The 56,832-nt window shown below is 67.8% G+C and carries 53 protein-coding genes and 3 pseudogenes (1 of these 56 only partly in view); 33 read left to right on the top strand and 23 right to left on the bottom strand.

Annotated features, from left to right (window positions below; translation table 11 throughout):
* Positions 1–955, top strand: partial view of a histidine ammonia-lyase gene (gene hutH / locus ASD25_RS00275; protein WP_056613811.1) — the 3' portion only. Its footprint begins 581 nt before the window's first position; the window shows 955 of its 1,536 coding nt (coding positions 582–1,536); the start codon falls outside the window, past its left edge; it ends in the stop codon at positions 953–955.
* A 499-nt stretch (positions 956–1,454) separates the two neighbouring features.
* Here the strand turns inward: hutH and fni are convergent, their stop codons facing one another.
* A complete protein-coding gene (gene fni / locus ASD25_RS00270) occupies positions 1,455–2,474 on the bottom strand; it encodes a type 2 isopentenyl-diphosphate Delta-isomerase (protein WP_082572088.1) in 1,020 nt (339 codons plus the stop codon).
* Positions 2,475–2,507: 33 nt separating this feature from the next.
* Complete coding sequence (locus ASD25_RS00265) at positions 2,508–4,328, bottom strand: PPC domain-containing protein (protein WP_056613806.1); 1,821 nt, start codon at positions 4,326–4,328, stop codon at positions 2,508–2,510.
* 100 nt (positions 4,329–4,428) lie between these two features.
* Between ASD25_RS00265 and ASD25_RS00260 the strand changes: the two genes are divergently transcribed.
* The 5 genes from ASD25_RS00260 to ASD25_RS00240 all read left to right on the top strand — a co-directional run bounded on the left by ASD25_RS00260 (position 4,429) and on the right by ASD25_RS00240 (position 8,405).
* Complete coding sequence (locus ASD25_RS00260) at positions 4,429–5,352, top strand: bifunctional methylenetetrahydrofolate dehydrogenase/methenyltetrahydrofolate cyclohydrolase (RefSeq protein WP_056613804.1); 924 nt, start codon at positions 4,429–4,431, stop codon at positions 5,350–5,352.
* 52 nt (positions 5,353–5,404) lie between these two features.
* A complete protein-coding gene (locus ASD25_RS00255) occupies positions 5,405–6,091 on the top strand; it encodes a LemA family protein (protein WP_056613801.1) in 687 nt (228 codons plus the stop codon).
* A 5-nt stretch (positions 6,092–6,096) separates the two neighbouring features.
* The gene (locus ASD25_RS00250; RefSeq protein ID WP_235562558.1) at positions 6,097–6,903 is read left to right on the top strand and encodes a YgcG family protein; all 807 of its coding nucleotides are present in this window, start codon (positions 6,097–6,099) and stop codon (positions 6,901–6,903) included.
* Positions 6,897–7,589, top strand: a complete 693-nt coding sequence (locus ASD25_RS00245) for a TPM domain-containing protein (protein ID WP_056613798.1) — start codon at positions 6,897–6,899, stop codon at positions 7,587–7,589. The genes ASD25_RS00250 and ASD25_RS00245 overlap by 7 nt, the downstream gene beginning before the upstream one ends.
* Positions 7,590–7,670: 81 nt before the next feature.
* Positions 7,671–8,405 carry an endonuclease/exonuclease/phosphatase family protein gene (locus ASD25_RS00240; RefSeq protein WP_056613796.1) on the top strand — a complete coding sequence of 245 codons (735 nt, stop codon included), beginning with the start codon at positions 7,671–7,673 and terminating at the stop codon, positions 8,403–8,405.
* Here the strand turns inward: ASD25_RS00240 and ASD25_RS00235 are convergent.
* Positions 8,395–9,858: a phospholipase D-like domain-containing protein gene (locus ASD25_RS00235; RefSeq protein ID WP_056614767.1), complete on the bottom strand. Its 1,464-nt coding sequence runs from the start codon at positions 9,856–9,858 to the stop codon at positions 8,395–8,397. The genes ASD25_RS00240 and ASD25_RS00235 overlap by 11 nt on opposite strands.
* A 190-nt stretch (positions 9,859–10,048) precedes the next feature.
* Between ASD25_RS00235 and ASD25_RS00230 the strand changes: the two genes are divergently transcribed.
* The 3 genes from ASD25_RS00230 to ASD25_RS00220 all read left to right on the top strand — a co-directional run bounded on the left by ASD25_RS00230 (position 10,049) and on the right by ASD25_RS00220 (position 13,560).
* Positions 10,049–10,240, top strand: coding sequence for a hypothetical protein (locus ASD25_RS00230; RefSeq protein ID WP_056613794.1), 192 nt, complete (start codon positions 10,049–10,051; stop codon positions 10,238–10,240).
* 129 nt (positions 10,241–10,369) lie between these two features.
* Complete coding sequence (locus tag ASD25_RS00225) at positions 10,370–12,877, top strand: hypothetical protein (RefSeq protein ID WP_056613791.1); 2,508 nt, start codon at positions 10,370–10,372, stop codon at positions 12,875–12,877.
* Between the two features lie 83 nt (positions 12,878–12,960).
* Positions 12,961–13,560, top strand: a complete 600-nt coding sequence (locus tag ASD25_RS00220) for a hypothetical protein (RefSeq protein WP_056613787.1) — start codon at positions 12,961–12,963, stop codon at positions 13,558–13,560.
* Here the strand turns inward: ASD25_RS00220 and ASD25_RS00215 are convergent.
* Positions 13,524–14,702: an MFS transporter gene (locus ASD25_RS00215; protein WP_056613784.1), complete on the bottom strand. Its 1,179-nt coding sequence runs from the start codon at positions 14,700–14,702 to the stop codon at positions 13,524–13,526. The genes ASD25_RS00220 and ASD25_RS00215 overlap by 37 nt on opposite strands.
* A gap of 50 nt (positions 14,703–14,752) precedes the next feature.
* Between ASD25_RS00215 and ASD25_RS00210 the strand changes: the two genes are divergently transcribed.
* Positions 14,753–15,124, top strand: a complete 372-nt coding sequence (locus tag ASD25_RS00210) for a DUF423 domain-containing protein (RefSeq protein ID WP_056613782.1) — start codon at positions 14,753–14,755, stop codon at positions 15,122–15,124.
* 28 nt (positions 15,125–15,152) lie between these two features.
* On the top strand, positions 15,153–16,127 hold the full coding sequence (gene pip / locus ASD25_RS00205) for a prolyl aminopeptidase (RefSeq protein ID WP_056613779.1): 975 nt from the start codon (positions 15,153–15,155) through the stop codon (positions 16,125–16,127).
* 20 nt (positions 16,128–16,147) lie between these two features.
* Here the strand turns inward: pip and ASD25_RS00200 are convergent, their stop codons facing one another.
* The 9 genes from ASD25_RS00200 to ASD25_RS00160 all read right to left on the bottom strand — a co-directional run bounded on the left by ASD25_RS00200 (position 16,148) and on the right by ASD25_RS00160 (position 24,351).
* Positions 16,148–16,645 (bottom strand): DUF6173 family protein, encoded by a 498-nt coding sequence (locus ASD25_RS00200; RefSeq protein WP_056613776.1) that lies wholly within the window; start codon positions 16,643–16,645, stop codon positions 16,148–16,150.
* Positions 16,646–16,673: 28 nt separating this feature from the next.
* Positions 16,674–17,831: a rod shape-determining protein RodA gene (gene rodA / locus ASD25_RS00195; protein WP_056613773.1), complete on the bottom strand. Its 1,158-nt coding sequence runs from the start codon at positions 17,829–17,831 to the stop codon at positions 16,674–16,676.
* Positions 17,828–19,888, bottom strand: a complete 2,061-nt coding sequence (mrdA, locus tag ASD25_RS00190; protein ID WP_056613770.1) for a penicillin-binding protein 2 — start codon at positions 19,886–19,888, stop codon at positions 17,828–17,830. The genes rodA and mrdA overlap by 4 nt, the downstream gene beginning before the upstream one ends.
* Positions 19,885–20,403: a hypothetical protein gene (locus ASD25_RS00185; protein ID WP_200943479.1), complete on the bottom strand. Its 519-nt coding sequence runs from the start codon at positions 20,401–20,403 to the stop codon at positions 19,885–19,887. Before ASD25_RS00185 ends, mrdA begins: the two co-directional genes overlap by 4 nt.
* The gene (mreC, locus tag ASD25_RS00180) at positions 20,400–21,500 is read right to left on the bottom strand and encodes a rod shape-determining protein MreC (protein WP_056613767.1); all 1,101 of its coding nucleotides are present in this window, start codon (positions 21,498–21,500) and stop codon (positions 20,400–20,402) included. The genes ASD25_RS00185 and mreC overlap by 4 nt, the downstream gene beginning before the upstream one ends.
* 138 nt (positions 21,501–21,638) lie before the next feature.
* On the bottom strand, positions 21,639–22,616 hold the full coding sequence (locus tag ASD25_RS00175) for a rod shape-determining protein (RefSeq protein WP_056614762.1): 978 nt from the start codon (positions 22,614–22,616) through the stop codon (positions 21,639–21,641).
* A gap of 168 nt (positions 22,617–22,784) precedes the next feature.
* Complete coding sequence (locus ASD25_RS00170) at positions 22,785–23,228, bottom strand: hemerythrin domain-containing protein (protein WP_056613764.1); 444 nt, start codon at positions 23,226–23,228, stop codon at positions 22,785–22,787.
* Positions 23,229–23,318: 90 nt separating this feature from the next.
* Positions 23,319–24,038: a TVP38/TMEM64 family protein gene (locus ASD25_RS00165; protein ID WP_056613762.1), complete on the bottom strand. Its 720-nt coding sequence runs from the start codon at positions 24,036–24,038 to the stop codon at positions 23,319–23,321.
* A gap of 49 nt (positions 24,039–24,087) precedes the next feature.
* Positions 24,088–24,351, bottom strand: coding sequence for a DksA/TraR family C4-type zinc finger protein (locus tag ASD25_RS00160; RefSeq protein ID WP_056613760.1), 264 nt, complete (start codon positions 24,349–24,351; stop codon positions 24,088–24,090).
* A gap of 135 nt (positions 24,352–24,486) precedes the next feature.
* Between ASD25_RS00160 and ASD25_RS00155 the strand changes: the two genes are divergently transcribed.
* The gene (locus ASD25_RS00155; protein ID WP_056613757.1) at positions 24,487–25,692 is read left to right on the top strand and encodes a pyridoxal phosphate-dependent aminotransferase; all 1,206 of its coding nucleotides are present in this window, start codon (positions 24,487–24,489) and stop codon (positions 25,690–25,692) included.
* Here the strand turns inward: ASD25_RS00155 and ASD25_RS00150 are convergent.
* Positions 25,689–26,705, bottom strand: a complete 1,017-nt coding sequence (locus tag ASD25_RS00150; protein WP_235562509.1) for a polyprenyl synthetase family protein — start codon at positions 26,703–26,705, stop codon at positions 25,689–25,691. The two genes, ASD25_RS00155 and ASD25_RS00150, sit on opposite strands and share 4 nt — an antisense overlap.
* A 116-nt stretch (positions 26,706–26,821) precedes the next feature.
* On the opposite strand from ASD25_RS00150, the gene ASD25_RS00145 reads away from it, so the two are divergent.
* The 6 genes and pseudogenes from ASD25_RS00145 to ASD25_RS00120 all read left to right on the top strand — a co-directional run bounded on the left by ASD25_RS00145 (position 26,822) and on the right by ASD25_RS00120 (position 32,574).
* Entirely contained in the window at positions 26,822–27,580 is a 759-nt protein-coding gene (locus ASD25_RS00145; protein ID WP_056613755.1) for a tRNA1(Val) (adenine(37)-N6)-methyltransferase, read from the top strand.
* Between the two features lie 28 nt (positions 27,581–27,608).
* On the top strand, positions 27,609–28,220 hold the full coding sequence (locus ASD25_RS00140) for a TIGR02466 family protein (RefSeq protein WP_056613752.1): 612 nt from the start codon (positions 27,609–27,611) through the stop codon (positions 28,218–28,220).
* Positions 28,221–28,312: 92 nt separating this feature from the next.
* A complete protein-coding gene (locus ASD25_RS00135; protein ID WP_056613750.1) occupies positions 28,313–29,383 on the top strand; it encodes a S41 family peptidase in 1,071 nt (356 codons plus the stop codon).
* 70 nt (positions 29,384–29,453) lie between these two features.
* On the top strand, positions 29,454–29,822 hold the full coding sequence (locus ASD25_RS00130) for a hypothetical protein (protein WP_056613747.1): 369 nt from the start codon (positions 29,454–29,456) through the stop codon (positions 29,820–29,822).
* Positions 29,823–29,994: 172 nt separating this feature from the next.
* Positions 29,995–31,575, top strand: a pseudogene (gene ettA / locus ASD25_RS00125) (energy-dependent translational throttle protein EttA).
* A gap of 69 nt (positions 31,576–31,644) precedes the next feature.
* Complete coding sequence (locus tag ASD25_RS00120; protein ID WP_056613745.1) at positions 31,645–32,574, top strand: 2-hydroxyacid dehydrogenase; 930 nt, start codon at positions 31,645–31,647, stop codon at positions 32,572–32,574.
* Here the strand turns inward: ASD25_RS00120 and ASD25_RS00115 are convergent.
* A complete protein-coding gene (locus ASD25_RS00115; protein WP_056613741.1) occupies positions 32,571–33,074 on the bottom strand; it encodes an EF-hand domain-containing protein in 504 nt (167 codons plus the stop codon). The genes ASD25_RS00120 and ASD25_RS00115 overlap by 4 nt on opposite strands.
* 115 nt (positions 33,075–33,189) lie before the next feature.
* On the opposite strand from ASD25_RS00115, the gene ASD25_RS00110 reads away from it, so the two are divergent.
* The 5 genes and pseudogenes from ASD25_RS00110 to ASD25_RS31485 form a co-directional block, all read left to right on the top strand.
* Positions 33,190–34,152 carry a metalloregulator ArsR/SmtB family transcription factor gene (locus ASD25_RS00110; RefSeq protein ID WP_056613739.1) on the top strand — a complete coding sequence of 321 codons (963 nt, stop codon included), beginning with the start codon at positions 33,190–33,192 and terminating at the stop codon, positions 34,150–34,152.
* The gene (gene metF / locus ASD25_RS00105; RefSeq protein WP_056613736.1) at positions 34,149–35,105 is read left to right on the top strand and encodes a methylenetetrahydrofolate reductase [NAD(P)H]; all 957 of its coding nucleotides are present in this window, start codon (positions 34,149–34,151) and stop codon (positions 35,103–35,105) included. Before ASD25_RS00110 ends, metF begins: the two co-directional genes overlap by 4 nt.
* Positions 35,102–36,117, top strand: a pseudogene (locus ASD25_RS00100) (homocysteine S-methyltransferase family protein). Before metF ends, ASD25_RS00100 begins: the two are co-directional and overlap by 4 nt.
* Positions 36,118–37,380, top strand: a pseudogene (locus tag ASD25_RS31490) (dihydropteroate synthase); the annotation flags it as partial.
* A 1-nt stretch (position 37,381) separates the two neighbouring features.
* Positions 37,382–38,884 (top strand): vitamin B12 dependent-methionine synthase activation domain-containing protein (locus ASD25_RS31485; protein WP_235562507.1); only part of this gene is annotated, 1,503 nt, incomplete at its 5' end.
* 107 nt (positions 38,885–38,991) lie between these two features.
* Here the strand turns inward: ASD25_RS31485 and ASD25_RS00085 are convergent.
* Together ASD25_RS00085 and ASD25_RS00080 are read right to left on the bottom strand one after the other, a co-directional pair.
* Positions 38,992–42,120 (bottom strand): TonB-dependent receptor, encoded by a 3,129-nt coding sequence (locus ASD25_RS00085; protein WP_056613728.1) that lies wholly within the window; start codon positions 42,118–42,120, stop codon positions 38,992–38,994.
* Between the two features lie 334 nt (positions 42,121–42,454).
* Positions 42,455–42,994: a hypothetical protein gene (locus tag ASD25_RS00080; RefSeq protein WP_056613727.1), complete on the bottom strand. Its 540-nt coding sequence runs from the start codon at positions 42,992–42,994 to the stop codon at positions 42,455–42,457.
* A gap of 164 nt (positions 42,995–43,158) precedes the next feature.
* Here ASD25_RS00080 and ASD25_RS00075 point away from each other — a divergent pair, with 164 nt between their 5' ends.
* On the top strand, positions 43,159–43,416 hold the full coding sequence (locus ASD25_RS00075; RefSeq protein WP_056613724.1) for a DUF6289 family protein: 258 nt from the start codon (positions 43,159–43,161) through the stop codon (positions 43,414–43,416).
* 172 nt (positions 43,417–43,588) lie between these two features.
* Here ASD25_RS00075 and ASD25_RS00070 read toward each other — a convergent pair whose 3' ends face one another.
* Entirely contained in the window at positions 43,589–46,612 is a 3,024-nt protein-coding gene (locus tag ASD25_RS00070; protein ID WP_235562505.1) for a TonB-dependent siderophore receptor, read from the bottom strand.
* Between the two features lie 286 nt (positions 46,613–46,898).
* Between ASD25_RS00070 and ASD25_RS00065 the strand changes: the two genes are divergently transcribed.
* Positions 46,899–47,414 (top strand): hypothetical protein, encoded by a 516-nt coding sequence (locus ASD25_RS00065; RefSeq protein ID WP_156389140.1) that lies wholly within the window; start codon positions 46,899–46,901, stop codon positions 47,412–47,414.
* Positions 47,415–47,416: 2 nt separating this feature from the next.
* Entirely contained in the window at positions 47,417–47,815 is a 399-nt protein-coding gene (locus tag ASD25_RS00060; RefSeq protein ID WP_056613719.1) for a TIGR01244 family sulfur transferase, read from the top strand.
* Positions 47,816–47,818: 3 nt separating this feature from the next.
* Here the strand turns inward: ASD25_RS00060 and ASD25_RS31140 are convergent, their stop codons facing one another.
* Positions 47,819–47,965: a hypothetical protein gene (locus ASD25_RS31140; RefSeq protein ID WP_200943477.1), complete on the bottom strand. Its 147-nt coding sequence runs from the start codon at positions 47,963–47,965 to the stop codon at positions 47,819–47,821.
* A 57-nt stretch (positions 47,966–48,022) separates the two neighbouring features.
* On the opposite strand from ASD25_RS31140, the gene ASD25_RS00055 reads away from it, so the two are divergent.
* The gene (locus ASD25_RS00055; RefSeq protein ID WP_056613717.1) at positions 48,023–48,925 is read left to right on the top strand and encodes an MBL fold metallo-hydrolase; all 903 of its coding nucleotides are present in this window, start codon (positions 48,023–48,025) and stop codon (positions 48,923–48,925) included.
* Here the strand turns inward: ASD25_RS00055 and ASD25_RS00050 are convergent.
* The gene (locus ASD25_RS00050; protein WP_156389139.1) at positions 48,922–49,611 is read right to left on the bottom strand and encodes a DUF1499 domain-containing protein; all 690 of its coding nucleotides are present in this window, start codon (positions 49,609–49,611) and stop codon (positions 48,922–48,924) included. The genes ASD25_RS00055 and ASD25_RS00050 overlap by 4 nt on opposite strands.
* A gap of 3 nt (positions 49,612–49,614) precedes the next feature.
* A complete protein-coding gene (locus ASD25_RS00045) occupies positions 49,615–51,249 on the bottom strand; it encodes a long-chain-fatty-acid--CoA ligase (RefSeq protein ID WP_056613713.1) in 1,635 nt (544 codons plus the stop codon).
* A 127-nt stretch (positions 51,250–51,376) separates the two neighbouring features.
* Between ASD25_RS00045 and ASD25_RS00040 the strand changes: the two genes are divergently transcribed.
* The 3 genes from ASD25_RS00040 (at position 51,377) to ASD25_RS00030 (ending at position 53,165) form a co-directional block, all read left to right on the top strand.
* Positions 51,377–51,781, top strand: a complete 405-nt coding sequence (locus tag ASD25_RS00040; protein WP_056613710.1) for a hypothetical protein — start codon at positions 51,377–51,379, stop codon at positions 51,779–51,781.
* Positions 51,782–51,813: 32 nt separating this feature from the next.
* Entirely contained in the window at positions 51,814–52,461 is a 648-nt protein-coding gene (gene udk, locus ASD25_RS00035) for a uridine kinase (protein ID WP_056613708.1), read from the top strand.
* 80 nt (positions 52,462–52,541) lie between these two features.
* Entirely contained in the window at positions 52,542–53,165 is a 624-nt protein-coding gene (locus tag ASD25_RS00030; RefSeq protein WP_056613705.1) for a TetR/AcrR family transcriptional regulator, read from the top strand.
* A gap of 4 nt (positions 53,166–53,169) precedes the next feature.
* On the opposite strand, the gene pdxH is transcribed toward ASD25_RS00030, so the two are convergent.
* Positions 53,170–53,844 (bottom strand): pyridoxamine 5'-phosphate oxidase, encoded by a 675-nt coding sequence (gene pdxH, locus ASD25_RS00025; RefSeq protein ID WP_056614752.1) that lies wholly within the window; start codon positions 53,842–53,844, stop codon positions 53,170–53,172.
* 85 nt (positions 53,845–53,929) lie between these two features.
* Here pdxH and ASD25_RS00020 point away from each other — a divergent pair, with 85 nt between their 5' ends.
* From ASD25_RS00020 to ASD25_RS00010, 3 genes are all read left to right on the top strand, one after another.
* The gene (locus tag ASD25_RS00020) at positions 53,930–54,655 is read left to right on the top strand and encodes a DnaJ C-terminal domain-containing protein (RefSeq protein ID WP_056613702.1); all 726 of its coding nucleotides are present in this window, start codon (positions 53,930–53,932) and stop codon (positions 54,653–54,655) included.
* An 8-nt stretch (positions 54,656–54,663) separates the two neighbouring features.
* Positions 54,664–55,749: a chorismate synthase gene (gene aroC / locus ASD25_RS00015; RefSeq protein ID WP_056613699.1), complete on the top strand. Its 1,086-nt coding sequence runs from the start codon at positions 54,664–54,666 to the stop codon at positions 55,747–55,749.
* Between the two features lie 78 nt (positions 55,750–55,827).
* Positions 55,828–56,523: a pirin family protein gene (locus ASD25_RS00010; RefSeq protein ID WP_056613696.1), complete on the top strand. Its 696-nt coding sequence runs from the start codon at positions 55,828–55,830 to the stop codon at positions 56,521–56,523.
* 74 nt (positions 56,524–56,597) lie between these two features.
* Here the strand turns inward: ASD25_RS00010 and ASD25_RS00005 are convergent.
* The coding region (locus ASD25_RS00005; protein ID WP_156389138.1) for a S16 family serine protease at positions 56,598–56,832 on the bottom strand (235 nt) is incomplete at its 5' end.

Below are 56,832 nucleotides of genomic sequence, written 5' to 3'. Positions count from 1 at the left end.
CGCCCTCCTAAACGGCACCCAGTGCTCGACCGCCCTCGCCCTCGCCGGCCTGTTCGCGGCCGAGGCCGTCTTCGCCGCCGGGATCGCCGCGGGCGCCCTGTCGGTCGACGCCCTAAAGGGTTCCGACGCCCCGTTCGACGCCCGCATCCACGCCCTGCGCGGCCAGCCCGGCCAGATCGCGGTGGCCGGCGCCCTGCGCGGCCTGATGAGCGGCTCGGCCATCCGCGACAGCCACCGCGAGCATTGCCACAAGGTCCAGGACCCCTACTCCCTGCGCTGCCAGCCCCAGGTCATGGGCGCGGTGCTGGACGTGCTGAAGAACGCCGCCGCCACGCTGGAACGCGAGGCCAACGCCGTCACCGACAACCCGCTGGTCTTCATCGACGAAGGCGACGTCATCTCGGGGGGAAATTTCCACGCCGAGCCCGTGGCCTTCGCCGCCGACATGATAGCCATGGCCCTGTGCGAGATCGGCAATATCTCCGAGCGCCGCACCTCCATCCTCGTCGATCCGAAAATGAGCGAACTGCCGGCCTTCCTCGTCAAGGAGAGCGGCCTGAACTCGGGCTTCATGATCGCCCAGGTGACCGCCGCCGCCCTCGTCGCCGAGAACCGGATGGTCGCTCACCCGTGCAGCATCGACACCGTTCCGACCTCGGCCAATCAGGAGGACCACGTCTCCATGGCTACCCACGGCGCCCGTCGCCTGCTGGACATGGCCGAGAACACCGCCGCCGTCGTCGGCATCGAGCTTCTGGCCGCGGCGCAGGGTCTCGAATTCCATCGCCCGCTGACGTCCTCACCCGAGCTGGAAAAGGTCTGGGCCATCGTCCGCGAGGCGGCCGCCGCCTACGGCTCAGACCACTATTTCGCGCCGGACATCGCCCGGGCGACGGACGGCGTCCGTGCAGGCCGCTATCGGATGTTCGCGGGCGACCTGCTGCCGTCGGCGTAAGGCCACCCTTCCTTTCGTCATCCTCCGGCGAGCGTGGCGAGACCGGGGGACCCAGCGGCGCGCGCGAGCGCGAACCTGCCGGGAGCACGGCTGGACAGATCGCCTACGGCGCCGCTGGGTCCCCCGGTCTGCGCCGCGAAAGCGCGGCTTGCCGGAGGATGACGAAAGCAGAGGGCGCGATGGAGACTCTCGCTACTCCCGACCCGCTACTCTCGTCCCCGAAACCCGCTACTTCCGCCCCTTCAAAAGCAGGGCTGGCTCCCTCCCGGCAGCCCTGCGACCGCTTCTGACGCACCCGCATGCTTCAGGGCTCCAACGCCCACAGGGCGGGATCTTTGACATCATGCACAACACGCCGCGCCGCCTCCTGAGGCCCGGTTTCCAGCCCGATGGCCGGTTCAGCCGCGCCTGCGGATTTCGCGCAGAATTTTTTGCAGAGAACGCGGGACTGTCGCCCCGTGTTCTTGAGGCCGGCAGGTTCATCACGAAGGGGTCTCGGTCAGCCCTGCAGCGGCGCCTTGCGCAAGGCCGTCAGATTGGCCGAGCCGGTGCAGAAGCAGACGGTTCGCATCTGCCGGATCACGGTCTGGAAATGCTCGACCACCGCCTCTGTCGAGACCATGGCCGCCGTCAGCACCCCCGCCGCCTGACCGACCATGTCGGCCCCCAGTCGGATGGCCTTGGCCGCATCGACGCCGTCGCGGATCCCGCCCGAGCCGATAATCAGGGCCTTGGGACAGGCCGCCCGCACCTCGGCGATCGACCGGGCCGTGGGAATGCCCCAGTCGGCGAAGGCCGCCGCATGGGCCTTGTCGGCCTCGCCCTCCGACCGCTCGCCCTCGACCGTGGCCCAGTTGGAGCCGCCGGCCCCGGCGACATCCACCGCCGCCACGCCCATCGACAGCAGCCGCCTGGCGGTCGCCGCCGACATCCCCGCGCCGGTCTCCTTGACCACCACCGGCGCGTCCAGCGCCTTGACCAGCGCCTCCAGCGCCGCGCCGACGCCCCACCAGTCGCGGTCGCCCTCGGGCTGACAGGCCTCCTGAAGCGGGTTCAGATGCACGATCAGGGCGTCGGCGGCGATCATGTCCAGCACCCGCCGCGCCTCGTCGACGCCGAAGCCCCGCGTCAGCTGGGCCGCGCCGATATTGGCAAGGATCGGCGTATCGGGCGCTTTCAGCCTCAGGGCCATGTCCAGCCCCGGCGCTCCGTCGGTCTCCAGCGCCGCCCGTTGCGAGCCGACAGCCAGTCCGATGCCCAGATGCTGCGCCGCCTCGGCCAGCCGGGCGTTGATCGCCTCGGCCCGCGCCGGCCCTCCGGTCATGGCGCTGATCAGCAGCGGCGCCTTGAGCCTCCGCCCCAGAAAATCCGCGCCGAGGTCGATCTTGCCGTGGTCCAGATCCGGCAGCGCCTCGTGCACGAACCGCACGTCGGCGAAGCCGTTGTTCAGCCGATGCTGCGCGCGGCCGGACAGGATCACGTCCAGATGCTGGTCCTTGCGGGCGGTGATGTCGGTCACGCGGCGAACTCTACTGCGCCGGGGACCGCCGGCCTAGGGTTGCTTCTCGACGTTCAGGGCATAGGCGCCGGTCTGCCCCTGCTGGAAGGTGCCGGCCCGGACCTCATAGGTCCCGTCCGCCGGCGCGGTCCATTCCAGCTTGGAGTGGGTGTCCGACAGACTGTCGTCGTCCGACGCCAGCGCCTCGAACACGCCATCCTTGTCGCTGCCGACGACCACGAAGCTGTCGACCTCGTTCGAGACCATGGTGATCAGCAGCTTCTCGTCCTTCTTCAGGGCGACCCGGTAGGCGTCGTAGAAGCTGTTGTCCTCGGCCGTGGCGTCCGCCTCGGTCAAGGTCCCGCGCGCCGTCGAACCGACCAGCAAACTGCCCGGCACCGGCTGCGGCCCCCGGTCGACCAGCTCCAGCGAATACAGGCCCTTGCCCGCCGCCGCGAACGGAAGGGCGCGCAACAGATAGTTACCGTCCTCGGGCAGGGTGTAGCTGAGCCGCGAGTCGGTGCCCTCGCCCAGTCCGTCATCGTCGTAGGCCAGAACGTCAAACTCGCCCCCGGGCCGGCCGATCTGGATCAGGGTGTCGAAATCGCCGGATCGCATGATCCCGTGAATCCGCTGCCCCGCCTTTCCGGTAAGGGCGTAGGTATCGAACCCGCGGTCCTCGCTGTCCGTAGGGTCGCCCTCGCCGATCTCGCCCTGCAGGGTTTCGCCGAAGGCCAGGGCCTGCGGCGGCTTCTCGGGCTCGATCTCGCTGATGGTCAGCTCATAGCCGCCGGTTTCATCCGAGAAGGCGCGCGCCTCGACGATGTAGGCGCCGGTGCGCGGCAGGGTGAAGGTCAGGCGCGAATTGGTGCCCTCGGCCGCGCCGTCGTCGTCCTCGGCCAGGCTAAGGCGGTTGTCGTCGAACAGCTGCAGATAGGTGTCGAAGTCCGGCGAGCTCATGTCGATCCGGACGCGCTGCCCTTCGCGGCCCGAGAACCGGTAGGCGTCGGCGGCCCGTCCGGCCTCGCTCTTGCCGTCGGCGGCCGTCAGTTCGCCCTCGACGGTGGCGCCGATCTCGATCGCCTGCGTCGGCGCGGGTTCCGGTCCCTCAGCCACGGCCAGGGTGTAGCCGCCCTCGCCCGCATTGTTCAGCGCCGTCGCCCGGATGACGTATTCGCCGGCCTCGGGCGCGGTGAAGACCAGCCGGGAGTTCAGGCCCGTATCCGGGCCGTCATCGTTCATGGCCAGTTCGTTGAAGACCCCATTCTCCATCCGGCCGACGCGCACCACGGGGTCGAAGGCATCGGACGTCAGGTCGATGGCGAGCCGCTCGCCGGCCCGGGCGCGCACGACGAAGGCGTCATAGTTCCCGCCGGCGTCGGTTTCGGGATCGTTGGACGTCAGCTGACCGCGCTGGCTCTGCCCCGACCGGATGCGACCCGGACGCGGCGCAGGCCGGGCCTGCGGACGCTCGGTCAGGCTCAGCGTGTAGGCGCCGCCTTCCAGCCCCGACAGCGTCCGGGCCCTCAGCACATAGACGCCGTCCTGGGTCGTCGTGAACCGCAGCCGCGAATCGGTGCCCTCGCCCAGCCCGTCGTCGTCGCTGAAGAGCGGCGCCGCAGCCTGATCCGGACCGTAGACCTCGAGATAGGTATCGAACGCGGCCGAGCGCATCACGGCCTCAAGCCGCTGACCGGCGCGGGCGCTGACGGTATAGCTGTCGTACCGGAAGGCGTCCTCGGGACCGGTTTCATCGCCATCGGCGATCGCGCCCCTGACGGAGCCGCCTGTCGCCAGCGGTGTCTGCGCCAGAGCAGGAGCCGCGATCGACAGCGCCAGCGCGCTGACAGCGGTCATGATGGTGAAACGGCGCATGGAATCCCCCGGTTGCGGCGTCCCGATCATAGACGCCGAACCGCGCCCTCTGTAAATCGCGGCGAGCACGACTCTTCCCCGACAACCGGAGCCCAGATCCATGACGGTCGACCCCGCACCCGCGACCCTCATCGACGGCAAGGCCTTCGCCGCCGGTCTGGTCGACCGCGTGGCGGCTGCTTCCGCCCGGCTGGGGCACGCTCATGGCGTCGTCCCGGGGTTGGCTGTCGTGATTGTCGGCGAGGACCCGGCCAGCCAGATCTATGTCCGCAACAAGGGCGAGACGACCCTGCGCGCCGGAATGCGGTCCGACACCCACCGCCTGTCGGATACGACGACGCAAGCGGAACTGCTGTCCCTGATCGCCGCCCTGAACGCCGACGCGGGCATCCACGGCATTCTCGTTCAACTGCCCCTGCCCGCCCACATCGATTCCAGCGCCGTGCTGGGCGCGATCGATCCGGACAAGGACGTGGACGGTTTTCACGTCGTCAACGCCGGGCGGCTGGCCGTCGGACTGCCCGGGCTGGTGCCCTGCACGCCTCTGGGATGTCTGATGCTGCTGAAGGCCGAGCTGGGCGACCTGTCGGGGCTGAACGCCGTGATCGTCGGCCGGTCCAACATCGTCGGCAAGCCGATGGCGCAGTTGCTGCTGGCCGAGAGCTGCACGGTCACCATCGCCCATTCGCGCACCCGCGACCTGCCGGCCCTGTGCCGCACCGCCGATATCCTCGTCGCCGCCGTAGGCCGGGCCGAGATGGTGCGCGGCGAGTGGATCAAGCCCGGCGCGACGGTCATCGACGTCGGCATCAACCGCGTGCCGTCCCGCGATCCGGTCAAGGCGGCCGAGGGCAAGACGCGGGTCGTCGGCGACGTCGCCCAGGACGAAGCCCGCGCGGTCGCCGGACGGATCACCCCCGTGCCCGGCGGCGTCGGCCCCATGACCATCGCCTGCCTTCTGGCCAACACCTATACGGCCGCCTGCCGGGCCGCGGGCGTCACGCCGGAACCGCTGGACGCTTGAACCGCTGACGCTCAACCCCGATAGTCGGGATCTGGTCTGTCAGGAGATATCCATGATCCGGTTTTCGCCCCGCGTTTCGGCCCTCGCCGCTGTCGTGGTCCTGACGCCCGCTGTCGCGGGCTGCGGCATCAACGCCATCCCAACCAAGGAAGAAGCCGCCAAGGCGCGCTGGGCCGACGTCCAGTCGCAGTACCAGCGCCGCTCGGACCTCGTTCCCAATCTGGTCGCCACCGTCCAGGGCGCGGCGATCGCCGAGCGCACCACCCTGACCCAGGTGATCCAGGCCCGCGCCGCGGCCACGGGCGTCACCGTCACGCCCGACACCCTGAGCGATCCGGCCGCCTTCCAGCGCTATCAGGCCGCACAGGGCCAGCTGTCGCAGGCGCTGTCCCGCCTGCTGCTGGTCGTGGAACGCTATCCCGACATCAAGTCGAACCAGAATTTCATCGCCCTGCAGTCGCAGCTTGAAGGCACCGAGAACCGCATCGCCGTCTCGCGCCGCGACTACAACGAGGCCGTCCGCGACTACAACACCAGCCTGCGCACCTTCCCGACGGTGATCTGGGCCAAGACCATCCATGGCGGGTCGGAGCCGATGCAGCTGTTCACGGCGACCGAGGCCGCCCAGTCCGCGCCGACCGTGAACTTCGACGCCCTGAACCCGGCCGCACAGCCCGGCGGCGGCGCGCCGGCCGTCGCCCCCGGCGCAGCACCGCCCGCAGCGCCGACGGCCCAGTGAGCCGCATCCTTCCGGCGCTATCGATCAGCCGGGCCGCCGCCTTCCTGACGGTCCTGCTGGCCGCCGTCTGGCTGATCGCCGCCCCGGCGTTCGCCCAGACGGGCCCGACCTTTCCGCCGCTCAACGGCCGGGTCATCGACCACGGCGACCTGATCTCCGACGCAAAGGAGCAGGCCTTGGCCGCCAAGCTGGAGGCGCTCGAGCGCGACACCACTGATCAGGTGGTGGTCGTCACCGTGCCGGACCTGCAGGGCTATGAGATCGAGGACTACGGCTATCAGCTCGGCCGGGCGTGGGGCATCGGCCAGGCCGGCAAGAACAACGGTGTGCTGCTGATCATCGCGCCGAACGAACGCAAGGTGCGGATCGAGGTCGGCTATGGCCTCGAGGGAGTCCTGACCGACGCCCTCTCGTCCGTGATCATCCAGAACGACATCCTGCCCTCGTTCAAGGAGGGCTTCTACGAGCGCGGCATCGAACAGGGCGTTGACGCCATCGACCGCCAGCTGCGGCTTGACCCGGCCGAGGCGCAGGCCCGGGCCGCGGCGGCCGAGCGGCCGAAATCCTCGCCGCCCATCGGCGTCGCCGTCGTCATCGCCATGATCTTCATTATGCTGATGCTGCGGATGATCGGCGGCGGCGGACGAGGACGACGGCGGCCGAGCGGGCTGGGTCCGGTGATGATCTGGGCCGCGTCGGAAGCCATGCGCAACAGCGGCCGCGGCGGAGGCGGCGGCTTCGGAGGCGGGGGCGGCGGTTTTGGCGGCGGCGGAGGCAGTTTCGGCGGCGGGGGAGCCTCGGGCGGATGGTGATCAAACTGACTCCCGATGTGCACGAGCGCGTCGCCGCGGCGATCCGGGACGCGGAAACCCGCACTTCGGGCGAAATCTTCTGCGTCATGGCGCGCCGCGTCTCGTCCTACCGTGACATCTCGCTTGGCTGGGCGGCGGCGGCGTCCCTGCTCCTGCCGCTGGGCCTGATCCCGTTCGGCTTCGAGGCCGCATGGATCCCGGGCCTGGGCGCCAGCTGGGAAGCCGCCCACCTCGCCGCCCGCGACGTGACGGTGGGTCAGGCGCTTGGAGCCTACGCCCTGATCCAGGCGACGGTCTTCCTGATCGTCTTCCTGCTGACCTCAATTCCCGCCGTATCGCGGATCGTCACGCCGCGCAGCATCCGGCAGGCGCGCGTCCGCAAGGCCGCGATGCAGCAGTTTCTCGCTCACGGACTGCATGTCACCGAAGCGCGGACCGGAGTGCTGATCTTCGCCGCCCTCGGCGATCATCAGGTCGAGGTGGTGGCGGACGAAGGCATTCACAGCAAGGTCGACCAGGCCGTGTGGGCCGACGCCGTCGAGGTGCTGGCCAAGGGCTTGCGGCGCGGCGACCCCGCCGGCGGCTTCGTCGACGCGGTCGCGCTCTGCGGCGCCGTGCTGGCCCGGCATTTCCCGCCCGCCCCGCGCAACCCCAATGAGGTCGAGGACAAGCTGGTCGTGATCTGACCCAAATGCGCGCCGCCGCGTTGGTGTCGCATTCACTGTGGTATTGGCTGCCCTCCATCCGACGGACCTGTTCCAGACTTCATGCCCCGCCTGTTGACCTACAATGTGCACCGCTGCGTGGGCGTCGACCGCAAGCTCGACGTGAGCCGGGTCGCCGCCGTTATCGCCGAGCACGAGCCCGACATCGTCTGCCTTCAGGAACTGGACGTGGGCCGCCGTCGCACCGGCTTCGTTGATCAGGCGCAGTCCATCGCCGACCAGTTGGCCATGACCTTCCACTTCCACGCCGCCATGCGCGTGGAGGCCGAACAGTACGGCGACGCCATCCTGACCGCCCGTCCCGAGCGGCTGATCAAGTCAGGGCCTCTGCCCTCGATCCGCGGTGTTCCGGGCCTTGAGCCGCGCGGCGCGCTGTGGGCGGCCATCGACTTCGACGGGGTCAATCTGAACGTGATCAACACCCATCTGGGACTGGTCCCGCGCGAGCAGCGGCTGCAGGCGGCGGCGCTGACGGGCCCCGACTGGCTCGGCCATCCGGACTGCACCGGCCCTACCCTGCTGACCGGGGACTTCAACGCCACCTCCGTCACCCGCCCCTATCAGGCGCTGGCGGCGAAGCTGGCGGATTGCCAGCGCAGTCTGGGCCTGCGGCCGTCGGTGAAGACCTTCCCGTCCAGCTTCCCCGCCATCCGTATCGACCATTGCTTCACCAGCCCCGAGATTCTGGTGACCGCCGTGTCAGCGCCGTTTTCCCCGCTGGCCCGGATGGCGTCGGATCACCTGCCGCTGATCATCGACTTCGAGATCAGGACGTAGGCGCCGGCAGGGTCCGGTGCGAGCGGGAGCGGCGCTTCCAGGGACGGAAGGCGTCCCGGGTCGAGGTCGGGTCGCCCAGCTGGAACTCCGCGATGATCCGTTCCGCACGCGACGGAGGTTCGGCGCCCAGCGTGTGCATCCGCCCATTGTCGAACTTGTGGATGGCCTCGCCCACCGAGCTCGAAACGGCTTCGGCGGCCGCGAACTCTGATCCCGCGATACCGATCCAGTGCCCGATGGTCCGATGACGGAACGCCCGGATCGCTTCGCGGCCGGCCTGATCGCGAGGCTCCGCCGCCACGTCGCATTCGGTGTCGAAGCCGAAGGAGCGGTTGTTCAGATTGGTCGAACCCACGCGCAGGACGGCGTCGTCATAGATCGAGACCTTGGCGTGGACGATGATCCGCTCGCCCCCCTTGGTGTAGGGCGTGAACGCGAAGAAGCGGTTGTGGCGGTCTGCCTGCTCCAGCCGGAAGAGGATCTCCGACCGCGCCGTATCCATGGTCATGCGGTCGAACCAGCTTGGGCTGCTGCCGGTAGAGACCAGAATGATCTCCGGGCCATCCTCCTCCGCCAGCCGCTCTGCGAGAGCGGCGGCGATGACGGGCGAGGTGAAATACTGGTTCTCGAAATAGATCAGCTTCTTCGCGCCGCGGATGGCGTCGAGGTGAAGCGCCTCGTTTTCGCGAACCTCGCTCCGTCCGCCCGTAGCGGGCTCGGTACGCGCGATGGCCACCGGAACGTCGCGCATAACCGGTTCAACCCCGTCGGGCCAGGGGTCGCTGTCGACTTGGTCCGGCACGGTCCGTTCCCACGTCGAGCGGAACCAGCGCTCACGCGCCAGATCGCCAAGCGCCCGGGCGGCGGCGCCGTCCATGACGGTCATCACCTCGTGGCGCGGCGACGGGATTTCTCCCGACGGCTGGCAACGCCGCGGGTCGCCGTCGATATGTTCTTCCGAATCCCAGCGGTCGGTCGAGATGTCCCCGCCGCCGCAGAAGGCCACGGCGTCGTCGATGATCACCGCCTTCTGATGATGGCAGGCGCCGAACGCGCCGGGCTTGTCGAGCCGGAACTCGACCATCCGCTTGCGGAACCAGCCCTGCGCCTTGTGCGGATAGAAGCCCTGCGATGCCGCGATCAGAAGGGGCGACTTCCAGATCAGCAGCCGCACGTCCAGGTCGGGGTTCGACTTCACCAGCATGCGCAGCTGATGGCCGATCTGGGCCTGATGATCGTTGTGGGCGCTCTCGGGATCCAGCCGGGTGCGCGGGTCGAACTGCCAGCCGAGGATGACAATCGACCGTTGCGCCTTGGCCAGCGCCGAGCGCAGGGCCTCGAAATAGGCCGCGTTCTCCATCAGCACCGCGAAACGGTCAGCCGTCTCCACCCGCCAGCAGTTAGAGCCGGGTTTCAGCAGGCTTTGGCTGTGTTTGACGCTCAAATCAGTCATGGCGTTGGTTTGGCCCATTCGCGTAGCGGGCGCCGTACGCCTCAAGCTTTACAGGACGCGCGCCGGCCCTTTCCGTTCCACTCTGTAGCGCAGATGGTCAATGGTGACGCTTTGTTCATGCGCTCGCGGATTGTCCGAACGCCGTTTTAAGCGCATAAGTCGGACTGCAGTCGGGACAGGGAGATCGGCGATGCAGGCGCTGATCGAATTCATTGCGGGGTTCGTCGCCATTCTGGCCGCTGCGGCGCTGTCGCAGTTCGGGTTGAATCTCGACCCGCCGCAAAAGTCCGAGCGCGAAATCCACCGGGTGCGCGATTGCGACAACGCCGCTGCATCGGCCGTGGTCTTCGCGGCTTCTTCCGAGCGCAAACAGGACTGCTGATCCGCCGCGTGTGGACGGACGCGGGATTCCTTCCGCCTCGCCTTTGCGCGCCGCGATTGACTCGTTAGGGTCGCATCGTCCTCTCGCGCGTCGGTCGCCGACGCCGCTCCGTGACGAGATCGCCGCACCATGAAACCACCCCGCCAACGGCCCCCGCTGAACCTGACCGAACCGGACCCCGAGGTCGGTGCGGCCGACTCCGGTCCGGAGATGGTTCAGTCGACGCCCGAGCCGGCGCCCGAGCGGCCGATGTCCGAACGCCGTCGGCGCCGGATGGCCGAAGATCAGCGCCGAGCTGAGGAACGCGCCGCCGCCGAAGCCGCCCGCGCCGTATCCGCCGCCGACCTGGCCGGCGCCGAACTGGGCGTCTCCGCTGAGGCGCCGCCCGTCGCCTATGACCCGCCGCCCTTGCCCGCCCCGGCCCGCCGCTCCCAGGTCGCCGCGCCTTCCGGTCGCCATGCCTATGTCGTCGCCGGGGTCGCCTCGGCCCTGTGGATCGGCGGAGTCGCGGCCTGGTTTATGTACGAATTCGGCGCCGGCGCCGTCGAACTGGAGCCCCTGCGGCTCGCCGTCTACGCCCTGATCGCCTTGGCCCCGGCCGGTATGGCGATCATGCTCGCCCACGCAGTCCGCCAGGGCGCCGGTCTCGCCGCCGAGACGCGTCGCGCCCGTGAATTGTCCGAGGCACTGATCGCCCCGACCGCGCTCGCGGCGCAGCAGACCGGAGAGGTTCTGCAGTCCCTGCGCCACGACATAGACCAGGCGTCGCTGGCCGCCGAACGCGCCCGCACCGACATGGCCCTGCTGCGGGAGGCCCTGTCGCAGGAAACCACCCGCCTGAACGAGGCCGCGGAAACCGCCGGCCGCACCGCGCGTCGGCTGGCCGAGGAACTGGGCGGCGAACGCACCCAGATGGCGGCGCTTGGCGCGCAACTGGATACGCAGGCGTCCGGCGTGCTGGACGCCGTTGAGCGCCAGTCCCGCATGGTCGTCGACGCATCCGATCTGGCCCAGACCCAGCTGCGCGAGGCCGAGGCCGCCCTTGCCGCCCGCGCCGCCGATCTGGCCGCCGCCGCCGGCGAGGCCCAGGACGCCGCCCGCGTCGCCGCCGACGATCTGGCCCGCCAGACCCTGAGGCTCGAGAACGCCGGCTCGGGCGTCGCCGAACAGATCCAGTCGGTTGAGGAAGGCCTCGGCCAACAGCGCGCGGCCCTCGTCACCGCCGCCTACGCCCTGCGCACCGATCAGGAAGACTTCTCCGCCCAGGTTGAGAGCCAGCGGGCCCAGCTGACGGAACAGCTGTCGGCCAGTCGCTCGGCCGCCGGTGAACTGGGCGACACCTCGACCCGCACGGCCGAGACGATCCGCGACCTTGTCGAGGCCGCGACCGACCAGTTCCGCGCCCTCGTGGAAATGTCACATCGCGAGGCTGACGGGTTCGACGCTGCCACCAAGCTGGCCCTCGACCGGTTCGAGGCCCTCGCCGCCGAGGCTCGCGACGCCTTGGTGGAGGAAACCCGGCTGGCGCTGTCGGCGCTGCAGGCCACGGCCGAGGAGTCCCGCGCTGCAGCCGCCGACGCGGCGGAACAGGCCCGGATGCGCGCCGATCGTCTGGGGGAAACCCTGTTCGAGGCCGCCCAGAAAGCCGATCAGGCCGCAGACGCGCGCGTCGACAGCGCGCGGAAGATTATCGTCGAGACCGGCGGGCTGGTCGACGAGGCCGGCGAGCGCGCCCTCGAGCGTCTGGAAACCACGCTGGAGCGGATGAACATCGCCCTGACCCGGATCGACGAGACGATCGGCGATCTGGACGAACGCGCCGCCCGCCTGCCCGAGGAAGCGCAGAAGCGGGTCGACGCCGTCCGAACCTCCGTCGAGGAGGGCCTGGCCGCCCTGTCCGCCGCTTCTCAGAAGGCAGCGGCCGACACAGAGGCGCTGGACTCCGGCTTCCAGGAGCGGGTGCGCCGCAACTACGACATGCTGACCGAAGCGGTCCGGCTGATGGGCGTGGTGTCAGGCGATACGCCCGCCATCCGCCGCCGCGAACCTGCGCCGGCCGTGTCGCCCCCGCCGGAACCGGAGGCGCCGCGCGAACGTCCCGCCAAGGCCGATGAACCGCGCGGCTTCGGCCTGCGGGGCCGGCTGAAGCTGGAGCCCATGCCCGGCTCGACGCCGCCCGCCACACCCGCCGCCGACCGTCTGGGCTGGAGCGATCTGGTCGATGACGGGCCGGGCGAGGCCCCGCTGGATCTCGATACACCGATCATGCCGGGCGCCGACATCGAGGGACTGGAACAGCGCGTCATTGCCGCGATCCGGCGCATGGGCGTCGATCCCAACGCCCTCCTGCCCCGCTCCCGTATCGAGGAAGCCGCACAGGCCGTGGCCGACCGCGATCCGGACCGGGCGCGCCAGATCGTCAGGCGCGTCGCCCCGGCCGCGGTTCGCAGCGTGTCCCGCCGGGTCCTGACCGATCCCGACCTGCGAGCGGACGCCGAAGCCTATGTACGCGCCGTCGCCCGGGATCTGGCGGCGCGAGCGGGCGCGGGCGACGCCTCCGGCATTCAGGGCCGACTGACGTCCGACGGCGGTCGCGCCTTCATGCTGCTGGACGCCGCCATCGGCGATCTCGCCTGAGGCGGGTTTCCGGCTTGACGGACACGCGGGAAGAGCCGCACGGTCCGGCAGGCTGTCATATATCCGTCACCTAAGTAGGAGCCATGCCCGACATCGCTGCAGAAACGCCGCCGGATCATCGCCCTGCGATCGTGATCTGCGCGTGGGATTCCGGGGAAAAGGGCTGGGACCCGGTCGAGGATCTGTCGGGCGTGCCGTGGAGCCCCGCCGGCGCGCGGACCGTCCCGGTTCCGGGCGGCGAACCCGCGGCTCTGGCGCAGACCCTTGCCGCACACCTCGGCGACCAGCGCTGCCGTGCCCTGCTGCTGGTCGGACGCACGCGTCGCAGCGCGAATTTTCGATTGCAGATTCGGGCCGAAAACCGCTCGCTCGACGGCGTGCATCGCCTGACCAGCGTCGGCCCCGCCATCGCCCGGGCCACGGCCCCTGCGGCCGACATCGTCAGGGCTTTGAACGAGGCGGGCCTTCCGGTCGACACCAGTTCGGACGCAGAGGACGATGCGGGCAGCTATCTGCTGTACCGCGTGCTGTCCGACCTCCCCGAGGGACTGGATACGCCCGCCGTGGGCCTGCTGCGCGCCCCGGAAAACATGTCCGACGCCGATGTCCAGCGGGCGGTGAAGACCGCCGCCGAAGCCATGGCGCGTCACCTTTCGCCGTTGCCGCGCTCCCGCGCCAGCTGACGCCTGAGTGGCAGCGCCGCCAGCAGACCCGCCGCCGCCATCGCCGCCATCGCCCAGTAGCCGCCCGCGCCATAGCGGTCGTACAGCGTACCCGACGCCGCCGTGGCCAGGCCGATCAGCACGCCGGCCGACAGCACGGAGCTGAGCATCTGCCCCGCCGTCTGGCTGTCGCCCGGCGCGAGCCGTTCGACGATCTGGATCCCGGCCAGGAAGGTGGCGGCGAATGTCAGGGCGTGCAGACCCTGCAGCGGCCACAGCATCCATAGCGGCGGCTCGAGCGCCATGACGCTCCAGCGCAGGACAGCCGCCGCCGCGCCGACCACCAGCATTATCCATGGCCCGACGCCCGCGCGACGACGCCAGGGTTCAAACAGCCACATCAGGGCGATCTCGGCCACGACCCCGAAAGCCCAGAGCTGGCCCGTCACCGCCTCGCTGATCCCCTCCGCCTTCCAGAGGATGGCGGAGAAGCCGTATTGATAGGCATGCGCCGCCTGCACCGCCCCGATGGCGAAGATGGCGGTCATGAAGGTCGGATCCCTGACCAGCCGGCCAAGACCCCTGAACCGCTCCCGGCCCCGCAGGGGCTCGCCGTCAGCGACCGGCTCGGCCGGCAGGGCGAGGATCGCGACCACGGCGAGACCAAGCGAGGCGACCACCAGCCAGACGATGATCGCATCGGCGGGAGTGGTCAGCAGGAGGGCGCCCATGACCATATTGGCCGCGACGAAAGCCGCCGAACCGAATGCGCGCGGCAGGGCGAAGGTATAGCCATGCCGCCCCGACAGACGCAGGTTCAGGACGTCGGTCAGGGGCACCAGAACCCCCATCGCGGTCGCGCCCACGAACCAGCACGCGGCCCATGCGACATAGCCGTCGACCAGTCCGGCCGCGCCATATCCCAACGTCATGACCACGCCCATCAGCGCGATGGGCGTGCGTCGAAGTTTGAATCCGTCAGCCCATACAGCCAGCAGCGGCCCGGTGATGATTCGGGCCAGCATGGGGATGGCCAGCAGGGTCCCGATCTGCGCGCCGCTCAACCCACGCGAGCTTAGCCATAAGCCTGCAAACGGAAGGCTCACCCCGGTGGCGCCGAAGAGCAACACATACTGCAAAGCCAGGCGCTGGGCGGCGTTCATATGTCGGGGAATAGCAGACGGGCTGGATTCTGTCGGCTAGCGTTCCGGTCATGAGCGTGACGCGTAGTCTGGCGGTCTTCGCCGCCCTGAACGGAGCCCTCGCGGTCGCGATCGGCGCCTTCGCGGCGCATGGCGCGGGTCCCCAGATCAAGAGCCTTCTGACCACCGGCGGTCACTACCAGATGGTCCACGCCCTGCTGGCCCTGATCTGCGCCATCTGGCCGGCTCGTACGCGCCTTGTAACCCTCGCAGGGTGGCTGGCCGCGACGGGTGGACTGGTGTTCTGCCTCGCCCTGTCGGCCGTGGCCCTGCTCAGCCTGCCGGTCATGGGAGCCGTCGCCCCGATAGGCGGCGTGCTGATGATCTCGGCTTGGCTTTTACTCGCCGTTACCGCATTGCGGTCACAAACCGTCACCGCCTGACCGGCGCGAACAAGAGACCGATTACCGTATGGCCTTCCCCGCGCCCGCAACGACCCGCCGTGAGCTGTTCCCGGAGATCGAGCCCTACGCCACCGGCTTCATGCCGACCGGCGGGGTGCATGAGATCTACTATGAGGAATGCGGCAATCCCCAGGGCATCCCCGTCGTCGTCCTGCACGGCGGCCCCGGCGGTGCGGTCAATCCGGGCATGCGGCGCTATTTCGACCCCGCCAGATACCGCATCGTCCTGTTCGACCAGCGCGGCTGTGGCCGCAGCCGGCCCAATGCTTCCCTTGAAGAGAACACGACCTGGACGCTGATCGAGGACATCGAGCGCCTGCGTGAGCTGCTGGGCATCGACAAATGGGTGGTGTTCGGCGGCAGCTGGGGTTCGACCCTGTCGCTGGCCTACGCCATCACCCACCCCGAGCGGGCCCGGGCCCTGCTGCTGCGCGGCATCTTCCTGCTGACCAAGCCCGAGTTGCACTGGTTCTATCAGGACGGCGCGTCGAACATCTTCCCGGACGCCTGGGAGCGGTTCCTCGCGCCCATTCCCGAGGACGAGCGGCACGACCTGATGGGCGCCTACTACAAACGCCTGACCGGCGAGGACAAGGCCGAGCGCGAACGCTGCGCCATCGCCTGGTCCAGCTGGGAAGGCGAGACGGTCAGCGTCGAAGGCCCTGACGCCCGGCCCGAGAAGTTCGCCGAACCCGATTTCGCCGTCGCCTTCGCCCGCATCGAATGCTGGTATTTCGTCAACGGCGGCTTCTTCCCCGAGGAAGGCTGGCTGCTGAAGAACATCAGCCGCATCAGGCACATCCCCTGCTGGATCGCCCAAGGACGGTTTGATGTGGTGACGCCGATCACCAGCGCCTGGGCCCTGCACCGCGCCTGGCCCGAAGCGAAGCTGGACATCGTCAAGGACGCCGGCCACGCCTCGACCGAGCCCGGCATTATCGACAGCCTGGTGCGCGCCACGGACTGGGCGGCGGGGCTTTAAGGCCCTCCTGTTTCGAGGACCTAGGCCGGGTTGGTTTTCTCGACCATTTCGGACAGCTGGAAGCCAATGCGACGCGCTGCGCGCTCCTCGGGCTTCTTGCGGACGTCCAGCAGGACGTTGATCTGGGCGTAGTGCTGGATCAGCCGGACCGGCTTGCCGTCGGCGTTCTTGCCCAGGAACATGATGAAGTCGGGGCCCCAGAACCCCACGTCCTCGATCGACATCGTCCCGTCGCCGGGCAGGCCGACGATGCGAGCGCCCACCTCCTCGTCCTTGTCGAGGCCCTTCTCAAAGTCCTCGATCAGCTTGGACAGGCGCACGAAGGCCCATTCTGCGGGGTTTTCGCGCATGCGCACGCCGTCGGTCAGCGCCGCCTGCTGTTCGGGCGTTGCCGTGGGCAGGACGGGCTCGGGACAGGGCTTGTCGCCGCAGTCGGACTGGAACAGCGAGGCGGGAGCGACGACGGGGGCGTCAGGCGCGGGATCGGCGGAGGCAGGCTTGGGATCGGATTTGCTCATGGTCCGACCCTAACGCACCAGATCGGATTCAGAACAGTCCGTGGCCCTTGGGCAGTTCGGCGTAGCGGTGCACGCGGGTCGCCAGCACGAGGCCGAAGCCGAACATGACGGTCATCATGGACGAGCCGCCATAGGACAACAGCGGCATGGGCACCCCGACCACCGGCGCCATGCCCATGACCATCGCGCCGTTGATGAGCACGAACAGGGCGAAGAAGGACGTCATCCCGGCCGCGGCGATCCGGCCGAAATGGCTGTGGGCCAGCGAGGCGATGCGCAGGGCGATCAGGATGATGGCCACATAGCAGGCCAGTACGGTGAAGGAGCCGACGAAGCCGAACTCCTCGGCCACCGTCGAGAAGATGAAGTCCGTGTGCCGTTCGGGCAGGAATTCCAGCTGGCTCTGGCTGCCGAGACCGTAACCCTTGCCCAGCAGGCCGCCCGAGCCCAGCGCGATCTTGGACTGGATGATGTTGTATCCCGTGCCCGACGGATCGGACTCCGGGCTCAGGAAGGTCAGCACGCGGTTGCGCTGATAGTCGTGCATCCCGAACATGACGAAGGGCGGAATGATCGCGACGGCCGCGGCGGCGGCTGCGGCGATGACGCGCCAGCTCAGCCCGGCCACGAACATGACCACCGCGCCCGTCAGGCCGATGACCATGGCCGACCCGAGGTCCGGTTGTTTGGCCACAAGAATGAAGGGAACCCCGATCATGCCGGCGGGGATGAGCAGCTTCCACGACCAGCGCGCCTCCTGCGCCGTGTGGTTGTGGTACCAGCGGGCCAGCGCCAGAACGAGGCCCAGCTTCATGAACTCGGCCGGCTGGATGCGCATGAAGCCGAGGTTCAGCCAGTTCTTCGCGCCCCCGGCGGTGTAGCCGAGCGGCGTGAACTCGATCATCAGAACCAGCAGAAGCACAACGCCGTAGAGCGGATAGGCCATGCGGAACCACCACTTCGGATGGAGCATGGCCAGACCCAGCATGACCACCAGCATGGCGCCGAAACGGATCACATGCTTGATCGCCCAAGGCTGCCAGTGACCGCCCGCGATGGAATAGAGCATGGCGGCGCCGACCATGGCCACGAGGCTGATGAGGCCGATCAGACGCCAGTCCAGCTCGCTGATCTTGGTCGAGATGCGATCGCGTTCGCCGGGACGGGTCAGGGCGGAGGCGGTCATCGCGGGGCCTCGGGCAGATAGGGACGCGGGCCGGTCGCGGAGGTCGCCGGAGCGGCGGGTGTCGCGGACGGGGCCGGGGTGTGGGCCACCGGATCCTCGGGCGCCGCGCCGGCCACTTCATCCGTTGCGGGCTCGGGCGCGAGAGCCTCGGGCGGGGGCGGCCGCTGGATGCGCTCCAGCATCTCGGGATCCTTGAGGAGGGTCGTGCGCATGATTTCGCGGGCGCGCGGCGCGCCGGCCGTCGCGCCGCCCTTGCCGCCGTGTTCGATGATGACCGCCACGGCATATCGGGGCGCGTCGACCGGGGCGAAGGCGACGAACAGGTTGTGGTCCTTCAGCGCCCAGATGTTCGACTTGCGCGGACCCGAACCATAGCTGCGGACCTGCGCCGTGCCGGTCTTGCCGGCCATCTGGATATCGCCCAGCCCCAGCTGGGACTGACGATAGGCGGTGCCGGACCGGTCGTTGGCCACTGCGACCATGCCCTGACGCACGATCTCGACATGTTCAGGCGGGAACGGCAGGTCCGGCACCGCGGCGCCCGACGGTTGTTCCACCCCGCCAACCGATTTGATCAGGCGCGGGTTGATGGCCTTCTTCGCATTGGCGATGCGTGCGGTCATCACGGCCAGTTGCAGGGCGGTGACGTTCACATCGCCCTGGCCGATGGCGACGGACAGGGTCTCGCCCGGAAACCAGACGCGCGACTCCGGGTTGGGATTACGGCGGTTGTAGTTGGCCTTCCACGCCTTGCTGGGCACCGAACCCGCCTTCTGGTTGCCGACCCCGATGTCGTAGGTCTGCATGAAGCCGATCTTCTTCGCCGTCTCCTGGATCAGGTCGACGCCGGCGCGGTTGCACATGTGGTAGAAATAGACGTCGCAGGAGTTCTTGATGGCGTCGTGCATGTTCTGCGCGCCATGGCCGCGCGGCTCCCAGCAGCGGAAGGTGCGGTTCCCGTAGCGATAGCCGCCCGTGCAGGTCACCCGCTCGTCCGGGTCGACACCGGCCTCGAGGATGGCCAAGGCCGTGGTCATCTTGAACGTCGAGCCGGGGTGGAAGACGCCGTTCAGCGTCTTGTCCAGCAGGGGCTTGCGCTCGTAGTCGGACAGGGCGCGGTAGATGCTCGACGGCACGCCGCCTACGAACAGATTGGCGTCGAACGACGGCGCCGAGACCATGCACAGGATGTCGCCGTTGCGGACGTCCATGACCACGCAGCCGCCGGACTCCTCGCCCATCACTTCCAGCGCGCGGTTCTGCACGTCTGCGTCGAGCGTCAGCATGACGTCCTTGCCTGGCACGGCGGGACGCGAGCCACCGACATCCTCGGCCACCACCCTGCCCCGCGCGTCGACCTCGACCCGGTTGCCGCCGGCCTCGCCGCGCAGGTCCGCGTCGAAGGACTTCTCCACGCCCTGACGGCCGATGCGGAAGCCGGGGTTGTAGAGGATCTCGGGGACCTTCTCGCCCTTGTCCTCGATCGCCTTGATGTCGCGGTCGTTGGGCTTGGCCACATAGCCGATGACGTGGGCGAAGGCCCCGCCGAACGGATAGTACCGGGCCTCGTTCATGTCGGCCATGACGCCCGGAAGCTCGTTGGCGTACAGATTGACCTTGGCGAATTCCTCCCAGCTCAGATCGCTCTTGACCGGGACGGGCGAAAAACGGGGCGCGGCGTTGACCTCGCGGATGATCGAACGGCGCCGGTCCATGGTGTCGGGCAGCAGGCGGCCCAGCAGGTCCAGCGTCTGGTCAAGATCCTTGGTCTCGTCGCGCACGACCAGCACCCGGAAGCTGGGACGGTTGCCGGCGATGACGACGCCGTTGCGATCCAGAATCCGGCCGCGCGGCGGCGGCACGAGGCGGAAGTTGAACTGGTTGTTCGCCGCCTGCGTCGCGTATTCGCCCGCCTGGATGACCTGCAGCTGGGCCAGCCGGCCGGTCAGGGCGATACCGGCGATGGCCGTCAGCCCGCCGAAGACGAAGGTGCGGCGCAGGAAGGATCCCTGCCGCTCGTTGACGTCGGAAAAGAAGATAGAGGGTTCCGAGCTCATCGGAACCTCACGTCGCCGTCCTCGAACCGCTCGATCATCTGGTTGGCGAACGGGAAGAGCAGCAGGGTCGGGACCACCTGGCCGATCAGCGCCAGCAGGCTGGCGGCGTTGTGGTCGATGAAGATGCGCACGAGGTAGACCAGCAGGAAGGCCAGACCACAGCAGGCGGCGAACCAGACGAACAGGACGGCGGTGTCCTGGCCGATCAGGAAGCTGCGCGAGGCCAGGACGATCGCATAGATGGCCAGAAGCGACAGGGCCCAGAGGCCGAGCGGGCCGTAGGTGAAGATGTCCAGCCCCAGCCCCAGCAGGGTCAGGACCAGCGGCGCCACGATGGACGGCCGGATCAACGGCCATGCAAAGGCCAGCACCATGGGAATGACCGGCTCGGGCAGGCTCAGGCCGAAGACCTTGACCGGGGTGGCCAGAACGATGGTGGCCGCGACCGTGATCAGGGCCGGATAGACGATCCACTGCATCGGCCCGACCACGCGGACCGCGACGGGGCGTCTCATTCGGTCCCCCCGGCGGGAGGCGGGGTTTCAGCGGCCGGCGGCGCGGCGGCGGGCGCTGCCTGCGTCGGAGCGGGGCGCGGTCGGGCGGCCTCCACGGCGTCGGCGCGGGCCGCAGCGGCGTTGGACTCGGTCGTGCGGGCGCGGGCCGCGTCGCGTCGGGCAGCGGAATCGGTGATGGCGCCGGTCTGGGCCGCCGTGGCTTCAGTCAGGGTGCCCAGGGCGGCCAGCGGTGGCGCGTTGAGGTCGTCCGAGCCGATCAGCTGGCCGAAGTCCTCGAACAGCATGACGCGGACATAGTCGATGGCGCCCCGGTCGCTGAACAGCTTGACCCGCCAGGATCCGTCGATCCCCTTGGCGGCGACGCCGATGGGCACGCCCCGCGGGAAGCCGCCGCCGTCGCCCGAGGACAGGATGCGGTCGCCGGCCTGAACGGCCCCGACGCCGCGAATGAACTCCAGCCGCGGGTTATCGCTGCCGTCGCCGGTCAACAGGGCGCGCGCGTCCGTTCGGTCGACCAGCACGGGGGTCCGGCTGGCGACGTCGGTCAGCAGCACCATCCGGCTGACGTTCGACGAGGTTCCGACGATACGGCCGACCAGACCGTGCTCGTTGATCACGGGGTTGCCGACCTTGACGCCCTTGGACGCGCCCGCGTCGAGCAGTCGGGCGCGCGAGAACGGGCCGCGGGTATCGGAAATGGAGCGGGCCGTCTGCATGGCCACGGGCGGCTCGGGCCGGATGCCCAGCATGGCCTCGTAGCGGGCGTTGACGTTCTTCAGGGCGATGGCCTGGTCGCGCCAGGGCGCCAGTTCGGCCAGCTCGCGCTTCAGCCGGCGGTTTTCCGAGACGGCGAAGAAATAGCCGCCGACATAGTCGGTCGCGGCGCCGAACCAGCGGACCGGCGCGGCGAAGACCCCCCCGACCGGACCGGCGACCGACTCGACCCCGGCGCGCACCGGTTGATAGGGCGACGTCTGGGCCCGGGCGTCGCTGATCAGCAGCAGGACGCAGCCGATCGCGGCCAGCACGACAGCCACGGCCGCGGTCCACACCAGCGGCACCTTGATGTTCTCGAACGGTCCGTCGCGAAACGCCACGGCGCGCCTTCCTGGGAAAGAGGGAATCAGCGGGAACCCCCCCGCCGACGTCAGCAGCCTATCGCAAAATCCGGGTCAGTTGGAAACCGGCCCGGCCCCCTGATGACAGGGATTTGCGGCGGAGTTGGGGATCAAACCCTAGAGGGCCGAATCCAGCACGCCCTTCATCCACCGGGGATGCTCGAGCACGCGGCCGCAACCGATGGCGACGCAGGACAGCGGATCGTCGGCGACCGAGACCGGCAGACCCGTGTGGTCGCGGATTTCGGCGTCCAGACCGCGCAGCAGCGCGCCGCCGCCGGTCAGCATGATGCCCTTGTCGGCGATGTCGGCGGCCAGTTCCGGCGGGGTGGCTTCCAGGGCGACCTTCACCGCCTCGACGATCTGGGTCACCGGCTCGGCGAGGGCTTCAGCGGCCTGACGCTCCGAGATGCGAACCTCGCGGGGCACGCCCTGCATCAGGTCGCGGCCCTTGACGTCGATCGACAGGCCTTCGCCGTCGGCCGGGATGCGGGCGGTGCCGATGTCCTTCTTCGCCTCGTCCATCTTGTCGCCGCCAACGCGGACCGAGCGCGAATAGACGATGCCCGACAGCGACAGCACGGCCACCTCGGTGGTGCCGCCGCCGATGTCGACGACCATGGAGCCGGTCGGCTCGTGGATCGGCAGGCCGGCGCCGATCGCGGCGGCCATCGGCTCGTCGATCAGGCCCACGCGGCGGGCCGAGGCGTTGAGGCAGGARTCGTTGATGGCGCGGCGTTCGACGGCGGTGGCGCCCGACGGCACGCAGACGATGACCTTGGGATTCACGAAGCCCTTGCGGTTATGAACCTTGCGAATGAAGTGCTTGATCATCTCCTCGGCGACTTCGAAGTCGGCGATGACCCCGTCGCGCATGGGACGGATGGCTTCCATGTGGCCCGGGGTGCGGCCGAGCATCTGCTTGGCCTCGATGCCCACGGCGTGGACGATCTTGCGACCGCCGACGTTGCGCAGGGCGACGACCGAGGGCTCGTTCAGGACGATGCCCTTGCCCTTCATGTAGATCAGGGTGTTGGCGGTGCCGAGGTCGATGGCGATGTCGTTGGAGATCGCGCCGAAAATGCTGGAGAACATGGGTCCGGGATACCGTTCGTTCGGGCCTTGCGGCGACGCCCCGGCGACGCGCATCCCCACGCACCGCTTCCTGATCGTTATCGCCTGACCGACCTTACGGCTCGTTTGGCAGTGTGTGACGGTGATTACAAGCCCTTCCAAGCGTTGCTGGCGAAGCCGTGACCGGACTCACGCCGCGTCATGGACACGTCCGCCAAAACGGGCCTCCGCTTCGGCGGCCGGATACAGACTGTCTTCCTCCATCGCGACCCGCACGGACAGGACAGCGAGTATCCCCGCGGTCGCGCTGGCGAAGCGCGGGGGATCGGCAAGGATGGCCGTTGCGGTCCAGTGATCGCGAAAACGCACCCAGATTTCGAGGAGCTTTCCCACGCTGTCAGAAGCCTCGGCGCCGAGGGTTCTGAGGCGTTCGTCAGACGCGTTCATCAGAAGGGGATAGAGTTCCGCGTCCTCGCTGGTCAGGTGGGGAACCAGCAACAGGTCGACATCCGCAACGAGACGGCGGGCCTCATGGGCGTCGTCCCGCGTCCTTATACGTCCGCACAGCCCCCCCAGGACCGAAAACCTGTCGATTATAACGGGGTGCTCGCACCTCAACGCCCGGATGTCCAATACGCGACCTTACAACTACAAAACGCACTCTCGCGCCGGAAGTATGAAGGCTGCTTTAAGGTAAGTTTCCGGAGGTGGCGCTGCTGCTGATCAGTCGTCCGCCCCGGACGCGGCCTCGCGACGTTTGACCAGTTCGCGGACGCCCAGCATCAGACCCAGCCACACGACGGCGACGCCGGCGAGGATCAGCGAGGTCCAGACGCCGTCGCCGCTGACCGCGGAAACCACCGCCCCGCCGAAGAAGGACACCAGCGCCGTCTTGGGCAGCACGCCCAGGGCGCACCCCGCCAGAAAGCGCCAGAACGACGCGCGAGTCGCGCCGAACGCCATGTTGACGACGATGAACGGCGCCGATGGCACGTTGCGGATCATGAAGCTGGCGTAGAAGGCGTTCTTTCCGATGAATCCCTTGAGCCGGCCCATGGTCCGGCCCCCGAACCGGTCGACGAGCCGCGCCGTCGGCCCGCGCCCCAGCCAGTAGGTGAAGCCGGCGGAAATGATGGTCGCGGCCCAGCTGTAGAAAAAGCCCAGCGACGGCCCGAAGGCGACGACGCAGGCGGCGATCAGGATGAACTGGGGCGCGCCGATGAAGGCGGCGGCGATGAACAGGATCACCGTGGCCGCGAAGGCCCACGGGCTGCCGGAATAGCCCTGCAGCCAGTGTTCGAGATTCTCCTCGGCCGCCAGCCCCAGCTGGCTCTTGCCGATCGCCAGCAGGCCCACGGTCGCGCCCAGCAGCAGCGCCGTCGCCAGCACGGCCCGCCAGCGGCGGGCTTCCATGTTGAGAATGAAATCGAGGAGGCGACGCATGGCGTGGGTTACCACTCCCCGTGCGTGCAGACCAAGCTTGCCTGGCAGCCTAACGCAGCTGACTGTCCTTGCTGCCCCTGCGGTTGATCCCGGCGAGAACGATGCGGCTGTCCCGTCCGGACTGGCAATGCACGCAGGTGCGGCCCCCCGGAAGAGCGCGGCGGCGGGCCATGGGAATTTCCTCGCCGCATTCCACACAGTCCGGCGTGCCCTCTCCAGCGGGCATGCGGGCGCGCGCCGTCAGTACGCCGTCGGTGACAGTGTCCTCGATCTGATCCAGAACCGCCCCGTCGCGTGTCCAGCCGCCAGCCATTTGATCTCCAATTTTCCCAAGTTGTCAGTGCCTTAAATGGGAACGAGAGACCCATGTTCCAAGTCCTTGCCCCATGACGTTTGATCCCCCTTTCGCATCTGCGTAAGGATTGCGCGCCGTTCGCCGGGAGTCGCCATGTCCAGCCTTCAGTCCGCCGCCCTGTCCCGTGTGAAGCCCTCGGCCACCCTGGCGGTGACCGCCCGGGCCCGCGAGCTGAAGCGCGAGGGCCGCGACGTGATCGGACTGGGGGCCGGCGAGCCGGACTTCGACACGCCCGAGAACATCAAGGAGGCCGCCATCGCGGCCATCCGCCGGGGCGAGACCAAATACACCGACGTCGACGGCCTGCCCGAACTGAAGGCGGCGGTGGCGGCCAAGTTCGCGCGCGAGAACGGGCTGAAATACGAGACCAGCCAGATTCACGTCGCCCCCGGCGGCAAGACGGTGATATACAACGCCCTGGTCGCGACCCTGTCGCCCGGCGACGAGGTGATCGTGCCGGCGCCCTACTGGGTAAGCTATCCCGACATGGTTCTGCTGGCCGGCGGCGAACCCGTGACGGTGATCGGGCATGAGGCCGACGGCTTCAAGCTGAAGCCTGAGGCGCTGGAGGCGGCGATCACGCCGAAGACGCGCTGGCTGATCCTGAACAGCCCGTCCAACCCTACCGGCGCGGCCTATACCGGGGCCGAGCTGGAGGCGCTGGCCGCCGTTCTGCGCCGCCATCCGCAGGTCTGGGTCATGACCGACGACATGTACGAGCACCTGATCTACGGCGACTTCGACTACAAGACGATCGCCCAGGTCGCGCCCGACCTCTACGACCGGACGCTGACGGTGAACGGCGTGTCCAAGGCCTACGCCATGACGGGCTGGCGCATCGGCTATGCGGGCGGGCCGAAGCCGCTGATCGACCTGATGCGCAAGGTGGCGGGGCAGACGACCTCCAACCCCTCCTCGGTCAGCCAGTGGGCGGCGGTCGAGGCGCTGAACGGGCCGCAGGACTTCATCGCCGAACGCGCGACCCATTTCGAGGCCCGCCGCGATCTGGTCGTGTCGATGCTGAATCAGGCGACGGGGATCCGCTGCGCCACGCCCGAAGGCGCCTTCTATGTCTATCCGTCGATCGAGGGGCTGATCGGCAAGGCGACCGAAGACGGGACCGTGATCGACAGCGACGATACGTTCGCCACCGCCCTGCTGGACGCCGAGGGGGTGGCCGTGGTGCAGGGATCGGCCTTCGGCCTGAGCCCCTATTTCCGCATCAGCTATGCGACCTCGGAAACGGTGCTGGAAGAGGCGTGCCGCCGTATCCAGCGGTTCTGCGCCTCGCTGCGCTAGGCGGCGCGGCTGACGGCGAAGTCGGCCAGCTGCTCGAGGGCATCGACCCAGTCGCTCGGCGGCAAGCCAGCCAGAGACGCCTTGGCGGCGTCGGCGTACTCATAGGCTGTCGCCAGCGTCGCCCCGACCGCGCCCGAACCGATGACCAGCTCGCGCGCCCGGCGGAAGTCGTCCTCGGTGCGCTGGCCCTTGTTGATGGTGCGGTCCCAGAAGGCGTCCTCGCGACCGCGCGTGCGGGCGGCGGCCAACAGCAGCGGCATGGTGACCTTGCCCTCGCGGAAGTCGTCGCCGGCGTTCTTGCCCAGATCTTCCGACAGGCCGCCGTAGTCGAGGGCGTCGTCGGCCAGCTGGAAGGCCAGGCCCAGGTTCAGGCCGTAGGCGCGCAGGGCCTCAACGGCCTTCTCATCCGCCCCTGCGCCGACCGCGCCGGATTCAGCGGCGGCGGCGAACAGTTCGGCGGTCTTGGCCGAGATGATCCGCAGATAGGTTTCCTGATCCAGATTCAGGTCGTGCGCACGGGTCAGTTGCAGCACCTCGCCCTCGGCGATGACGCTGGAGGCGGTGGCGAGGATGCCCAGAGCGCGCATCTGGCCCGTCTCGACCATCAGTTCGAAGGCGCGGGCGAACAGGAAGTCGCCGACCAGCACGCTGGAGGGCGCCCCCCAGATCAGGTGCGCCGCCGTCTTGCCGCGGCGCAGGTCGGAGCCGTCGACGATGTCGTCGTGCAGCAGGGTGGCGGTGTGGATGAACTCGACGGCGGCGGCCAGCTTGACCGCGGCGGCGATGTCGCCCGTGGCGCCCGAGGCGCGCGCGGCGGCGAGGGTCAGCAGCGGCCGCAGGCGTTTGCCCCCGGCGCTGACCAGATGGTCGGCCAGCAGCGGTATCACCGGCACCTGGGACTGCATCCGCGCGATGATCAGGGCGTCGACGGCCGCCATGTCGCCTTTCGCCAGCCGAACCAGCGGTTCGACGTCACCCTTCGAGCGGGGATCGGCGGCGACGACAGCGTCCAACGGAAAACTCACTCGGCGCGGCGCGGGGGGAGGATCGCACCGGAAAATCCAGCCGCCGCCTTGCGGGGCGGCGATGCGGCGCACAATGGTGATCGGGCCATGAAGGGTCAAGCCGCGTGACCGCCGCACCATCTCAATCTGACGGCTTCCAGACCGTCGAAAACGCCTTGCTGGGGGGACGGGTCCGCCTGCGCCAGCCGGCAAAGGGCTATCGCGCAGGCATGGACGCAGCCCTGCTGGCGGCCGCCGTGGAGGCCGCGCCGGGGCAGCGGGTGCTGGAGGCGGGCTGCGGCGCGGGGGCGGTGCTGATGCAGATCGCCGCGCGGCGTGCCGACGCGGTCCTGACGGGGCTGGAGCGTGATCCGGCCATGGCGGCGCTGGCCCGCGAGAATGCCGCGCTGAACGGCGCAAACGCGACGATCGTCGAGGGCGACGTCGCGGCCGGCTTTCGGGCGATGGAGTTGGAGCCGTTCGACTGGGCCGTCAGCAATCCGCCCTTCTTCGACGATCCGGGCGCGCTGCGGGCGCCCTCCCCCGGCAAGCGCGGGGCGTGGATGGCGGACGACGGGCTGAAGGCGTGGACGGACTTCCTGTTGAAGGGGGTCCGCGAGGACGGGCGGATCGTGATCATCCACCGGGCGGACCGGCTGGCCGATCTGCTGGGTCTGCTCGGAGACAAGGCCGGATCCTTCGCGGTACGCGGCATTCATCCGTATGCGGACGAGCCCGCAAAGCGCGTGCTGGTCGCTGCCATAAAGACCGGCAAGGCACCTATGCGTCTGTTGCCGCCTCTGGTGCTGCACGACCGGTCGGGGGCCAAACACACGGCCGAGGCGGAAGCAATCCTGAGGGGCGAGACGGCGCTGGGGTTCTGATCCCTCCGTCCGTGAGTTATGGGACGCCATGCCCCTTCGTCCGCTCTTCGTCACCCAGGTCTATGAGGCCAGTCTGGCTGCCGGCCCCGGATTCGCCGCCTTCAACGCCAGCCTGTCCGACGCCTGTCGCATGCTGGCCGCCGAGGACCAGGCCGGGCGGGCCTGGTGCCGCGAACATAGGTATCGCGGCTACACCTCCTACGGCTCCCTCGCCGACCTGCCGCACCGGATGCCCGAGTTCGCCGAGCTGAAGCGCCATCTCGATCGGCACGCCCTGCTTTATGCGAAGGCGCTGAATTTCGATCTGGCGCGCAAGCCGCGGCTCGACAGCCTGTGGGTCAATATCCTCAAGCCCGGCGGGGGGCACAGCGGCCACATCCACCCGCACGCCTTCCTCAGCGGCACCGTCTATGTCGAGGTCCCCGACGGCGCTTCGGCCCTGAAGCTGGAAGATCCGCGCCTGCCGATGATGATGGCCCGCCCGGGCGTCCACGCCGACGCGCCCGAGGGCGAGAAGCCCTTCGTCTATCTGGCTCCGCAGGCCGGCACGGTCCTGATGTGGGAAAGCTGGCTGCGCCACGAGGTGCCGCCGAACGCGGCCAGGGCCGAGCGCATCTCGATCAGCTTCAACTACGCCTGAGGCCGGTCCGCCCGGTCGATCTTCCGTCGCTGGTTCGTTGATCGCGGTTTCGCCACTGGTACACCGTCAGCGTTCCCGTTCGAGACGCATTGATGATCATCGGTCTGACGCTGTCCGCAGCTATTTTGCTATCACTCCAGACGGGGCCTGCCCGTCCAGTGGCGTACGACGCCGAGCGGCAGGTAGCCCGGGCGATCGAAATTGCCCGGGCCAACTCCTACCGGTCGGCGTTGATCGACTGGCCGGTGCTGGAAGAGCGAGTTCATGCGGCGGCCATGGGCGCCCGCGACGTCGTGGACCTACTCCCGGCCTATGTGACGCTGACCCAGGAACTCGGCGATAATCATTCGTTCGTCCGACCGACGCAGGAAGTGTCCAACGGATGGAGAGACCGCCACGGTGGCCCGCTCGTGGTGCCGCGCACTCAACCCGGATTGCCGCCCATCACCTCGACTTTCCGGGGCCGGTCCGCTGAAAGCTCGGACACCGGCCTTCCTGGCGGCAAGTCCGCGCGGATCATCGTGATCCCGCGGATGTCTGGAGGGGGGCCAGCGGCCGACGCCTACGCAACGCAGACGGTAAGCATGGTGCTCGGTGCTCCCGAACACACGTGCGGCTATGTGCTCGATCTTCGCGGGAATGTCGGAGGAAACATTTGGCCCATGCTGGCGGGATTGTCCCCGCTGCTGGGGGAGGGGCCCGTCGGCGGGACACGCGACTCCTCAGGCAGGAAATTACGGAGCGGACGGGTCGAACGGGGTGTCGCGACGGCGGGGGAAGCGCCGTTGGCGACTGCAAGCGGGTGGCGTCATGAACCCCGCCTCGGCGAGATACCCGTCGCGGTGTTGATCGACGACGGCGTGGCCAGTTCTGGAGAAGGCGTCGCGATCGCGTTCATCGGCCGTCCGGGCGCACGCACCTTTGGACAGAAGACGCGAGGTCTCGCCACCTCGAACAGCGAATTCGCGATGGGAGACGGCGTCACCCTCGGCATCACCACCGCGATGATGATTGACAGGGCGGGCCGCGCCTACCCGGAGGGCATTACGCCGGACGAAGTCATTGCAGCCGACGCCGGGTCCGGTCAGCAAGTCGATCCTGTTGTCGATGCCGCAAAAACCTGGCTCGCTATGCAGCCGACGTGTGCGCCGTTAAGCCTGTGAGTTAGGGCGGTGAAAAGCTTGTTGGCCCATATCGACCGACGCTCGCCAAAATCTTTCGATCGCCATCGCCATGTTCGTCCCCCGCGCCACCGGCGTGCTCCTGTTGCTTTACAGCGGCTTCCACATGGCCATCGGCATGTGGGTGCCCCAGTTCCCGTGGCTGCTGACCGGCGCCCTGCTGGTCATCGGCTCGGTGGCGCTGCTGGCCTGCCAGCCGTGGTCGCGCGTTGTCGTCTATGCGACAGCCCTTGCGGCGGCGGCGGTCGGGCTGATCGGCCAGGTCGACGCGGCGGCCGACGCCCACGCTGACGTTTCCCTGGCGATGGTGATGTGGTGCCTTTGGACCTCGCTCTGGCTGGCTGTGTCCTACCTCGGCTCGCGCTACCTGCCCGACCCCGGGTCCGCCCCGGGCGCCTTCTGGCCGATCCGCCGGGTGTGAGCCCCGACCGCCGAAGCGGCAGTTGCGGCGGCCATGGCCGATCCCCGACCACTGTTTTCAGATCCCCGCCAAGGGCGCGACCATTCCCGCCTCATTTGCCCTCTGTGCAGAGGGCGGCTACATCCCGCGCCAACCTCCCCTACACCCCGAACGACAGGGCGCACCGCACCTCATGGCGCAGCAATATATTTTCCAGATGCAGGGTCTGACCAAGACCTTCCCCGGCGGCAAGAAGATCTTCGAGAACATCTGGCTACAACGACGCCAAGATCGGCGTCGTTGGCGTCAACGGCTCGGGCAAGTCCACCCTGCTGAAAATCATGGCCGGGCTGGACAGCGAGTTCAACGGCGAGGCCAAGGCCGCAGAAGGGATCAAGCGCGGCTATCTGGAGCAGGAGCCCCAGCTCGACGACAGTCTGAACGTCCGCGAGAACGTCGAGGCCTGGTGCGAGGAAAAGCAGTGGGTTTCCCGCTTCAACGCCATCGCCATGGAAATGGCCGAGGAATACACCGACGAGCTGATGGCCGAGATGACGGCCCTGCAGGAAAAGATCGACGCCGGCGACGGTCGGGCGGTGAGAAGCGCCGCGTGGCGCTTGCCCGCCTGCTGCTGTCCAAGCCGGACATGCTGCTGCTCGACGAACCGACCAACCACCTGGACGCCGAGTCGGTGGCCTGGCTGCAGCACCACCTCGAGAACTTCCCCGGCTGCGTCATCCTGGTGACCCACGACCGCTACTTCCTGGATCTGGTGACCAAGTGGACGCTGGAGCTGGACCGCGGCAAGGGCCACCCGCACGAGGGCAACTACTCCTCGTGGCTGGAAGCCAAGACCAAGCGCGTCGTGCAGGAGCAGTCGGAATCCGAAGCCCGCCAGCGCGCCCTCACCCGTGAACTGGAATGGGTCCGTTCAGGCGCCAAGGCCCGTCAGGCCAAGTCCAAGGCCCGTCTGGCCGCCTATGAGCGGATGGTGGACGAGCAGGAGAGCATGCGCGGCGCCCAGACCCACGCCGTCATCCAGATCCCGCCCGGCCCGCGCCTCGGCAACGTCGTGCTGGAGGCCGAGGGTCTCGAGAAGGCCTATGGCGACAAGCTGCTGTTCAAGGACCTGACTTTCAAACTGCCGCCCAACGGCATCGTCGGCGTCATCGGGCCCAACGGCGCCGGCAAGTCGACCCTGTTCCGCCTGATCACCGGCCAGGAACAGCCCGACGCCGGCACGATCCGCGTCGGCGAGACGGTCAAGCTGGCCTATGTCGACCAGAGCCGCGACGACCTGAAGCCGGAAGAGACCATCTGGCAGGCCATCTCGGGCGGCACCGACGTGATGATGGTCGGCAAGCGCGAGATCAACACCCGCGCCTATGTCGGCTCGTTCAACTTCAAGGGCGGCGACCAGCAGAAGAAGGTCGGCCAGCTGTCGGGCGGTGAGCGCAACCGCGTCCACCTCGCGAAAACCCTCGCCACCGGCGGCAACCTGCTGCTGCTCGACGAACCGACCAACGATCTGGACATCGAGACGCTGCAGAACCTCGAAGAGGCGCTGGAAGGCTTCGCCGGCTGCGCCGTGGTCATCTCCCACGACCGCTGGTTCCTGGACCGTCTGGCCACCCACATCCTGGCGTTTGAGGGCGACAGCCACGTGGAATGGTTCGAAGGAAACTTCGAAGCCTATGAGGAAGACAAGAAGCGTCGCCTCGGCGTCGAGAGCCTGATCCCGCACCGGATCAAGTTCCAGAAGTTCGGGCGCTAGACCCGCAACGGCCCCCGGAGCGATCCGGGGGCCGTTTTTCATTGGGCCCGAGTGGACTAGTGTCGGCGCATGACCGACCGCCCCGCCCTTCTGATCATGCAGCGGCATCTGGCGCCGCTGACAGCCTTTCTTGAGAGCCAGTGGACCGTCTACCGGTTCTGGGAGGGCCCGCCGCTGGAGGCGCAGGCCGAGATTCGGGCGCTTGTGGTGGCGGGAGAATTCCCGCTCGACAAGGCGCTGATCGAACAGCTGCCGAAGTTGCAGCTGATCGCCTGTTTCACCTCGGGCTACGACCGCATCGACACCGAATGGTGCAAGGCGCGCGGCCTGCCGGTCACCCATGCGCCGGGCGTGAACCACGAAGACGTGGCCGACCACGCCATCGGCCTGATCATCGCCGCGCGGCGCCAGATCGCGACGGGCGACCGGTGTCTGCGCGCCGGCGAATGGACGCCGGACTCGAAGATGATCACGCCGTCGCTGCACGCGCAGAAAGTCGGGATCGTCGGCCTGGGGGGTATCGGCGAGGCCGTGGCGCGACGGGCGGAGGCGCTGCGTATGACCGTCAAATGGTGGGGCCCGCGCGAGAAGGCGGCCGTCTGGCCCCGCGCCGCGTCTCTGGTCGAGCTGGCGAAGGACAGCGACATACTGGTGGTCGCGTGCAGGGCGGACGACAGCAATATCGGCCTGATCTCGCGCGAGGTGATCGAGGCCCTCGGGCCGCACGGGCTGCTGGTCAATGTCGCGCGCGGCCAGCTGGTCGACGAGGACGCCCTGATCGCCGCCTTGAAAGACGGCCGGCTGGGTCAGGCCGCGCTGGACGTGTTCGAGGAAGAGCCGGTCGACGTGGCCCGCTGGGCCGACGTGCCGAACACCGTCCTGACCCCGCACACCGGCGGCGCCACGACCGAGGCCGTTCAGGGCATGCTGATGCTGCTGATGCAGAACCTGACCGCCGCCTTCGCGGGCCAGCCGCTAAAGACTCCGACGCCGGACTAGCCGCCGTTTGGCGGGTCCATACCGGCCGGCATGCCGCCGGTGTCGGCGGGCGCGGTCGACGGCACCGACATGCGCGCGGCGGGCGGCGCCGGCGGGGCGGGCATCATGGCGGCCCGTTCGGTCGGGCTGACGAGGCCGTCGTGATCCACATCCAGGCTGGTGAACAGGGCGGCGGCGGCGCTGCGCATCTCCTCGCGGCTGATGCGGGCGTTCCTGTCGGCGTCGGCGCGGGTGATCATCGACCGGATGCGGGGGCCGCCCATCTGGCTCATCGGCGGCTGGGTCAGGGGCGCCAGTTCACCGCCGGTGATCATGTCGTCGGCGTTGGCGTCCAGACGCGTGAACATCTGGTCCTGGCGCGCCTGCATCGCCTCAAGGGTCAGAGGCCCGCCCATGCCGCCTCCCTGGCCGCCCATTCCGGGCGGCGGGGTCTGGGCGGCGGCGGCGCCGGCGGCGAGAACCGCGAACGCGACGGATGAGGCTAAGGCGGTGCGGATCATGGCGTATCTCCTGCCGGTTCCACTGGGGCCGGACAAGTGTACGCCCGTTTCAACCGGCTTGTCGCGCGTCTGAATTCACTTGCAAAATCATATAAGGATATCTTTATATAAACAAATGTCGTTGTCCCCTGATCAAGCCATCGAGGCCCTGCGCGCCGCGGGCGAGCCCACCCGTCTGCGGGTGCTGTCTTTGCTGGCCGGCGAAGAACTGTCGGTGATGGAGTTGTCGCGGATTCTGGAACAGAGCCAGCCGCGCGTGTCACGCCATCTGAAGCTGATGGCGGACGCCGGTCTGATCGAACGATTCCCCGACGGCGCGCGCGTCTTCTATCGCCTGTCGTCGGATCCGCTGGCGCGCCGGCTGGTCGACACGGTGCTGGATCTGTTGAACGATGCCGCCCACGCGGACGACGACAGTCGTCTGGAAGAGGTGCGCCGCGATCGCGGGGCCGCCGCCAGCGCCTATTTCGAACGCATCGCGCCGCAGTGGGACCGTATCCGTTCCCTGTACGTCAGCGAGACCGCCGTCGAAGCCGCCATCAAGAAGGCCGCCGGCGACGGACCGTTCGAGCGGGTTGTCGACCTGGGCACGGGCTCGGGCCGGATGCTGACCCTGCTGGGCAAGTCGGCGAAGATGTCGGTCGGGCTGGATCTCAGCCAGAACATGCTCAACATCGCCCGCGCCAATGTGACCAGGGCCGGACTGGACAAGGTCGAGCTGCGCCACGGCGACATCTTCGCCACCCGCCTGCCCGAACACAGCGCCGATCTGGTGCTGGTCCATCAGGTCCTGCACTACCTGGCCGACCCTGCCGCGGCCGTCGCCGAGGCGGCGCGGCTGGTCATGCCGGGCGGACGCCTGCTGATCGTCGATTTCGCGCCACACCAGCTGGAGCATCTGCGCGAGGAGCATCAACACCGCCGCCTCGGCTTCGCCGACGCGGAGATGCGTCTCTGGCTGTCCGGCGCGGGCCTGAAGCCCAGCGCGCCGATCGCCCTTCCCCCCGACACCGACGGCCTGACCGTCTCCATCTGGACCGCCGAACGTCCAGCCGCAGCCAAGGCCAAGGTCGCATGAGCATCGCCCCCCGCAGTCTGGCCGAGGCCCGCGCCCTGTTGCTGTCGCCGCTGGGTCCCATCGCCCGCGCGGGGCAGGACCGCTCGCGCCCCCGCGTCTCGTTCGAATTCTTCCCGCCCAAGTCCGACGAAGCCGAGGCCAATCTGTGGAAGGCCGTCACCCGTCTGGCCCCGCTTGAGCCCGAGTTCGTGTCCGTGACCTATGGCGCCGGCGGTTCGACGCGCGAACGTACGCACCGGACGGTCGAACGCATTTTGGCCGAGACTTCTCTGACCCCCGCCGCCCACCTGACCTGCGTCGAGGCCAGCCGCGAGGATGTGGATGCGGTCATCGAGGGTTATCGCGACGCCGGCGTGCGCCACATCGTGGCCCTGCGCGGCGACCCGCCGGGCGGGAACGGCATCGGCGGCGTCTATGTTCCGCGTACGGACGGTTACGCCAACGCGACCGAACTGACAGCCGCCATCACGGCCAAGGGCGGCTTCGACGTCATCGTCGGCTGCTATCCCGAAGGTCACCCCGAGAGCCCGTCGACGGCCCATGATATCGACGTTCTGAAGGCCAAGGTCGACGCCGGCGCCACGCGTGCGATCAGTCAGTTCTTCTTCGACATCGACGCCTTCCTGCGGTTCCGGGACCGGGTGCGCGCGGCGGGGATCACCATTCCGATGTCGCCGGGCATCATGCCGGTGACCAATTTCAACGGCCTGAAGCGGATGTCGGCGGCGTGCGGCGCGGCTGTGCCCGACTGGCTGGCCGCCCATTTCGACGGACTGGACGACGACCCCGAGACCCGCAAGCTGATCGCCGCCTCGGTCGCCGCCGAAACCTGCGCCCGCCTGCAGGAGGAAGGCTTCGCCGACTTCCACTTCTACACATTGAACCGCGCCGACCTGGTCTATGCGATCTGCCGGGTTCTGGGCGTGCGTGAGACGAAGGCCGCCACAGTATGAGTTCTCCCCTCCCCCGCAGCGAACGCATCGCCGCCCTGCACCGGGCCGCGAAGGAGCGCATTCTGGTTCTGGACGGCGCTTGGGGCGTGATGATCCAGCGCAGCGAACTGTCGGAAGAGGATTTCCGCGGCGACCGCTTCGCCGGCCACAACGGCCAGATGAAGGGCAATAACGACATCCTGTGCATCACCCGCCCTGACGTCATCGCGGGCCTGCACGACCAGTATTTCGCCGCCGGCGCCGACATCAGCGAGACCAACACCTTCTCGGCAACGGTCATCGCCCAGGACGACTACAAGCTGGAAGCCGACGCGGTCTGGGACATCAATCTGGAGGGCGCGAAACTGGCCCGCGCCGCTGCCGACCGGTGGACCGCGAAAGAGCCGCACAAGCCGCGCTTCGTCGCCGGCTCGATCGGGCCGCTGAACAAGATGCTGTCCATGTCGTCGGACGTGAACGATCCCGGCGCGCGTCTTGTGACCTTCGATCAGGTCTATGACGCCTACCGCCATCAGGTGAAGGCGCTGAACGAGGGCGGCGTCGACCTCTATCTGATCGAGACCATCACCGACACGCTGAACTGCAAGGCCGCGATCAAGGCGATCAAGGACCTTGAGGACGAGGGCATGGAGGCCCTGCCGATCTGGATTTCGGGCACCGCCACGCCAAGCCGTTCGCCGTGGGCTTCAACTGCGCCCTGGGCGCCGATCTGATGCGCCCGTTCATCGCCGAATTGTCGCGGGTGGCCGACACGCTCGTCGCCGCCTATCCGAACGCCGGCCTGCCCAACGCCATGGGCCAGTACGACGAAGAGCCCCACCAGACCGCCCACTTCATCGAGGAATGGGCGGCCTCGGGTCTGGTCAACATCGTCGGCGGCTGCTGCGGCACGACGCCAGACCATATCCGGCACACAGCGGAGGCGGTGTCCAAACTGCCGACGCGCGAAATCCCTGACCGACCCGTCGCAATGCGTCTGTCCGGCCTCGAACCCTTTGAATTGGTAGCGTAAGTGCGTCCCACCTTCATCAACGTCGGCGAACGGACCAACGTCACCGGCTCGGCCAAATTCAAGAAACTGATCATCGAGGGCGACTATTCCGCCGCCCTGTCGGTGGCGCGCCAGCAGGTCGAGGCCGGGGCCTCGGTCATCGACATCAACATGGACGAGGGCCTGCTGGATTCGAAGCAGGCCATGATCACCTTCCTCAACCTGATCGCGGCCGAGCCCGACATCGCCCGCGTGCCGGTGATGATCGACAGCTCCAAATGGGAGGTCATCGAGGCGGGCCTGAAGTGCGTTCAGGGCAAGCCGATCGTGAACTCCATCTCGATGAAGGAGGGTGAGGACGCCTTCCGCGCCCAAGCCGTCAAATGCCTGCGCTACGGCGCCGCCGTGGTGGTGATGGCCTTCGACGAGGTCGGCCAGGCCGACACCGCCGCGCGCAAGATCGAGATCTGCAGCCGGGCCTACCGCATCCTGGTGGACGAGGTCGGCTTCCCGCCCGAGGACATCATCTTCGATCCCAACATCTTCGCCGTGGCGACGGGGATCGAGGAGCACGACAACTACGCCGTCGACTTCATCGAGGCGACGAAGGTCATCAAGAGCACCCTGCCCTACGCCCGCGTGTCGGGCGGGGTGTCGAACGTGTCGTTCAGCTTCCGTGGCAATGAGCCGGTGCGCCGGGCGATCCACAGCGTCTTCCTGTACCATGCCATCCAGGCGGGCATGGACATGGGCATCGTCAACGCCGGCGACCTGCCCGTCTACACGGACATCGAGCCGACGCTGCGCGAAGCGGTCGAGGACGTGATCCTGAACCGCAAACAGCGGACCAATGTCTCGAATACCGAACGCCTCGTCGACATCGCCCCCAACTACAAGGGCGACAAGGGCGTGGCCCGTGTCGTCGATCTGAAATGGCGCGACGCCCCCGTCGGCAAGCGGATCGAGCACGCGCTCGTCAACGGCATCACCGAATACATCGACGCCGACACCGAGGAGGCGCGGCTGTCCGTCGAGCGGCCGCTGCACGTCATCGAAGGTCCGCTGATGGACGGGATGAACGTGGTCGGCGACCTGTTCGGCTCGGGCAAGATGTTCCTGCCACAGGTGGTGAAGTCGGCCCGCGTGATGAAACAGGCCGTGGCTTGGCTGGAACCCTTCATGGAGGCCGAAAAGGCCGGCAAGCCGCGCGAGCAGGCGGGCCGCATCCTGATGGCCACGGTCAAGGGCGACGTCCACGACATCGGCAAGAACATCGTCGGCGTGNGCCGAAAAGGCCGGCAAGCCGCGCGAGCAGGCGGGCCGCATCCTGATGGCCACGGTCAAGGGCGACGTCCACGACATCGGCAAGAACATCGTCGGCGTGGTCCTGCAGTGTAACAACTACGAGGTCATCGACCTGGGCGTCATGGTCCCGGCCGCCCGCATCCTGGACGCCGCCGTCGAGCACAAGGTGGACATCGTCGGCCTGTCGGGCCTCATCACCCCCTCGCTGGACGAGATGGTCTTCGTGGCGCGCGAGATGGAACGCCGCGGCTTCGACATCCCCCTGCTGATCGGCGGGGCGACGACCAGCCGGACCCACACCGCGGTGAAGATCGAGCCCGGCTATCGCGCCGGTTCGACCACCTACGTCATCGACGCCAGCCGCGCCGTCGGCGTGGTCTCGGGCCTGCTGTCGAAGACCGAGCGGGCGAAGAACGAGGCCGCTACGCGCGACGAATACGTCCGCATCCGCGAGCAATATGCGCGCGGTCAGGAGGTGAAGGCGCGGGCCACGCTCGCGCAGGCGCGCGAGAACCGGTTCCGGCCCGATCCGACCAACCGGATGCCCGGAGCGCCGTCCTTCATCGGCGTGCGCGCCTTCGATGCATGGGACCTCGCCGATCTGGCGGACCACATCGACTGGACGCCCTTCTTCGCCAGCTGGGAACTGATCGGCCGCTATCCGATGATCCTCGAGGACGAGATCGTTGGCGAGGCCGCGCGCGACCTGTTCAAGGACGCGCAGGCGATGCTGAAGCGGATCATCGACGAGAAATGGTTCACCGCGCGCGGCGTGGTCGGCTTCTGGCCGGCGCGCGCCGTGGGCGACGACATCGCCGTCTTCGCCGACGAGGGCCGGGTCGAGGAGATCGCCCGCTTCCACACCCTGCGCCAGCAGATCAAGAAGTCGAACGGCAAGCCCAACCTGGCCATGTCGGACTTCATCGCCGAGGAAGGCCCGGACTACATCGGCGCCTTCGCCGTCACCGCCGGCCATGGCGAGCTGGAAATCGCCAAACGCTTCAAGGACGCGGGCGACGACTACTCGTCCATCCTCGCTACCGCCCTGGCTGACCGTCTGGCCGAGGCCTTCGCCGAGGCCCTGCACAAGAAGGTGCGGACCGAGCTGTGGGGCTACGCCCCCGACGAGGCGACGACGACCGACGAGCTGATCGCCGAGCAATATCAGGGCATCCGCCCTGCCCCCGGCTATCCGGCCCAGCCGGACCACACCGAGAAGGCGACCCTGTTCCGCCTGCTGGACGCGGGCGCCAACGCCGGCATGGCCCTGACGGAAAGCTATGCGATGACGCCGCCGGCCTCGGTCTCGGGCCTGTATTTCGGCCACCCCGGCAGCCACTATTTCGGCGTCGGCAAGATCGATCCCGATCAGGTCGAGGACTACGCCCGTCGCAAGGGCTGGGATATCGCTACGGCCGAACGCTGGCTGTCGCCGATCCTGAACTACGACCCCGGCGCGATCGAGCGGAACGACGCGGCCTGAGCCTCGCGACAGGAGACGGGGACCGACGAAAGCGTCTGAAAAGTTGGCAGAAACGAAAAACGCCGGCGCAAATGCGCCGGCGTTTCCCGTTCGAGAGGTATCGAGGCTTAGAAAGAGTAACGGGCCCCGATGTAGAAGCGCCGCGGCGCAACCCAGCTGTTCGCTTCCTGATAAGCGTACTGACCGGTGCCTGCACGGTTGGCGACAACGCTCCGCGCCGACTGCTGGTTCAGCACGTTGAAGGCGTCGAGGAAGAACTCGGTCTCGCCGAACGGGAGGTCGAGCACATACTTCAGACGCATGTCGAACGTGAAGTACGACGGGTTCTGCTCCGAACCGACGCCACCCGGGAGGAAGTAGGTGTCGCACACTCCGCCATAGTAGTAGCCGGCGGTGCGATCATCACCCGGGGTGGTGGGGTCGTTTGCGCCGCACTGGTTGGTGGCGCTGTAGAGCGGCGGGAAGAAGCGGCCCTGCACAGCGTCAGCCGGCGTGTAGAGCGAACCGCTGTTCCAGTTGAACACGCCCGACACTTCCAGACCGAAGTCGAACTCGTAGGCGCCGTAGGCCTTGAACTGGTGCGGGATGTTGCCCGCCTGCGGACCCCAGGTGTTCGGGGCTCGCGGATCGAGCGCGATCCAGTCGCCCTGGTAGTCGGCGTTACCGTCCGAGTTGGTGTTACCCTCGGCGTGGTTGAACGTGTACGAGAGCTGGCCGAACCAGTTGTCGGTCCGGAACTTGGTCAGGACGACCTCGAAGCCGGTGTACTCCCGCCTGCCGCCGGCCAGGGTGCCGAGGACGTAGTTGGTGCCGGGGTTCACGTCGTAGCCGAAGTAGTCCAGGCCCAGGTAGAACAGGGAACCCGGATGCGCGGCGCCATAGGCGCCGCAGGCAGCCGGCGTGCAGGTGTCGTCTGCATAGAGGCTGAGATCGTAGTCCTCCATGATGTCGAGGGACACGCGGTGCGTTAGCGAGGCCGACAGGCCAATGTCCGATCCAAAGGTGGTCGAGCCGCCGATCATGAACTCGTCAGTGTACGGAGTCTTGATGTTTGGCGCGATGGCCGCGTCACCCGGACCGCGGGTGCGGAAGGTGATCCACTGACCGGCAGCATAGATCTGCTCGTTGTTGACCGGACCGGTCAGGGCGCCGGCGAAGTCGGTCATGTCGAGGCGGATCGGGTCATAGTAGCGACCGACGAAGCCGAAGATCTTGCTGCGGCCGTCGCCGAACAGGTCGTAGACCACGCTAAGACGCGGTGCGAACGTCCAGTCGAAGTCGGCGATCTCGCTGCCGTCCGAAGCAAAGTGATTCATCTTCTCTGCACGGATGCCGGCGTTCACCGTCAACTGGTCCAGCGTCCAGGTGTCCTGCAGGTACAGGGTCGTGCCTTCGCTCGACACGGTGTACGGGGCGTCAGCCGATCGGACCGAACGGTAGACGTTCACCCCGCCGTACGGGTTGCCGGCCGTGCTGTTGAACACGATGGCGTCTGCCTCGGCGGCCGAGATCGCGCCGTCACCGTTGGTGTCGTACGCCGCTCGGGCGGCCGCATTGGCGGTCAGGGCCGGCAGCAGGAAGTTGTTGTAGTCAGCCGCTGTGATCTGGCGAGCCGTCCAGCCGGGGAACGGCGGGGTGGCCGTCATATCCCGGGCCCGACCGTATTCGCCCAGTGTGGTCCCCGAATAGGTCGCCGCGAGCGAGTTGTAGGTCGCGCCGCCCGGCACCGAGTCCGTCTGGAAGTAGGTGTTTTCGGTGGTCAGAATGCCGGCTTTGATGGTGTGGCTGCCGAAGCTGGTGTCGACGAAGTATTCAGCCGTCAAACCCCATTCTGCGCGGTTACGCTGTTCTTCGGCGGAGAGTCCCCGGCCGCCCAGCTGACGCTGTTCGATCGTGGATCCGGCTCCGTTCAGATAGGTGACGTTGTCACGGATCGATTGATCGACCGCGATATTTGACAGCTCGGACTCGTGCTTGAAGTAGTAGGCGTTCAGAAGCAGGTCGCCCCAGGTACGGGAGTATTCGAACTTGTAGTTGTCGCCGCCTTGGATAGTCGAATAGTCACGACGATTAATGGTCGTGGCAAGGTTACTGCCCGAGAGGGTCGACGGGTCGGCGAAATAGGTCGCGCTCAGGCGGTCATTGTCCGTGACCTGCCACGTCAGCTTCAGGAATTTGTTCTCATCTTCGCGTTCCACCGTACGGACCAGCGCGCCCGAGGTGGTGTCCAGCACATCGTCTTCACGATAGAGCTTTTGATACGAGGTGTAGAACCACAGTCGGTCGCGAATGATGGGCCCGCCGAAGGTGATGGCGGTGTCGTACGTCGAGAAGCCGCCCGAGGTGTTGTGTTCGTCCTCGGCGACGAGATCGTCGTTCTGGAAGTAGTAGTTGAGCGAGCCGTGCCATTCGTTCGAGCCCGACTTGGTGACAACGCGCGAAATCAGGCCCGAACCGCCAGCGTACTCAGCGGGCACGCCGCCGACGATGACCTGTTGTTCCTGGATGATTTCGGAGTTGAAGTTGGAACCGAAAGTGCCGGTGACCGGGTCGGTGACATCGACGCCGTCCAGATAGTAGAGGTTGTCCGTCGAAGAACCGATCGTGCCGCCGACGTCCGAATAGTTGACGCCCGAACGCGAGGACGGGTTAGCGCTGTTCCCGGACGTGGGCTTCGTGCCCGGAACCAGCTGCAGATAGCTCTGATAGCTGCGGCCCGTGGGCAGGGATTCCACCGTATCCAGCGTCAGGGTGGTGCCGACCGTGGCCGACGTGACGTCCACGGCTGCGAGCGAGCGCCCAGTGACAACAACGTCCCCGAGGTCCGTCGCGTTTGCCGTGCGGGATCCGCTGACGAGGACATAACCCACACTGAGATCCCGGCCGCTCACAACCGCGACATTGCCGGTGCTGTAATCGGTGTAGCCCGAGGCCTCTACCTTGACGGTGTAGTTCGTTGCGGGATCCAGGCCCCCGATGCGCACCCGGCCTTCAGCGTCCGTCTGGCCGGTCCTCGTCACCAGGCTGTCTGGCGAGCTGACAGTCACCGTGGCGCCGGCCAGCGGCTGGTTGTCGTCTCCGGTGACGGCGATGCGCAGGCTGCCGGTCTGGCTTTGAGCCATGGCGGTCGTCGGCGCCAGCAGCGCGACGGCCGGCACGGCCGTCAGGGCCAGCAGAGCGGCCCCACCAGCCATGGTGGACGCCATCAGACGCTCACGGATGGAATACTTCTTCAAAATTGCCTCCAGCAAAGGACGAACGCCGGAGCGCGTCCAGCAATCGCAAATGTCGTGCGGAGTCGCACGCCCTGCGCCAGAGGAACGGAGTCAAAGTCTCGTGTCGACCTAGAACATCGTCACGTGAAAACGCGGAGTCAGTTCTGTGACAGGCCCATCACGTTGAATATGATTGCAGTATTACAATAATGAGTTTTTTGCCGGTGGCGTGGTTATTCCACCCGAACTGGCCAAATCGGCTTAATTATTTACGCCCGCGTAAATGCTATCGCTCGGACCTCGTCGTGCCTCCCGGTCGCGGCCCGGGAGGCTCGGCCGGGGGTCGGAGCCTCGCCTATTCCAGGCCGACATCCCGGGGCGTGGCCGGGGCGGTCGTGATGCCGGCGCGAATGCGGCGCGCGGCGTGCTCGCAACGGCCCGGCAGGCCGAAGAACAGGCCGAAGGCCTGGCTGCGCACGGCTTCTTCCTGTCCGGCCAGCGGGGTCCATTTGGCGGTCGCTTCGGCGGCGGCAGCGGTTGCTGCGGCACGGGTCGCCGCTGTCTGGCGGGGCTCGGCGGCGTTGAGGGCGGCGCGGAAGTCGGCGGCCTCCAGCTTGCCAAGCCGGATGATGTCGAGATCCAGCGGATCACGGTTGGTCAGGGTCTCGCCGAGAGCCACGTGGCCGTTCACCAGCGCCTCACACCAGGCCACCAGCGGATAGTCGCCCTCGGGCGCGCCGCGCGGCATCGGATTGGCGTAGGCGACCGCCTCGCGGAAGCGCTCGGTCTCGACGGCTTCCACGCCCGGGGCGGTGGTGACGACGCCGTCCTGTGCGCGGGCCGGGGCGGGCGTCTGGGTGGAGAGCACGAGGGCGGAAACGAGGGTGATCAGCATGTGAAATCCGGGACGGTGCGAACAACGGTCAAGCCTAACGCCTGACCGGGGCGAATGGTTTTAATGCGGCAGGAGAAATTGCCGAGACATACTCTCTTGACGGGTGCATCTTCGGCGGCTCAATCTCTGGTGAGGTGGCATCCCGCCGCCTGGAGGACCGTCCGATGTTTGCACGACTGTCTAGGCTCATTGTAATCGGCGCCACGGCGCTGTCGGCTATGTACGCCGCGCCGGCGAGCGCGACCGACTACATCCGTGAACGCGAGTATTATTCCGACGCTACCTACACGGTGCAGGTCGGCTACTGGATGAACAACTGTCAGCGTCAGTTCCGCGGCTGGGGCGAGGTTACGCCCTACTACATCGAGTTGAGCGCAGAGCCCTGTGAAGGCAACTGGCCGCCCCGCGGCTGGAACCCCTGAGTTAAAGGAAAGTCTGCCAGGGGGCGCGGCGGTCACGACTGCCGCGCCTCTTTCAATTCGGGCCCACGCCTTCGATCTTCGTGCGGACGAAGTCCTGGCGCTTCACCCATCCCCAAACAAAAAGGGCGGCGGGCCATGGCCCGCCGCCCCGATTGATTCTAACGGCTTGACCTTAGAAGTTGGCGGTCAGGCCGAAGAAGACGTAACGACCCAGCGCATCATAGAGCTGCGGATAGGTGTTGTTGTTACCCGTGGTGCCGACGCTCGGCGACAGGGGCGGATCGCTGTCGAGGATGTTGTTGATCCCCATGCGGAAGGTGGTGTTGTCCATCACCTGCCAGACAGCCGCCAGGTCGAGGTAGTTCTGGGAGTCCAGAACCTTGTCGAGGCGGGCCGCGCTGTTGTTCAGGCTGCCGTCGGCGCCGAGGACGGCGATTTCAGCTTCGCCGTAGTGACGCCATGTGGCCGACACGTCCACGTCCCACGGGCTGACCCAGGTGACGCGGGCGCGGTGACGCCATTCGGGGTTCGGAACGCCGCACTGGTTGGCGTAGAAGCCCGTGCAGTCATACACGCTGTTGCCGAAGCCGAGGCCGGTGTCGGTTTCGAGTTCGTTCAGCAGGGTGCCGACGAACGAGAAGGCCAGCGAGCCGGCGTTCGACATGCCCCAGTCTTCCAGGCCAACGCCGTAGTTGGCGTTGAAGTCGATACCCGAGGTGCTGATGCCGCCGATGTTGACGTTGGTGTCGACGACGTTGCCGTTGGCGAGCCAGAGAGCGCCCGTCGCCGGGTCACGGTTGATCAGGCCGCAGGCCGTTGCGTTGCCGGCCGTGTAGCAGGCGTCCAGCGTGTTCAGCGGTCCGACGGTGCTGATCAGGTTTTCAACTTCGATGCTGTAGTAGTCGACCGACAGGTTGAAGCCCGGCAGGAAGCTCGGCGTCAGCACGAAACCGAAGGTGATGGTGTCGGCTTCTTCCGGCTCCAGGTCGGGGTTGCCGCCCTGCAGGAAGTTGTACTGGCCGGACGGGTTGGTCAGCAGGTTGCCCGGGTTGTTCGAGTTGGCCGCCGAAACCTGCCACGGATTGGTGCCGATGCAGGAGGCGGGGACAGCCCCGTCGCCCGCAGCAGCGCGCTCAGCCGCATCGCAGGGATCGTAGTCGATGTCGAACAGGTTGAAGCCCTGCGCCGTGAACAGTTCGATCACGTTCGGGGCCCGCACAGCGCGCGAGTAGCTGGCGCGGAAGCGGATGTCCTCGATCGGGGCGTAGTCCAGGCCGACCTTGTAGGTGTCGGCGCCGAAGTTCTCGTACTCCGAACGACGGTAGGCGGCGTCCAGCGAGGCCGAGTAGGCCCAGGGCTGATCGTCGGCCAGCGGGATCTGGATTTCGCCGAACACTTCAGCGACGTCCGTGTCACCCTCAAAGCCGATCGTCGGGCCGCCCTGACCGGCGCCGTCGCCGGTGGCGAAGGCGTTGTCAGTGACCGAACCGAGGAAGTCACGGCGATACTCGGCGCCGAACGCGACCTGGACGGTGCGCGAGGCGGTCGGCATCGACCAGCCCGTGTCGCCCGTGATGGCGGCGGTGACAACCTGCTGGGTCGTCTCGCCGGTCTGGATGAGCGGGATCTGCAGGTAGTCAAGCGCTGCCTGGGTGACGCCGCCCGGGGCGAAGATGTTGTAGGGCACGCAGGTCGTGTCGGACCCGTCAACCACCGAACGGCACTGGGCGTTCACTCCGGCGCCGGGATCGGTGTCGACGACGTCGAACGCCCGGGCGAGGCGAGTGTTCGAGAAGTCGTTCAGATAGGTGCGGGCGAGACGAACGCGCGAGAACTGGGCCGCGATATCGTAGTTCCAGCCATCCGTGATCTCGCCGCGGATGCCCGCAACGCCACGATAGGAGGTGTAGTTGATCGAGTCCTGGCGACCGCCGCCTTCGGCGTTCCGGCGGCCGATCAGCAGATCGACGTCACCAACGGTGCCGCCGCCGGCGCAGCCGATGGTCGTGCGCTGTTGGGCCGACAGAAGCGGGTTGGCGCACTGCAGGGTGATGACCGGGCCGAGGAAGGCGCCCGACGGCGCGATCTGGGCGACCGACTGATAGTCCGAGAACATCAGCTGGGCGAAGGCTTCGACCTTGTCGTTGACTTCGTAACGGCCGAAGGCGCCGAGGGTGTAACGCTCATCCGGGCGCTGATAGTAGTTCAGTGGACCGAAGTTGTACTGGCCGGTCGCGGCGCTGAAGGGCGTGAAGGTGCCGGTGCCGACGCCGGTCGTGCCGCCGACGGTCGAGTCGGAGCCGCTGTCCAGCGAGATGAAACGACCCGGGAAGGCCGTGCTGGAGCCGCCGCAGGTGAATTCCGTGCCGGCAGCGTTCTGGCCGCCGAGCGAGCACGACGAGTAGTCGCGGTCGCCGCCGAGGACGGGGTTGTTGTTGCGGTAGCCGGCGTAGGCCATCAGGTTGCCGCGGCCGTCCGGCGAAGCGACGCCCATGGTGATGTTGATCGAGCGGCTCTCACCGTCCGAGACGTTGTCGTCGGGCAGTTGGAACTGGGCCGGGTTGGTGGCGGCGCGGCCGGCGATGACGGCGCGCAGGTTGCCCGGGCCGTCATAGTCGTTGTTGTGCTGATAGAAGCCGTACTGGGCGTCGATCTGCAGGCCTTCGAAGTCCTTCTTCATGATGAAGTTGACGACGCCGGCGACAGCGTCCGAACCGTAAACGGCGGAAGCGCCGCCGGTCAGGACTTCAACGCGCTCGACCAGTTGTTCCGGAATCTGGTTCAGGTCGGCCGCGTCGTCGTTCGGCGAGCCGTAGCCCATCCGGCGACCGTCGATCAGCACCAGGGTGCGCGACGAACCGAGGTTACGCAGCGAAACCGTGGCCGTACCCGAAGCGCCGTTGGAAACGGTCGAGTTCTGGGCGGCGAAGGCCTGCGGCAGCTGGTTCACCAGGTCCTCGACCCGGGTCACGCCCGCGATGTCGATGTCCTCGCCGGTCACCTGGGTGACGGGGCTGGTGGTGACCAGGTTGGTCTGCGGAATGCGCGAGCCGGTGACGACGACTTCGTCGAGCTGCGTCTCTTCCTGCGGAGCCGGGGCGGTCTGCGCCATCGCCGGTGCGGCGAAGGCGAGGGCGGCGAAGCCGCCGATCATCGTCGTCGACAGCAGTCGATTACGGGTTTTCTGGGTTCTCAAAGGTCGTCTCCTGATGTTCGGCATCGCCCGTTTCCGGGGCGCCGCGGCCTTAGAATGGAATATTCCCTTCTCCCACGGACAGATTCCCCCGCCGCAGTTGCCCGACGTTATGCTCTGCGCCGTACCATTCGCCAGTGTAATTACCTGACTGTAATCGTGTCGAAGCGGGACTGTCGTATTTAGGCCACGATACGGTCACAGCCCCTGTTGCAGGCAATCCGGTTGACGCCTGGAACGACTTGACCGACTTAGGTCCGGGCGCGCCGTGGGTCTGGAGGACCAAATCATGTCATTTGTTTCCGGGCTTGCGGCTGTCGCCGCCGTCGCCGCGCTTTCCGGGCAGACCGCGCCCCCGCAGGAGCGCGCCGAGGCCCTGTCCCGTCTGACGGCCTGCCGCGCCATTTCCGACAGCGCCGCGCGCCTGAGCTGCTATGACGCCGCCGTCGGCGCGCTGGACACAGCCGAGCGTCAAGGCGAACTCGTGGTCCTGGACCGCGCCCAGGTCGGGGAGGCCCGGCGCCAGCTGTTCGGGTTCGAGATGCCGACCTTGCCGCGCCTGTTCGCGAATGACGGCGCGCCCGACATCGATTCCATCGAAACCACCCTCCAGAGCGCGACCCAGGGCGCCGAGAACCGCTGGATCTTCCGCCTGGCCGACGGCGGCGTCTGGCGTCAGATTGATTCCGAACCCTTCCGCTCCCGTCCCCGCCAGGGCGACGCCGTACGGGTGCGCAAGGCCAGTCTTGGCAGCTTCATGCTGACGGTCGGCGGAAGTCGCGCCGTCCGGGTGCGGCGCCAGTAACGATGCCCCCGCGCCCGCTGTCCCCGACCGTCTGGACCTCGCCGCAGCTCGCCCCCGGCGCCTTGGCTGATCTCGCCGCCTCGGGCGTGCAGCGGATCATCAGCAACCGGCCGGACGGCGAGGACCCCGGACAGCCCACGGCCGCCGAAATGGAAGCAGCGGCGCGGCAGGCCGGCATGACCTTCGACTGGATTCCCGTAACCGGAATGCCGACCGCCGCCCAGGCCGCCGCCGTGGGCGACTTGCTGGCTGACGGGCGACCGACGGTGATGTTCTGCCGTTCGGGCACGCGTTCCGCCGCGGCATGGGCATTGTCCGAACGACTGCGCGGCGCGGATGCGGACGAGTTACGCGCCGCGGCTGCGGGCGCCGGCTACGACTTCAGCCGGCTGCCGCTCTGACGGTCAGCGAAGGATGGCGACGCGGGCGGCGTAGGGAGCGGGTTCCGGCGTGCAGGACGCTACAGCCAGTTGCATCGCCATGAGACACAGGAAGGCCGCAGCCACGGGCTGGAGCCGATTTGAGACAGTCAGGGCGATGGAAACGGCCACGATGCGCACTCCGCAGAAGGTTTACGAAGTCCTGACGCAAGCCCCGGACCGCGCCCGATGATCCCCTTCGTCCCCATGCCGCCCTTCGAGTACGGGCGCGTCGATGCGGTCTCGCCGCTGATCCAGCGCGTGATCGCGAACAATCCGGGGCCCTTCACCTTCTCCGGGACCGGGACCTATATCGTCGGCCGGCCGGATGCGGGGGCGGGTGTGGCGGTGATCGACCCGGGACCGCTGGACGAGAGCCATCTGGCGGCCCTGCTAAAGGCCGTGGCCGGACGGCGGGTCACCCACGTACTGGTGACCCATACCCATCGCGACCATGCTCCCCTCGCCCTCCCCTTCGCCGAGGCCGTCGGCGCCTCCATTCTGGCGGCCAGTCCGCCGGCGCGGACGATCCACGCCTCGGCGGCGCTGGATGAGGACGACGACGAGACCTTCGCGCCGGACGTCATCCTGACCGGCGGGGAGGTGATCGAGGGCGACGGTTGGAGCATCCAGGCGATGGCGACGCCGGGCCACGCCTCGAACCACATGGCTTTCGTCCTGCGCGAGGAGAACGCCCTGTTCAGCGGCGATCACGTCATGGGCTGGTCGACCACCGTCGTTGCGCCGCCGGACGGCGACATGACCGCCTATATGAAGAGCCTCGACGAGGTGATCGACCGCGGATTCGCCACGCTCTGGCCGACCCATGGCGCGCCGGTGACCGAGCCGGCCGCTTTCCTGGCTGCCTACAAGGCGCACAGGCTGGCGCGGGAGGCGCAGATCGTCGAACGGCTGGCCGAAGGCGACCGGCGGATATCGGATATCGTCCCGAACCTCTACGCCGCCGTGGATTCCCGGCTGTGGCCCGCGGCCAGCCTGTCGGTCTGGGCCCATCTGATCGCGCTGGAGGACGCGGGCCGGGTCAAGGCCAGGCCGGGGCCGGCGATCGACGCAGACTGGGCCCTCAGCTAGCCGGCGGGCTGCAGCGACGCACTGATGTCCGACACCAGTTCGCAGGCGTCGCCGCCGTGTGAACGGGCGTCGCGCGCGGCGACGCGAATGTCGGTGCGTCCCGGACGGATGCGGATCACCGCGTCATGGTCGAAGCCGAACCAGAAGCCTTCGCGGGTGCCGTCAGCCCGCGCCACGCCGGCGCCGCGGAGGGTGAAGCCGGCCTTCTCCAGCGCCCATATCGCTGATTCCGGCGCGATCTGCTTCATGACAGGCAGGGCTCCGGGACAGGCCTCGACGCCGGCCGTCGCGCGAGGCCCGCGGTTTCCGCGTTCGTCGCCGAGGTCGCCGAACCCCGGAATTTCGGCCAGATCGGTGCTGATGTCCTCGGGCGGAGCACTGGCCTGCCGGCCGTTGTGCCAGACGAAGCCGCCCAGCGTTCCTCCCGCAGCCACCACCGCCGCCAGCGCCATCAGGCCCAGCCGTCGGACGTCCCGCAAAGCCAGAACCACCGCGCCCAGCGCGGCCGCGACGCCGGCGATGGACAGCCACCAGCCCACCTTCATGGTCAGCAGATCATAGCCGGTCTCGAACGACAGACCGCCCGCCCGCGTCAGCAGGGCGGCGACCAGAACCAGCAGGGGCGCGGCGAGGCTCAGCGCCAGAAGCACTGCGACGCCCTGCCCTCCCTTGCGACGGGCAGCCATGGATCAGGCCCCCGCTGTCGGCAGGCGGTAGTCCTTCATCCGTTCGCGAACCAGCTTCTTGTCGATCTTGCCGGTGGCGCCCAGCGGGATGTCGTCAACGAAGACGACGTCGTCGGGCATCCACCATTTGGCGATCTTGCCCTGCAGGAAGTCGAGATGCTCCTGCTTGTTCTGGGCCTCCCCGGGCTTGAGCTTGATGACCAGCACCGGACGTTCGTCCCATTTGGGGTGGGCCGCGCCGATGACGGCAGCCAGTTCGACCTTCGGGTGGCCGACGGCGATGTTCTCGATCTCGATCGAACTGATCCACTCGCCGCCGGACTTGATCACGTCCTTGGCGCGGTCGGTGATCTGCATGAAGCCCTGCTCGTCGATGGTCGAGACATCGCCGGTGTCGAAGAAGCCTTCGTGGTCGAGGATGTCGCCGCCCTCGTCCTTGAAGTAGGCCCCCGCAATGGTCGGGCCCTTGATCATCAGGCGGCCGTAGGTGTGCCCGTCGTGGGGCATTTCCTGACCGGCGTAGTTTTTGAGCTTCAGTTCCACGCCCAGCGGCGGCGTGCCCTGTTTGACCCGCCACTTCATCTGCTCGTCGTACGGCAGGGCGCGCAGTTCCGGCGTCATGTTGGACAAGGTGCCGATCGGCGAGGTCTCGGTCATGCCCCAGCCCTGCAGGACCTCGATGTTGAACTCGTCCTGGAAGGCGCGGATCAGGCTTTCCGGGACGGCCGAGCCGCCAATCAGGACCTTCTTCACGGTCGGAATCTTGAGGTTGTTCTCGCGCAGGTGCGTCAGCAGACCCTGCCAGACCGTCGGCACGGCGGCCGAGAAGGTGACGCCCTCGCTCTCGATCAGTTCGTAAATAGCGGCGCCGTCCATCCTCGCGCCCGGCATGACCAGCTTGGTCCCGCCCGCCGGCCCGGCGAAGGCGATGCCCCAGGCGTTGGCGTGGAACATAGGCACCACGGGCAGGATCACCTCGCTGGGCGAGGCTCCCAGCACCGTCGCCTGCATGCCCAGCAGCGTGTGGATGAAGTTCGAGCGGTGTGAATACAGCACCCCCTTCGGATTGCCGGTCGTACCCGAGGTATAGCAGAGACCGCAGGCCGTCAGTTCGTCGAACCCACCCCAGGCGACGTCTTCCGAAGCGGTGGCCAGCAGCGCCTCATAGCATTCGGCCCCCGGCAGCTTGGTCGCCGGCATGGTCAGTTCGTCAGTCAGGACCACCACCCGCTCCACCGAGGGGCAATGCGGCAGCACGGCTTCCAGCAGGGGAATGAAGGTCAGGTCGACGAAGATGATCTTATCCTCGGCGTGGTTGATGATGTAGATCAGTTGCTCGGGGAACAGGCGCGGGTTCAGGGTGTGGCACACGGCACCGATGCCCATGATGCCGTACCAGACCTCCATGTGCCGGCCCGTGTTCCAGGCCAGGGTGGCGATGCGGTCGCCGACCTTTACGTCCCAGTCCTTGAGCACGGAGGACACCCGTTTGGCCCGGGCGTGGATCTCGGCATAGGTGGTGCGGACGATGGGCCCCTCGACCGACCGGGTCACAACTTCGCGGTGACTGTGCCAGTTTTTCGAGTGGTCCAGGATCTTGTCGACCGTCAGCGGCCAGTCCTGCATCAATCCGAGCATCACGATCCCTCAAGGCTACGTCTGCTTTGAGACGCTTGCAGCCACGCTATCGGCGCGTACCGGGATAAGCAACGTGACGCGGGGTCAAGGAACCGTTCGGAAACCCTGACTATGTCAGCATGCGGCCATGGACCGCATGCGCGAACACCTGACGGTCAATGAGGGGCCTGAAGCCGTTGGCTGGCCCTTCCCATGGTGGGGCCTGCTGGTCGGCGGCGTCTTTCTGGGTGCGATGTTCACGCCCCTGGCCCTCTGGGTCGGCATCCTCCCGCTATTTGGCGGCGCGATGCTTGCGATCCCCTTCATCGCGATCGGCACGCTGATCGGTGGAGATGCTGCGGTTGCGGCCACCGTCGCGATCGGCTTCTCCGGGCTGTTCCTGCTCGGGGTCGGCACGCTGGTGCGCGATATCGTCCGGGCGACCAGCCGACGGTCCCGGTCGGCGCTGATGAACAGACTGGTCCTGTTTATCCTTCTGACGGCCGGCCTGGCTGTCTCCGCCTACGCCCTCAGCGACGCCTGGGTCTACTAGCCGTCGCCGCGCCGCCGCCCTAGAAGACCGCCATGGCCATCCTCATTGCGATCACCGGCGGTTCCGGATCGGGCAAGAGCACGCTCGCCGAAGCTCTCGTGGCGGGTCTGCCGGCCGGCTCGGCCGTGCTCGTGCGCGAGGACTCCTACTACCGCGACGCGGCCAGTCTGCCCGGCTTCGACGCAGCCACATTCGACTTCGATGACGTCGCGGCCCGTGACCACGAATTGATGATCCGCGACCTTGCCGCGCTGAAAGCGGGGCGGGACGTTGTCGCGCCGCTCTATTCCTTCATCCACCACGGTCGTGACCCCGGCGGCGAACCGGTCAGGGCCGCACCGGTGGTGGTCGTCGAAGGCACCCATGTGCTGTGCACCCCGGCTCTGGTCGAGCTGTTCGACATCCGCGTGTTCGTGGACACACCGGCCGACATTCGCTTCATCCGGCGCCTGCTGCGCGATCAGGCCGAACGGGGGCGTACGGCAGAGTCCGTCATCGACCAGTATCTGGCCACGGTTCGGCCCGGCCATGAGCGGCTGACCGAGCCGTCCCGGCTGAACGCCGACTTCGTGGTTGCGGATGTCACCGCCGCCGTACGGCTTGAGGATCCGCAGGCCGTTGTCCGTCTGGCCGCACCGGTTCTGGCCCATCCCCTGCTGGCGCCGCTACTCGCCCGCTGATTGCAAATTTGCATTGATTTTAACTTGCCCCGCGAGCAGCAAGCCGTCACCTTCGCACCTCAAAGAGCGGTGAATTCCAGATGCACGCCCTGGCGGAGCAAGATCCCCCGATCCACGACGCCAAACGCGAGGTCATCTTGCGGCACGCGCGGCGCGCCTTCACTGCGGAAGGCTATACGGGGGCCAGGATCGAGCCCATCGCCCGAGACGCCGGCGTTTCCACCGCGACCATCTACGCCCTGTTCGACGGCAAGGAGGAACTCTTCGCGGCGGTGATCGAGGACTCCGCCATCGAGTTCACCCGTCTGATGGGCCATGTCCGTACGACCAGCGGTCCCGCACGCGAACGCCTGATGTGTTTCGCCACAACCTACGCGGCCTTCATGGCGGACCCGTTCATCCGGGCGGTCTTCCGGCTGGTCATGGCCGAACGGCGCCGCTTCCAGGAAGTGGCGATGAAGTTCTTCGATCGCGGCAAGGCCGACTTCGGCAAGGTGCTGATCGACGCCCTGAACGAAATGGTAGAGACCGGCGAACTCAGGTTCGAGCGCGCCTCCTGGGCCGCCGGACAGCTGATGGGAATGATCGAGCATCCCGTCTTCTTCATGCCGCTGGTGACAGGCGACGAAGTCATGCCCGTGCGCGCCGTGGACCAGATCGCCAACGACGCTGTCGAGACCTTCCTCGCCCGCTACGGCGTCTGAAGGCTCAGGGCTGCAGGCGGGTCCGGGTCCAGCCGGCGCCGTCCCGGTCGAACCGCAGCCGGTCGTGCAGCCGGAAGGGCCGGTCCCGCCAGAACTCGACCTGATCCGGGATCACCCTCCATCCGGTCCAGCGCTCGGGCCGCGGAACGTCCCCGCCCTCGAACCGCGCCGTTTCCCGCGCCACCGCCGCCTCCAGCGCGTCCCGGCTTTCCAGCGGGCGTGACTGATCCGAGGCCCAGGCCCCGATCCGGCTCTCGCGCGCCCGACTGGCGAAGTAGGCGTCCGCCTCGGCCTGCGTCACCGGCTCGACGCCGCCCCGCACCCGCACCTGTCGGCGCAGGGATTTCCAGTGGAACAGCAGGGCCGCCTGCGGCCGCGCGGCCAGTTGCCCGCCCTTCGCGCTCTCGGCGTTCGAATAGAAGGTGAAGCCCCGCGCATCGACGTCTTTCAGCAGCACCATCCGGCTGTCCGGGGCGTCGTCGGCGCCGACTGTCGCCAGCGCCATCGCATTGGCGTCGTTGGGCTCGGTCGCCTTGGCGTCGTTCAGCCAGTCGATGAACAGGGCGATCGGCTCGGTCCGGTCGAAGATCGTCTCGTCGCCATTCGCGGCCAGGGCTGCGGCGTAGTCGCGCGCATATTCCTCACGGGTCGGGCTGGACGGGATCACGGGCGCGGTCATGCGACCGGGATAATGCATCGCAGGCGTCCCGGCGAGAGCGTCACGGTTAACCGGGCCTTGACCATGTCCGGGCCTTACTTGCGGCATGCGCGCACGATCCCGTCCCGAGGTCGCCTCGACCGATGAGGCCTACGCCCTGCTTGGCCTGACCGGGCCGGCTGACGGTGCAGCGTTGAAGGCTGCGTTCCGCAAGGCGATCAAGGCGGCCCGGCCCGACACGCCCGGCGGCAGCGACGCCCGGTTCCGCAAGGTCATCGCCGCCTGGCGTCTGATCCAGCGAGAGACCGCGCCGCTGGCCCTCGCCGCGCCCGTTCGAACCGCACCCGCCCTGCCCATTGTCGGCCTGAGCCCGGACATCGCCCTGAACGGCGGCATGGTGGAGGTGGGGCTCTGGCGCCGGACGCTTCGGGTCCGCGTGCCCGCGGGCCTGCGCAGCGGCGAGCACCTGCGGCTGAAGTCGGCCGGAGACGGCGGGGCCGATCTGTATCTGCCGGTGCTTGTGCGCGGCGACGGACGTCTGAGCGCCGTCGGCGACGACCTCTACATGACCTGTCCGGTCCCTCTCCGCCTGCTCGAGGACGGCGGGCGACTGGAGATCGAGACGCATGCGGGACCGCGCTCGGCCTGGCTGGTCGCGGGCTGTCAGCCGCTGCGGCTGCGCCTCAGGGGATTGGGCCTGCCGGCGCGCGGCGCCCGGCCTCAGGGCCACCTTTTCGTGACCCTCGAGCCGTCAGAGGAGGCCCCGTCCGCGGCGGAGGACCTGCTGGTCCGTTTCACGCGCGTCTGGACGCCGGACCGTCTGGCGGCTTAGGTCGCCCCATGTCGCACAACACCTTCGGCCATCTGTTTCGCGTGACGACCTGGGGCGAGAGCCACGGGCCGGCGATCGGCTGCGTCGTTGACGGCTGCCCGCCCCTGATCCCGCTGACCGAGGCTGACCTCCAGCCCTGGCTGGACCGGCGCAAGCCCGGCGGCAGCCGCTTCGTCACCCAGCGGCAGGAGAGCGACACGGCCCGCATCCTGTCCGGCGTGTTCGACGACGGAAACGGCCCGGTCACGACCGGTACGCCGATCGCCATCCAGATCGAAAACGAGGACGCCCGCTCGAAGGACTATGGCGAGATCGCCCGCGCCTTCCGGCCCGGCCACGCCGACTACACCTACCAGGCCAAATACGGCGTCCGCGACCATCGCGGCGGCGGACGCTCCTCGGCGCGAGAGACGGCCGTGCGGGTCGCGGCGGGGGCCGTAGCGCGCAGGATTCTGGGCGACGGCGTGCGCATCCGGGCCGGCGTGGTCCAGCTTGGCCCGCACCGGATCGCGCCCGAGGCGGTGGATTTCGACACCGTCCATGACAACGCCCTGTTCGCAGCGTCCGCGGCCGTCGTGCCGGCCTGGGAAGACTACCTCGACGGCGTTCGCAAGGCCGGCTCCTCGATCGGCGCGATCGTGGCGCTGGAGGTCACCGGCGTGCCTGCGGGCTGGGGCGCCCCTGTCTATGGCAAGCTCGACGCCGAACTTGCCGCGGCCATGATGTCGATCAATGCGGTCAAGGGCGTCGAGATCGGCGCTGGCTTCGGTTCGGCCGAACTCTCCGGCGAGGAAAACGCCGACCAGATGCGGATGGGCGACGACGGCCGTCCCATCTTCCTGAGCAACCACGCCGGCGGCGTTCTGGGCGGCATATCGACCGGCCAGCCGCTGATGGCCCGGATCGCCTTCAAGCCCACCTCCTCCATCCTGACGCCGCGCCAGACGATCACCCGCGACGGCGATGAGACCGATCTGCGCACCAAGGGGCGGCACGACCCCTGCGTCGCCCTGCGCGGCGTGCCCGTGGTGGAAGCGATGGCGGCCTGTGTTCTCGCCGACGCCATGCTGCGACATCGCGCCCAGATCGGCTGACCCCTTTTCAGCCACCAACACTGTTACTATATACGCGCCAGCGAGGTTCATAACCCTCGGATTCCCGGGAGCATCCCCATGATCGACGTCAGACCCTTCTCCAGCCTCGGCGGCGCGAACCACGGCTGGCTGAACGCCAAACACCACTTCTCCTTCGCCAACTACTATGACCCGAGCCGCATGAGCTGGGGCCGGCTGCGCGTCTGGAACGACGACGAGATCGCCGCCCAGTCCGGCTTCCCGCCCCACCCGCACAACGACATGGAAATCATCACCTACGTCCGGACCGGCGCGATCACCCATGAGGACTCCATGGGCAACCGCGGCCGCACCGGCGCCGGCGACGTGCAGGTGATGAGCGCGGGCACGGGCGTGCGTCACTCCGAGTTCAATCTGGAGAACGAGACCACCACCCTGTTCCAGATCTGGATCGAGGCCGACAAGCGCGGCGCGGCGCCCAGCTGGGGGGCCAAGGTGTTTCCGAAGAACGACCGGACCGGGAAGTTCTCGGTTCTGGCATCAGGTGACCCGTCCGACGACGCCCTGACCATCAACGCCGACGCCCGCGTGCTGGGCGCCACGCTGAACGCGGGCGAGAGCCTGACCTACAGCTTGGCCGAGGGCCGTCACGCCTATCTGGTCCCCGCCGTCGGCGAGGTCGAGGTCAATGGCGTGACGCTGAACGCCCGCGACGGCGCCGCGATCAAGGACGAGGCCGAGATCACGATCACGGCCAGGGCCGACGCCGAACTGGTGATGGTCGACAGCCTCTAGCACTCCAGCCTCGCCCCAGCGAAAAACCCCGCCCGGATCGCTCCGGGCGGGGTTCTTTTTGTCTGGTCCGACCGTCAGTGCGTCGCGACGACCGTGCCCGGATCCTGCACCGGCTGGGCGGCCGGCAGGGGGTCGGAAGCCTCATCCCATTCCACCGGCGTCAGCGTGCCGGTCAGGGCCCATTTCAGGGCCTCGTCGGCCGTCTTGATGGGGACGATCTCCAGCGCCGACTTCACATTGTCGGGCACGTCGGCGAGGTCCTTCTCGTTCTCTTCCGGGATCAGCACCGTCTTGATGCCCGAGCGGAGG

Source organism: Brevundimonas sp. Root1423, from assembly GCF_001426805.1.
The sequence above is the reverse complement of the archived record's forward strand: the minus strand, read 5'-3'. Positions and strand labels throughout refer to the sequence as shown.

Coding starts and splice junctions, on each gene's coding strand:
- ASD25_RS00115 (WP_056613741.1), bottom strand. CDS start 33,074: ATGATCCGCACCGCCTTAGCCTCATCCGTCGCGTTCGCGGTTCTCGCC.
- ASD25_RS00160 (WP_056613760.1), bottom strand. CDS start 24,351: ATGGCTGGCGGCTGGACACGCGACGGGGCGGTTCTGGATCAGATCGAG.
- rodA (WP_056613773.1), bottom strand. CDS start 17,831: ATGACCGCCTCCGCCCTGACCCGTCCCGGCGAACGCGATCGCATCTCG.
- ASD25_RS00055 (WP_056613717.1), top strand. CDS start 48,023: ATGATCCCCTTCGTCCCCATGCCGCCCTTCGAGTACGGGCGCGTCGAT.
- ASD25_RS00165 (WP_056613762.1), bottom strand. CDS start 24,038: ATGCGTCGCCTCCTCGATTTCATTCTCAACATGGAAGCCCGCCGCTGG.
- ASD25_RS00020 (WP_056613702.1), top strand. CDS start 53,930: ATGCGCGCACGATCCCGTCCCGAGGTCGCCTCGACCGATGAGGCCTAC.
- ASD25_RS00140 (WP_056613752.1), top strand. CDS start 27,609: ATGCCCCTTCGTCCGCTCTTCGTCACCCAGGTCTATGAGGCCAGTCTG.
- ASD25_RS00245 (WP_056613798.1), top strand. CDS start 6,897: ATGGTGATCAAACTGACTCCCGATGTGCACGAGCGCGTCGCCGCGGCG.
- ASD25_RS00135 (WP_056613750.1), top strand. CDS start 28,313: ATGATCATCGGTCTGACGCTGTCCGCAGCTATTTTGCTATCACTCCAG.
- ASD25_RS00185 (WP_200943479.1), bottom strand. CDS start 20,403: ATGAGACGCCCCGTCGCGGTCCGCGTGGTCGGGCCGATGCAGTGGATC.
- ASD25_RS00230 (WP_056613794.1), top strand. CDS start 10,049: ATGCAGGCGCTGATCGAATTCATTGCGGGGTTCGTCGCCATTCTGGCC.
- ASD25_RS00040 (WP_056613710.1), top strand. CDS start 51,377: ATGGACCGCATGCGCGAACACCTGACGGTCAATGAGGGGCCTGAAGCC.
- ASD25_RS00225 (WP_056613791.1), top strand. CDS start 10,370: ATGAAACCACCCCGCCAACGGCCCCCGCTGAACCTGACCGAACCGGAC.
- ASD25_RS00120 (WP_056613745.1), top strand. CDS start 31,645: ATGACCGACCGCCCCGCCCTTCTGATCATGCAGCGGCATCTGGCGCCG.
- ASD25_RS00265 (WP_056613806.1), bottom strand. CDS start 4,328: ATGCGCCGTTTCACCATCATGACCGCTGTCAGCGCGCTGGCGCTGTCG.
- ASD25_RS00060 (WP_056613719.1), top strand. CDS start 47,417: ATGCCCCCGCGCCCGCTGTCCCCGACCGTCTGGACCTCGCCGCAGCTC.
- ASD25_RS00010 (WP_056613696.1), top strand. CDS start 55,828: ATGATCGACGTCAGACCCTTCTCCAGCCTCGGCGGCGCGAACCACGGC.
- ASD25_RS00075 (WP_056613724.1), top strand. CDS start 43,159: ATGTTTGCACGACTGTCTAGGCTCATTGTAATCGGCGCCACGGCGCTG.
- metF (WP_056613736.1), top strand. CDS start 34,149: ATGAGCATCGCCCCCCGCAGTCTGGCCGAGGCCCGCGCCCTGTTGCTG.
- ASD25_RS00220 (WP_056613787.1), top strand. CDS start 12,961: ATGCCCGACATCGCTGCAGAAACGCCGCCGGATCATCGCCCTGCGATC.
- ASD25_RS00080 (WP_056613727.1), bottom strand. CDS start 42,994: ATGCTGATCACCCTCGTTTCCGCCCTCGTGCTCTCCACCCAGACGCCC.
- pdxH (WP_056614752.1), bottom strand. CDS start 53,844: ATGACCGCGCCCGTGATCCCGTCCAGCCCGACCCGTGAGGAATATGCG.
- ASD25_RS00155 (WP_056613757.1), top strand. CDS start 24,487: ATGTCCAGCCTTCAGTCCGCCGCCCTGTCCCGTGTGAAGCCCTCGGCC.
- ASD25_RS00050 (WP_156389139.1), bottom strand. CDS start 49,611: ATGGCTGCCCGTCGCAAGGGAGGGCAGGGCGTCGCAGTGCTTCTGGCG.
- ASD25_RS00030 (WP_056613705.1), top strand. CDS start 52,542: ATGCACGCCCTGGCGGAGCAAGATCCCCCGATCCACGACGCCAAACGC.
- ASD25_RS00065 (WP_156389140.1), top strand. CDS start 46,899: ATGTCATTTGTTTCCGGGCTTGCGGCTGTCGCCGCCGTCGCCGCGCTT.
- udk (WP_056613708.1), top strand. CDS start 51,814: ATGGCCATCCTCATTGCGATCACCGGCGGTTCCGGATCGGGCAAGAGC.
- ASD25_RS00255 (WP_056613801.1), top strand. CDS start 5,405: ATGATCCGGTTTTCGCCCCGCGTTTCGGCCCTCGCCGCTGTCGTGGTC.
- mrdA (WP_056613770.1), bottom strand. CDS start 19,888: ATGAGCTCGGAACCCTCTATCTTCTTTTCCGACGTCAACGAGCGGCAG.
- ASD25_RS00260 (WP_056613804.1), top strand. CDS start 4,429: ATGACGGTCGACCCCGCACCCGCGACCCTCATCGACGGCAAGGCCTTC.
- ASD25_RS00200 (WP_056613776.1), bottom strand. CDS start 16,645: ATGAGCAAATCCGATCCCAAGCCTGCCTCCGCCGATCCCGCGCCTGAC.
- ASD25_RS00240 (WP_056613796.1), top strand. CDS start 7,671: ATGCCCCGCCTGTTGACCTACAATGTGCACCGCTGCGTGGGCGTCGAC.
- aroC (WP_056613699.1), top strand. CDS start 54,664: ATGTCGCACAACACCTTCGGCCATCTGTTTCGCGTGACGACCTGGGGC.
- ASD25_RS00130 (WP_056613747.1), top strand. CDS start 29,454: ATGTTCGTCCCCCGCGCCACCGGCGTGCTCCTGTTGCTTTACAGCGGC.
- ASD25_RS00110 (WP_056613739.1), top strand. CDS start 33,190: ATGTCGTTGTCCCCTGATCAAGCCATCGAGGCCCTGCGCGCCGCGGGC.
- ASD25_RS00045 (WP_056613713.1), bottom strand. CDS start 51,249: ATGCTCGGATTGATGCAGGACTGGCCGCTGACGGTCGACAAGATCCTG.
- pip (WP_056613779.1), top strand. CDS start 15,153: ATGGCCTTCCCCGCGCCCGCAACGACCCGCCGTGAGCTGTTCCCGGAG.
- ASD25_RS00235 (WP_056614767.1), bottom strand. CDS start 9,858: ATGACTGATTTGAGCGTCAAACACAGCCAAAGCCTGCTGAAACCCGGC.
- ASD25_RS00210 (WP_056613782.1), top strand. CDS start 14,753: ATGAGCGTGACGCGTAGTCTGGCGGTCTTCGCCGCCCTGAACGGAGCC.
- ASD25_RS00215 (WP_056613784.1), bottom strand. CDS start 14,702: ATGAACGCCGCCCAGCGCCTGGCTTTGCAGTATGTGTTGCTCTTCGGC.